Here is a 57,671-nt window from a genome sequence, read left to right as displayed (position 1 = left end):
CCCGTACAGTCCAGAAAGAGCAGGATATCCGCGGTACCGGTGTCCGCATCCGTAGCCTCTCGCCCGGTGTGCTCGACACGGCTATGCAGGAGCACATCCGCTCAGCTGAAACGCAACACTTTAGTGAGACAGATAAATTTATCGAATTGCACGAAGGTGGCCATCTAGTGAAGCCAGCTGAAGCTGCGTCCAGAATACTAGCGTGGCTGCAGAGTGATAAAATGACGCCAGAAGTGGTAATTCGAATTGATAGTATATAAGCCGCTTAATAAAAAAAGTCCTGGTGATTAACCAGGACTTTTTTTGTCAGATCCTTAATAGCTGGGGTTTTGCACCAGGTTAGGATTCAAACGAATCTGCTGATCAGGAATGGGGAAAATAACCCGCGGATCGTTGTATTTAATTGCTGTAGCAATTGTGCTATGCGGCGGAATATCACGCTTGTAGCGGAGCAGATCGTACAACCGATGGCCTTCGAAAGCCAGTTCCAAGCGCCGCTCTTCCAGAATGGCGTCAATCAGGGCTGCCTTGGTGAGGAACGACGTTGCTGGATAAGCAGTAGTAGAACGGCTACGTACTTGGTTCAGCAGCGTAATTGACTCCGTATTTACTCCGTTTAATTGTGCCAAAGCTTCTGCGCGGTTCAGCAGCACTTCGGGATAACGCACAATCGGAACATAGTTATCTACAAGGTTGAACTTGGCCGTGAATCGGTTGGTTCCTCTGGAATCAATCAGTTGCGTACGGCGCAAGTCAGTTGTCGACAACGAAGTCAGGTTGAAGTAAGGCGTGATGGTGATATCCGCTCTCCGATCTGGGCCATAGTGCTGGCCAATAGCATTGTTGGTATTGGGGTTGTCAGCGGGGTTATGAGCCACTGAAAAGATAGACTCCTTGGTATTGTAAGTACGGAATGGAGTCAATGGGCTGGCATTTAGCGTATAGCCGCCAGTTGTAATAACTTGGCCAGCCAAGTCGGCAGCTTTGGTGTAGTCAGCCTTATACAGGTACACGCGTGACAACAAGGCCTGGGCAGCTCCCTTCGTGATTCGGATGTTGGAGTTAGCACCAGCGTAGGTAGCCGGTAACACGGGAATGGATTCCAACAAGTCCTTTTCTATCTGGTCGTACACCTCTTTCACGGTTGCCCGCGCCTGACGCAATGCCGGATCAAACGCTTCTGCTGCCGACTTAGGAGCGGTCAGTTGCAGAACGACACCAGGGTGCGAGGCATCAGCGGTGAAACCGTAAGGCTGAGCAAACAGATTGACTAAGTGGAACATAGCCAAGGCGCGTATGCTCTTGGCCTCAGCCGTATACTGTGCTTCCAACGCAGCCGAGGATTTACCGGAGTTGGCTGCCAGGTTTTGGATGAAGGAATTGGCTGTAAAGATGGTCCGGTAACCTCCAGCCCATGAGCTAGCGGCAAACCCATCAGTAGAAAGCATCTGGTAGCGACCTACGTTACCAAAATAAGTTGGTACGTCGGTGTCGCCACTCCGGATATCGGAATAAATCAGCGCGCGGCCACCCAGGAATTCAGCGTTTTGTAAACCGTCGTATACCCCAATCAGCGACTTTTCAATGCGAGTAGCGTCAGCAAATGTTTCGTCGATGGTAAAAGCAGTTGGTGGCTCCTGGTCCAGAATATCACACGCAGGAAGGGTGCCAATTAGAGTTGCGGAAAGGAGAGCTTTCCACAATATCTGAGAATGGTATTTCATGAAAGCGGAAATTAGAGGCTGATGTTGAGGCCAAGGGTGTAGCTACGAGGCTGAGGTACTGACCGGTTATCAACCCCGAAAGCAATGTTACTGTTGTTGCGGTTAGAGTTTACCTCTGGGTCAATGCCTTTGTAGTTCGTAATAACAAAGGCGTTTTGTACCTGACCGTAAACACGCAGGTTGTTCAGGCCGAAGCGCTCATACAAACCTTTCGGCAAGTTGTAGCCCAGGTTGATCTGACGAAGACGGAGGAAGTCACCGTTCTCCAGCCAGCGAGTGGAGGCTTGGTTAGGCAAGTTGTCGGCGAGATAGAGTCGCGGTACATCCGTTTCCTGACCAGGAGTAGTCCAACGCTCTTTGATTTCCTCTATGTTATTGTTATAGAGGTTGGTCATCAACTGAGCGCGGGAGGAATTGTAGATTTTATTACCACCGCTGAACTGTAAGAATACACCCAACTCGATGCCTTTGAAGCTGAAGGTGTTGTCAAAGCCCCCGTAGTAAGTCGGGTAACCTCCAGCCTTGGTGTATACTGCGTCAGCCTGCGTAATGGGAGTAGTCAAGTCGCCCGATGTATTACGGTAAGCGCCCACAACCGGGTCATACTGCTTAACCTCGCCCGATGCCGTTAAAAACTGAGCATTACCATTGGCGGGGTTTACACCGGCCCAGCGTACGAGTTTGTATACACCCAACGACCGGCCAATGCTAGCCACCTGCACGCCGCCTGGCAAATCAGCCGGATCATTCAGACCAGTAACACGGTTTTTAATAACTGTTCCGTTGATAGATGAAACCCAGCGGAACCCACTTTCAGTTTCAATATTCGTCGTAGAAAGTGATGCTTCTACCCCACGGTTGTACATAGAACCCACGTTCCGGAAGATGGAGCCTCCAGGAACCCCGAATTGGGTAGGAATGGGAGCAGCAAGCAGCAAACCGCTGATGTTGGTATTGAAGAAGTCGAATACCAGGTTGACGCGGTTCTGCAGAAAGCCAACATCAAGGCCGACGTCCAGTTTGCGGGACGTTTCCCACTTAATCTCGTTGTTACCAATTTGCGAAATACCAAAGCCGTTCAGCTCTGTATATTGAGCACCCCCTGCCAAGTTCCGCGAAGCGTAGGAACCAATACCGTTCGAGTTACCTACTAGGCCGTAGCTACCACGCAGCTTCAGGTTAGAAACAAAATCATAGTTCTGCATGAAGGCTTCCTCCGAAATCCGCCAGCCAGCGGAAACAGCAGGGAATACGCCCCGCCGGTTCTCAGCACCGAAGCGCGAGTCTTCGTCAGCTCGCAGGGCAAACTGTACGTAGTATTTGTTGGCGTAATCGTAAGATGCAAGGCCGAAAACGGAGCGGAAAGCATTGCCGAAAGCAGTACCACCAGCGAAAGGTGTACCGGAAAACAACCCGTCCAGAATGGTGTTGAATTTAGGATCGGCCAAGCCTGGCGCGCCAGTATATACCTGCTTCTCCTGCGTTTCTTGGTATTCTAAACCAGCGGTAGCCGTTACGGTGTGTTTTTCAGCAAATGTTTTATTGTAGTTGGCATAGTTCTGCCAGTTCCACTGAGTCCGGTCCAACCTGTTGTTTTGAACCAGACCACCATAGGAGCGACCCAAGCCTGAGAGACGGGCGTCGCTGTACTGGTCCTCGAAGTTGTCGAGGTAATCAACCCCGTATTTGCTTGTAATCCGGAGACCCTGGATTGGCTGAATTTCTACGTACCCGTTGGAGAGCAGGCGGCGCGACGTGTTGGCGTTCCGGTTCAGCTCCAGTACAGCAAGGGGGTGGCTTACGTTGTTGGCAATAAAAGCAGCAGTGGTGGTATTGTTGCCACTACCCAGGTTACCCGCTGCATTGAGGTAATACTGCCCATCCGTACCGTACACCGGCACGTTAGGCGCCGCATTGAAGCCAGAAACGGTTGCCCCGGCCAAATAGCCGTCCGTTAGTACCCCGTTATTCTGCGACTGAGCGTAATTGGCGCTTACACCTGCTTTCAGCCATTTCTTAGGGGTAATATCCAAGTTCAGGCGGACCGAACCACGACGCAGTCTGTTGGTATTGATGATACCATTCTGGTCGGAATAATCGCCCGAGCCATAGTAGCTAGCTTTATCATTGCCACCTGACAAAGCTACCTGATAGTTCTGCGAGAAGCCCGTGCGGAATACCTGTTTCAACCAATCAGTGCGGTCAGCCTGACCGTCCCCGTTCAGGTCAATGTCGCGGGCAATAACTGAATTAGCAGTTCCCGCTCCGTAGCGGTTGAATGCCTTTTCATTCTGGATAGCGTTGAAGTCGTCCCCATTCAGCAGTTTGGGAAGGCGCACTGGTTCATTCCAGCCAACGTAGGAGTTAAGGGAGATGTTGTTTTTGCCCGCCTTACCACGCTTCGTTGTAATGATAATTACTCCGTTAGCGGCTCGTGAACCGTAGATAGCAGAAGCGGAAGCGTCTTTCAAAACGTCTACCGATTCAATATCGTTTGGGTTAATGTCAGCTAATGGGTTGTATCGAGTACCGTTGCCGCCATTGAATACGTTGGCATTTTCCCGAGTGCTCACTGGCACCCCGTCCACCACGTACAGAGGCTGCGAACTGCCGCTGATAGAGTTAGCACCCCTGATGCGTACGGCCACCCCATCACCTAGTGTACCGCCCGTGCTGGTCACCTGCACCCCAGCGGCCCGACCAGTCAGAGCTTGGTCTAAGCTGGAGACTGGCTGATTAAGGAATTTATCGGCCTTGATAGTAGCAACCGAGCCCGTAATATCCTTTACGTCCTGCGAACCACCGTAGCCAGTTACTACGACCTCACTCAACGTCTTGGTATCAGCAGCTATACCAATGTTAAAAGACGTCTCATTACCTAGCTGAACTTCCTGCGTAATGAAGCCAACCGAAGAAACGGTGAGCGTTGTGGCTCCAGCCGGAACATTCAGGGTGAAAGAGCCGTCGGAATTAGTAGAAACGCCGGTAGTAGTACCTTTTACAAGAACCGTCACGCCCGGAAGACCTTCTCCGGTTGCGCGGTCCGTAATGCGACCAGAAACAGCTCGTGTCTGGGCCATTACCTGAGTCATAGCAGCCACCAATAGTGGGGCTGTTAGCAGTAGGTGTTTTTTCATGAAGCAGAGAATTGAAAAGAAGCGCGCTTTATCCAGTTTATATCTGAATGAATCCTAAAAATACAGCCCAAAAATTGAAAACAAGACAAGTAGGCTTGAAAAAAATATAAATCAGGTTTAATAGCTAGTATTAGTGGGTGAATGTGCTGTTTGTCACGACTAACAAAAGTTAGTTATCTTATATGAAATGCCTTTACTGGTAAGCATATAGGCTATTTAGTTCATTTGCTCATCACCTGGCTTATATTCCAGGAAGAGCATGATTAGATTCAGCATCTCGCTCCTAGATTCCATCAGGTCCTGAGATATGATCATCTGGGGGGGGGTGAATGGATTGTTGGGATTCTGGGAGGTGTTGTCATATGTGCCGCGTATGTGGATAGTAGAGCCTTTCGGAATATGCAGTAGGTTCTTGAACTTATAAGACTCCTGCCAGCGAAAATCCCACTCAGGTATTTTGACCATTGGTAGCGTCTGATTATCGGGGGTAGTAGCCCAAGCTTCGAACTTTTTGCCCAATAGGTGCATGTGGGGCCACACATACAGTACAGAGAGGTCAAGAGACGTAACCATATCCACCCGAAAGGTCTTAACGCTATCTGCCGGGATAATGAGGGGCGGCTCAATCTCACCAATACCTCCTGAACCTATACTAGTTGCTTGTATCACCCGAGTGATGGGGGTGGAGGAGAAATAGATATTTAGCTTGGAAAGGTCCTGAGCGGGTACACCGGAAGGACCATAATGCATGGTTAACAAGATTACTCCCCGTGTTGGCATGGTGAAACCCATGCCTGCAGGAAAGCTTTGCGGGCTAGCCCCAGGAATCCAGCCACCGTAGTAGACTACATCCTGCATGAAGGGCTGAAATTCCCCCAGATTCGTTTGAAACTGATCCGATAAAGCTACCTCGCTGCCCCGATAAATGTCTACCTCTTTGCCAACTGCCTGAACTGCAAAATTAGCATGATGTACTAGCTTACGGTTGCCCGGAATAAACTCGAGTGCCCTAACTGCTTTACCTTGAGGCAGCTCAAAGGGGATCTTAAAAATTACGAATGTCTCGTTTCCATCACCCTTAATCTCCAAGGCCTGCTTCGGCTGCAATACCATGTCAGGCTTGTTCGGTAAATCAGTTGCTGCCTGTACCGGTGCGACACTGGAAGCCCCACTACCTTGCGGGCCACCTTTCTCAACCCAACGGCTGATTAGTTGAATCTCAGAATCTGTAAGGCGCCGTTCGTTAGCAAAAGCGACGTAGTGCGGATCGGCCTTCCACGGAGGCATGTAGCGGTTTTTCGTCACGGCCTGAATAGTTTTACGATGACGAAACACCTCTTCATAGGAGGTTAAAGAAAATGGCCCGGCCCCCCCAGGCTTATGACACGAAATACAATTTCGGCTAACGATAGGGGCAATATCTTGAGCGTAGGTAACTGCCCGGTTTTGTGCCCAAACAGGTTTACATACAAGCAAAGAAACCAAACACGAGACAAGAGTGAAGATCCTGGATGAAATTAAAGGACGCACGATAGGTTGCCGAGAAGTAGTGTGAAAGGAGAATTCCTGTTCTGAACAATATGCAAGCTACAAGACTTGAAAACAGTATTTAGTTCATCCATAAAAAAAGGCTCTCACATAGCGTGAGAGCCTTTTTTTATGGATAAACTACCTGTTCTAGAATTTATCCCACCACAGCTTCGTGGTCAGAAGGTCGGCACCCTGACGGGCAACAGCAGCTGAGTAGCTAGCTTGGTTGATCGACTGCTCCTGAGTAGGATAAATGAAGCGTACGGGAATTTTACCAGCGGCAGCAGTTACCGGACGACGGGCTACAGTCAAGGTAGGAGCATCAAGACGACGCCATTCCGACCATGCTTCCAAACCTTGGCCAAACAGAGCAATCCATTTCTGGTTACCAATGCTGGTTTTGTAAGAAGCAGGGTTGTACGCTACATCAGCCTGAGCCAAATACGTAGTAATGGCTGCGCCGTCGGTAATACCATGCTGATTCATGGAAGCCGTAATAGCTGCGTTATACTCGGTAGCGGCTACGCCCGTGATAAACTTACGCTCAATGGCTTCTGCTTTGAAAAACAGCACCTCCGCGTACGTCATCAGCACAGCGGGTGAGGTTTCACGACGGAAAGCAATACCAGGTAGTGACGTTTTCTCGAGACCTAATGCAGTAGCATCAGCCGCCAATAAACCATTAGGCACACCCTTGTAGTCGCCCCCAGCAACGGGACGGTCGGCATATACGGCCAAGCGGGGGTCATTAACAGCTTTGAGACGCGTTACAAGCGTTTCGCTTACCCGATGGTCATCACGCGTTTTATACGTTTCGTATACGGGGTTGTCGTTCGGGAACGTGGCGTCCAAGAACACCAACCGAGCATTGTCGTTGTTAGAGCGGAATACGTTGTCAGCACCCAGGATTTCAGCAACTACAGCGCGTGCAGTAGCCGGGTCAGCATCAGCAATCCGCATAGCCAAACGCAGACGCAGCGAGTTGGCGAAGCGGCGCCATTTCTCAGTGTCGCCGTTGTACAGGATGTCGCCTTGAATGCTGCCCTGCTTGCTGGCCAGTAGATCAGAAGCTGTTTTAAGGTCGGCTAACAGCCCCTTATACACGTCCTGCTGCGAATCGTAGGCTGGTGAAACGAACTTGTCAGCTTGCAGTGCCTGCGAGTACGGAATGTCACCAAACATATCCGTCAGCAGCGAAAACTGCCAAGAGCGCATTACGAGCCCAACACCCTGGTAAGAAGCATTGTTGGCAGCCTTACCCTGATTGATGACCACGTTGGCATCCTGCAGCCCACCAGCGTAAAAACCATCCCACAGTGCCTGAATAGCCGCTGGGCGGAAAGAGTAACGGTCTTCGTTGGTATACTGAATTTTAGCCCAGTGCTGCACAATCAGCAGACCACCATCCATGTTCGCCGCTACGTCCCAAGAACGAGTGACGTTGGAACGGATAATTTGCGTGAGCAGCAAGTTAGGCTGCGCAACCTCCGAGTTATTGGGGTTGGTGTTGATTTTGTCGAAGTCACTTTCGCAAGCACCCAGAGACAGGGCTAGCGGAAATAACAGAGCTAGTTTTTTGTATGAAGATTTCATGAGCAGTAAAGCTGTTTCTTAATGGCACCGCTGCGAAAACAGCGGTGCCTAATAAAAGAGTTCAGTGATTTACAGAGTCAGGTTTATATTAAAACCGTAGCTCCGAGTCGAGGGAATCTGACCGAACTCCAAGCCCTGAACATCACCGCTGTTGAAGGAAGTTTCGGGGTCGATGTTGGGAGCTTTCGACGAAATCAGCCACAGGTTACGACCAACGAAGGAAACCCCAATGGTTTTGAAAGGCGTTTTACCGATAATGCCTTTGGGCAACTGATAACCCAGTTTCACTTCGCGCAGCTTCACAAAAGAAGCATCGTATACACTTGGCTCGTGCAGAGCGTTAACGTACGTTTCTTTGTAATACGTCTCGGCATCGGCCGCAACAGTGTTGGGGCTGTAGCTACCGTCAGCGTTCTGTACTACACCTTTGCCAACTACACCGCCTTCGCGGCCGGCCAGTGAGTTTTTCAGTACCCCGGCGTAGTTACCCCAGGTGTTGGTTACTGAGTATACCTCGCCGCCCTGACGAGTATCCAGCAGGAAGCTGAAGTTCACGCCTTTGAAGGAGAATTCGTTGTTCAGACCACCAAACCAATCAGGGGTGTAATTACCAAGTACTCGGCGGGTTGGGTCAACAACTGGAAGACCATCTGCTGAGTAGATAACTTCTCCTTTGTAAGGGCCGTCTGGTACGCGCAGGTAGCCGTTGCCAAACAGGGCACCATATGGCTCCCCTACGCGGGCTTCCACGTTTAGGCTCCAAGTACCACCCAATACCAAGTTGTTGATACCGGGCAGCAGGCTTTCTACGCGGTTGCGGTTAGCAGCAGCATTGGCCGTCAGCGTCCACTGGAAAGCACTTTCGGGCTTCAAGGGCGAGATGGTCAGGATACCTTCCAAACCTTTGTTGGAGATTTCACCGGCGTTTACCAGCGTAGTGGTGTAACCCGTAGCAGCCGTTACCGGTAAGTTGATAATCTGGTCAACCGTGTTGTTTTTATACGCGGTCAGTTCCAGGCCCAAGCGGTTCTGGAAGAAGCGAACTTCGGCACCAACTTCGGTAGAACGGCTACGCTGAGGCTTCAGGTTGGGGTTCAGACGGGCGTTAGAGGTCGTAACCGTTGGCTGGGAGCCGAATGGCAGGCCACCGCTGAGATACACGTCATTCAGACGGTAAGGATCAGTATCGGAGCCTACTTCAGCATAACCACCGCGCAGCTTGGCAAACGACAGGAAAGAATCTTCCAGTTTGAAGGCTTCCGTCAGCACCAAGCTAGCGTCAACCGAAGGATAGAAGTAAGAGTTGTCGCTATTCGGCAGCGTAGAAGACCAGTCGTTACGGGCTGTACCACCCACGAACAGGAAGTCTTTGTAGCCAAACTTAACGGAAGAGTACAAGCTGTTTACCCGACGACGATAGTTACGGCTGTTTGCGGTAAGCGGCGTTGAGAAGTTGTCAAGCGTGTACAAGCCAGGAATTGCCAAGTTACTGACGGCAGTTGCGCCAGTTTCTGAGCGGGCATCCCGACGGTTGGCACCAACCAAGAAGTCCAGCGTTACGTCCTCCGTGAGGTTACGGGTAACGGTAGCCAGGAATTCCGTGTTACGCTCCAAGGCGTAGATTCTCTCCTCGGTGTAATCATCTACGATGGACTGCTCAATATCATCTTGGGCAATCCGGCGAGTATGGAATTCGTTATAGAAGTCGTTAGTGGTACGGCCCGTCAGCGTCAGCCAAGAAGTAGGCGAGTAGCTCAACGTGATGTTACCGATTACACGGTCACGACGGTCATCGTTGAGGTTTTCGTAGAGCGTAAAGTAGGGGTTATTGTGGTAGTTGTAGTTCCAGTTATACTTCTGGCCACCACGATTGTAGTCCTTTAGCTCGGCAATGTTTACCTGACGGCCGAACCATACGAACTGCTGCATCACGTTCTGAGCATTATAGCCCAGCTGTGGACGACGGCCCCGGTTTTGCACGTAGTTCACGTTCGTGCTGAATTTCAACTTGTCCGTGAGGTCAGCGCCACCATTCAGGTTTACCGTGTTACGACGGATGAAGGTATTCGGGAGAATACCATTCTGAGTGAGGTTGGTATAAGAAAGACGAACCCCAGCCTTCTCGTTGCCACCCGAAAGGGCGATGTTGTTGGTGAACGTGCGGCCGGTTTCAAAGAAATTACGGACGTTATCAGGATGAGCTACCCAAGGAGTAGCCTGACGCACACCGTTTTCTACGGGCGAGTTGAATTGAGGAATCAGGCGGCCATCCAAACGGGGGCCCCAGCTTTCATCTACCCCGTCGTTAACTCCACCTCCACGACCATTAACAAAAGAGAATTCGCCTCCGTTGCCTTGGCCATATTCGTTTTGGTAGTCGGGCAGCTTCAGTACACTTTCGAAAGATGTAGTACTGTTTACAGCAATACCCAGACCACGGGATTTACGGCCCGATTTGGTTGTAATAACTACTACACCGTTTGCGCCACGCGAACCGTACAGAGCAGCGGCGTTTGCACCCTTAAGTACCGAGATGCTCTCGATATCGTCGGGGTTAATATCAGAAGCGGCGTTACCGTAGTCAACGCCACCGTTCGGGCCGCTGTTGGCATACGAGGAGTTGTCGATGGGCTGGCCATCAACTACGAACAGGGGCTGGTTGTTACCGATAGTTTTGGCACCCCGGATTACGATACGCGACGAGCTACCAACGGCACCCTGGCTATTCGAAATCTGAACACCGGCGAGCTTGCCTTGCAGCGAGTTCACCACGTTGGATTCGCGGGCCTGCGTCAAAGCCGCGCCCTGCACGTCCTGTACGGAGTAGCCCAGCGTCTTTTTCTCCTGCTCACGGCCCAGAGCCGTTACCACTACTTCACCAAGAACTTTGGTATCAGCAGCCAAACCTACCGAAATATTAGTTTCGGTTCCGATAGCACGCTCTACTGTTACAAAACCTACCGAGCTGAAGACCAGGGTAGAAGCAGTAGTGGGGGCGCTAATGGTGAACGAACCGTCGCTGTTGGTAGAGGCACCAATGGTAGTGCCTTTCACCAGCACGGTAACGCCCGGCAGACCTTGGCCATTACCACGGTCAGTGACCCGGCCGGAAATCTCGCGGTTTTGAGCGGCCACCTGCTGCAACAGGATAGGCGAGATCAAAACCGCACTAAATAGTGCTTTACGCATAATAAAGTGAGTGTGAAATGTGAGAAAGGTGAGTGATGATGAATGGATGGAACGCTTCCCAACTTCTAAAAAAAGCCAGCAGCAGCATGGCAAGCAAATCTCAGCGCGAAATGTTATATTTATTCACGCAATAATCATGTGGTGCCGACTCCTGTTAGCAATAATAGAACAATTTGCCCTGATAATTACCAACCTATTGAATAACCCTATCCACTAGGTGGCTAATTCACAATGCTGTAGCACAGCACTTAGAATGTTGCAATGCGGGTGCAGTACCTGCGCATAAGAAATATATATTTTATTATATATAATAGATGATTATGAAAAACATAATATATTGGGTATATTTTTGATAAAAATCCTGTTCACAATAAATTTTAGTGCCATTCCCTTCATTTTTCTTAACACTCACTCACATGCAGAAAACATTACTTTCTGCGTTTCTGGCCTCACCCATTCTGTTGCAGCAGGTGGCCGCCCAGAACCGCGAAATCTCTGGCCGAGTCACAGATGCAGCCAGTGGTCAGGGGCTGCCGGGCGTTACCGTACTCGTTAAGGGTACTACCGTTGGGGCCTCTACTAACAGTGACGGCTCGTTTACTCTTAGTGCGCCTACTACTGCCTCCACCCTGGTCTTTAGCTCGGTAGGCTTTGTAACAGTGGAGCGTGCCATTGGTACCAGTTCCACATTTGCGGTAGCACTATCGGCCGACTCACGCGCACTGGATGAGGTGGTAGTAACCGGGTTGGCCACCTCTGTTAAGCGGTCCAACCTAGCCAATGCTATTACCACCATATCGGCAAAGGAACTGACGGGCAGCACGCGGCCCGTTACGGTTGATGCAGCACTGAGTGGGAAAGTGGTTGGGGCCAATATTGCCCAAACAAGCGGTGCGCCGGGAGGGGGCTTATCAGTGCAGTTACGGGGTATCTCTACCATTAACGGCAGCTCCCAGCCACTCTATATTATTGATGGGGTATATGCCGTTAATGCCGAAGTCGGCAACGGGGCCGGGGCTGCTGCTTTCAGCGGGGCCGCCGCCGGAACAGGACGTACTAGCCAAGACAATGGCATAAACCGTCTTTCCGACCTCAACCCCAATGACATTGAGAGTATTGAGATTCTCAAAGGACCAAGCGCGGCGGCCATTTATGGTACGCGAGCTAACGCTGGGGTTGTAATCATTAAAACAAAACGAGGAGCCGCCGGAAAAACGCGTATCAGTTTCAACCAGGACTTAGGGTATGCCGAGGCATGGCGCCTGCTGGGGAAAGAAGACTGGACGGACAGCAAAATAGATACCTATTATGCGTATCCTAATAATGCTACGCCAGCCCAGATAGCGGGCGTGAATGCTACTCGCGCAAGTGAAAAAGCAAAGCTGGCTGTAGCACAAGCTTCGGGTAGCATCCACGATTACGAGAAGGAAATTTATGGGAACACCGCTTTCCTGCGTAATACTGGGCTGAGCATTTCGGGTGGTAATGAGCGGACAAAGTTTTTTGTGTCGGGCTCTACCGCAAACGAAGAAGGTATTGTGAAGCGGACGGGCTTTGAACGCCACTCTATTCGGGCCAATGTGGACCACAAGATTGGCGAGCGGGTTGATTTGGGTGTAAGCGCCAACTACATCAACTCGATGAACCGTCGGGGATTCACTGGGAATGATAACCGGGGAATAGCGCTGGGCTACACATTGGCCTATATTCCTAGCTACGCTCAGCTCAACAAGAACGAGTTAGGACAATTCCCCGATTCGGAATACACGGGCGATAATCCGCTGGCCGTGGTAGAGCGAGCCATTAATGAGGAAACAACGAACCGGTATGTACAAACAGCTAGCTTAACGGTACGGCTGATTGATAAAGAGTCGTCGTCGTTGCGTTTTGCGGCCCAGGGTGGGGTCGATTTTTCCAGCAGCAATGCCCTGTTAGCGTTGCCCTCCGACATGCAGTCACAGCGCAGCTTGGCCTTGCCGGGGGCGGCCCGGGTGGCCAAAAACCAATTCTTCAACTCCAATCTGCAGGGTTTCCTGATTTATGACTGGAAACTGGGGGATGCCGTTAGCCTTACTTCACAGGCAGGTACCGTACGCCTGTCGCAGAAACAGAACCTGACGTATAACCAGGGGCAAAACCTATCACCCGGCCCGCCCTATACACCTAACCGGGGCACCGTAACAACGCAGGAAACTACCATTACTGAAGAGGCTGATTTGGGCTTCGTAGCTCAGCAGGAAGTCAACTTCCGGGACCAGATTATTGCGACGGCCGGGGTTCGGTTTGATAAATCGAACCGGAATGGCGACCCTGAAAAATACTATGCCTTCCCCAAGGCGTCCTTGGCCGTTAACATTGCCAAGTTCGGATTCTGGTCGTTTGATGCGGTGAACTTAGTGAAGCTGCGCGCTGCTTATGGCGAAACTGGCGGCCCGGCTTTCTTCGGTGGTTTATACTCTCCGTTGGTAGCCACTTCTACCGGGGGGCGGCCCGGCCTGCTGACGTCTACACTGCTCGGAAATCCTGACATCAAGCCGGAAACTGCCTCTGAGCTGGAGTTAGGAATTGACCTGGGCTTTCTGGAAAACCGCATTGGGCTGGAGGCCTCGGTGTATAATAAAAAGGTGTTTGACCTGATCAATACCTACGCCTTGGCACCTGCTACAGGTCTAACGTCTATTCGGGCGTACAATGTGGGTGATTTGCGCAACCGAGGGCTGGAACTGGCACTGAACATAAATCCGGTGCGCAGTAATTTTATCAACTGGAATTCGACCACGCAGTTTTGGCTGAACCGCTCCGAGGTAACCAAGCTCTACACTGATCCGCTGGTAGTGCCTCCGTTCAACACTGGTTCTGGTTTCGGTGCCACATTCGGGCGGAACGTGTTTGTGGTGGGCGAATCGCCTTCACGCTGGTACGGTACCCCCGCCGACCCCAATAGCCCGAATTTCAGTGGACTGACGCGCTACGAGGATGCTCAGCCTACTTTCCAGATGTCCTTCCTGAACTCGCTGACCATAGCGCGAAGCTTTGATGTGTCGTTTCTACTGCACTGGAAGAAAGACGGCTACAACAGCAACCTAAGCCGCTTACTGAAAGATGAGGGAGGTACAACCGAGGACTGGAGCACGCCTAGTCCGGAGTCGGGGGTGCCCAACGGCCTGTACCGCCAAGGCCTGACGGCCCGGGAGTTTATTCAGAACTCAGGGTATGTGCGCCTGCGGGAAGCATCCATTTACTACTCACTACCGGCCCGCCTGCGCACCAGCTTATTCAAGGAGTATGTGCAAAATATTCGGATTGGAGTTTCAGGGAACAATTTGATTACCTGGACTGATTACGTGGGCTACGACCCGGAAGTATCCAACTTTGGCTCAACGGCTAATTTTGCTCAGGTAGACGTGGCTAGCTACCCAAGCACCAGACGGATTTTCTTCCACGTCAATATTGACTTCTAGCCTTGAATTCCTATCCACATCAGCAGTTCACTCTCATGCAATATTTTCGTCAGAAGTTAGTAGCCGCCACCGTAGTGTTGGGGTTACTAGGCACTACCTCCTGCGGTTTCTTTGATGTAGAAGCCGTAGAGGACCCCAATAACCCCAGCCTTGGCTCCGTGCTGAGCAACGCCAGCAAAGCGCAGCTCGATGCCCTGGCTGTTGGCGTTGAAGCCTCTTTACGCAACGTACACAATGGCAATGCTCCGTATAACTGGTTGGCGGGTACGCTGGGGCGGGAAGTAACTATCCTGGCCTCTACAGAATCTCGCTGGTACGGGGAGTTGCAAGGCACCCGCACTACCCTGGATGATGCTGCTTACTACAATGGCTATTACACCCCCCTGGCCCAAACGCGCCGCGCCGCGCAGGTGTACCGGGAGTCGGCCAATAACAGCCAAGCCGTTACAGCGGAGCAACGGCAAGGTATTGCGGGCTTCACGCATACCTACGAGGCCTTGTCCAAGCTGCTGTTGCTAAACCTGCAAGGTGCCAATGGCATTCGCATTGATGTGGATGACCCGCTGAAACCTGGCAAATTTGTTACACCGGCCGAGGCATTAACCAACATTCGGCAACTGCTGGACCAAGGGGCCAGTGAGTTGGATCAGGCCGGCAGTAGCTTTGGCTTTTCATTGTCCTCTGGCTACACGGGCTTCAACACCCCAGCTACGTTCAAGCAATTCAATCGGGCCTTAGCGGCGCGGGTGGCCTTGTACCAGAGCGATTATACGGGAGCACTTGCCGCGCTTGGATCCTCATTTATTAGCGCCACCGGAGATTTGAAGCTTGGGCCCAAAATCACCTTCAATCCAGCCATTGCCGGAGATGCCGGCAACACGTATTTCCAAGTTTCTAACAACACGGGGGCCAACGTTATTGGTGTGCCGGATAACTTTGTAACAGAGGCGGAAACCGGGGATGCGCGCCTAAGCAAGGTGGCGCTACGCACGGCGCCGCGGGTAACCGGTGGTATTTCTCTGGCTTACGAATCCCGTTTATTCCCCACCAATACAACTTCGCTCGACATCATCCGCAATGAGGAGTTGATCTTGATTTCGGCCGAAGCCAAGGCGAATAGCGGCAATCTGGCCGGGGCTCTAACTGATGTTAATATCATTCGCACCCGGGCAGGTAATCTAGCTGCTCTGCCGGCAGGCTCTTTCACCTCCCTGCCCAGAGCCATGGACGAAATTATCAAGCAGCGCCGGTATTCGCTGTTCTTTGAAGGCCAGTATTTCGTTGATCTGCGTCGTACAAACCGTTTGAAGCCAGTGGTAACGGTAGATCCAGCCTCTACGCCCATCCAGACGCTGGCATTCAGCTCTAGCCCGTACAACCTCATTGCCAATATGCCTAAGCCAGCTGCCGAAAAGGCCTGGGACGCCACCAACCCATAAGCTAAAAGCACTGTGAGATAAAAAGGCCCCGAACAATTGTTCGGGGCCTTTTTCGTTGGGAAAATGAAGTGCTAGTTCTGCATCAGATACCCTTTGATATACTCCTCCAGGTCGCCATCTAACACGTTCTGCACGTCGGTGCGCTCAATGCCGGTGCGTAGGTCCTTGACGAGCTTGTACGGGTGCAGCACGTAATTGCGAATTTGGGAGCCGAAGTCGATGCGCTTTTTGCCGGCTTCCACCACGGCGCGGGCTTCGTTGCGCTTGTCCAGCTCTAGCTGATAGAGGCGGGATTTGAGCATACGCAGAGCGTGTTCCTTGTTCATAAGCTGGCTTCGCTCAATCTGGCACTCGATAACGATGCCGGAGGGAGCGTGCTTAAGCCGAACGGCCGTTTCTACCTTGTTCACGTTCTGGCCGCCGGCCCCACCGGCTCGGTAAGTGTCCCAGGTTATGTCGCCGGGGTTGATCTGAATGTCGATGGTGTCATCAACAACCGGATAGGCGAATACGGAGGCAAAAGAGGTATGCCGCCGGCCACTACTATCGAAGGGCGACATGCGTACCAGGCGGTGCACCCCAATTTCGCTTTTCAGGTAGCCATACGCGAATGGGCCATCAATTTCCAGGGAGGCCGATTTGATACCAGCGCCCTCACCGGGCTGATAGCTGACCTGCCGGACCGTGAAACCTTGCTTCTCGCCCCACATGATGTACATGCGCATGAGCATTTCGGCCCAATCCTGGCTTTCGGTACCACCGGCGCCGGGGTTGAAATCCAGGATGGCGGAGAGCTGGTCTTCCTCATCGGAAAGCATACGCTTAAACTCCAGGCGCTCCACTGCCTGCTCGGCGGCAGCAAATTCGCGCTGCATTTCCTCCTCGGAAACGTCGCCTTCCCGGTAGAAGTCAAACAGTACTTCTACGTCGCCGAGGAGCTTTTCCACGGCTTCATAGTCGTCCGTCCAGACTTTTACGGCTTTGATTTCGCGCATAACGGCCTCCGCTTTTTTGGAGTCGTCCCAGAAACCAGGGGTAGTGGTTTGCTGCTCGGTAGCTAGTACCTGGGCTTTGCGGGCATCGTAGTCAAAGATACCTCCTCAGGGCCTCAGCGCGGCCCTTCAACTCCTTCACCTGATCTTGGGTCATGGAAAAAAATGCGTGAGTGAAATAAAAAACACCTGGGGCTAAAAGCCCAAGGTGGACGAAAGGTCGGAAGAAATCAGCCGACCCCGTAAAAGCACTTGCGGAGTACCTCCATTGGAAGCACTCCGCAAGCGTAAGAATATACGAGTAGGCCGGCTATACGCGCACCATCCAGCCGTGCGTATCCGTGGCCTCGCCGCTTCGGATGGCTGCCAGCGCATCAGAAACACGCTTAGAAAAGGCATCGGCTGGAGCCACGGGCAGTTCAAAATCCTGGCCCTGGTAGCCGATAACGGCAATGGGGGCAATGGTAGCGGCCGTACCAACTCCAAAGGCCTCCTGCAGCGTACCGCTAGCGTGAGCATTCAGAATTTCCAGAGCCGATACTTTCCGTTCCTCCACCGGCATGCCCCAGTCGCGGGCCAGTTGCAATACGCTGCGGCGAGTGATACCATCCAGGATGGAAGTGCTGAGAGCGGGCGTTACCAGACGACCGTCGATGACGAACATGGCATTCATGGTACCGGATTCCTCCACGTACTTGTGTTCAGAGGCATCCGTCCAGATGAGTTGGTTGTAGCCTTCCTGCTGGGCCAGTTTGGTGGGGTACATGGCCGCGCCGTAGTTACCGGCGTTTTTGGCAAAGCCCGCGCCACCTTCGGCTGAGCGCACATACTTCTCCTCGAAGCGCACCCGCAACGGCTTGTTGTAGTACAGCCCAACGGGGCAGGTAATGATCATGAAGCGGTAAGCGTCCGAGGGGCGCACGCCCAACATGCCATCGGTGGCAAACATGAAGGGGCGAATGTACAGGGCGCTACCAGTAAAGTTGGGTACCCACTCAGCGTCTAGCTGAATAAGCTGGCGCAGGCCCTGCATAAAGATTTCCTCGGGCACCGCCGGCATGCACATCCGCTCGGCAGAAGCATTGAGGCGGTGCAGGTTATCGAGGGGGCGGAAGATAAAGATGTCGTTTTCCGTGTTCTTGTACGCCTTCATTCCCTCAAAAATGGCTTGACCATAGTGCAGGGCCGAGTTAGCGGGGCTCACCAGCATGTCGCCGTACGGGACAATCTGGGGTTCCTGCCACTCCCCGTCCTGGTAGTCAACTACCAGCATGTGGTCAGCGAAGGTTTTGCCGAATTCGAGGTGGTCGAAGTCCACCTCAGATAGGCGGGATGTGGCCGTGCGCTTGGTAGAAATGGTCAAGGCGTCAATCATAAGGAGTGGGGGTGGGATAATGAGGTGGAAGCACTTTACCCAACTGCCGACTACAACCAAAGTAGCGGAGGGTAAAGTGCCGGAACGGGTGGGGGAGGTAGTAGGAGAACGGGTAAGTAAAGGTGCAGAATTTCTTCCGAACACTTGTTAGTTTGGGATGGTGCCCGCGCTCAGAGGCGCGGTTCCCACTTCACTTCTTCCGCCTGCAGCTCATGAGCCATCTGGCGGCTAAGCACGAACAGAAAATCGGAGAGGCGGTTGAGATACATGACCACTAACTCGGCCACAAACTCATCCTGCTGCAAGTGAATAACCAGCCGCTCGGCTCGGCGGCACACACAACGGGCCACGTGCGCAAAGGAAACGGACTGATGCCCGCCGGGCAGAACAAATACCCGCAATTCCGGCAGGCCATCATTCATGCGGTCCATTTCTTGCTCCAGCAGGGCTACGTCTTCGGCGTGCAAATCCGGAATCTTCATCTTCGACTTCTCGGGGTCGGAAGCCAGGGAAGCGCCAATGGTGAACAGCCGGTCTTGAACTTCCTTGAGCAATGGCCGGCGGCCGGCATTTACATCCTGGTCGCGCACGAGGCCGAGGTAGGAGTTCAGCTCATCAACGGTGCCGTAGCACTCAATACGCAGGCTGGATTTAGGTACGCGCGTGCCACCAATAAGGGAAGTCAGGCCCTTGTCGCCGGTTTTAGTATAGATTTTCAAGCGAACAGAAGAAACGGTGGTTGGAAAGCTATACTACCCGCAACGGACTGAAATGTTAGCAGCCAGCGGCCATCTACTGGCTAGTTAATTGATGAATAGCCAAGTCGTGGTTAATCACATCAGTTTCCACCAGACCGTCGCGCAGGCGCACAATGCGGTGGGCATGGCGGGCAATATCCTCCTCGTGGGTTACCATGATGATGGTGTTGCCCCGCACGTACAGCGCCTCAAACAATTCCATAATCTCGTGGCTGGTGCGAGTATCAAGGGCACCGGTGGGTTCGTCGGCCAGGATGATGCTGGGGCTGTTTACCAGGGCGCGGGCAATGGCTACGCGCTGGCGCTGCCCACCCGAAAGCTCGTTGGGACGGTGCAGGGCTCGCTCAGCCAGGCCCACGTTACGGAGCGCCTCGCGGGCCATTTCCTGCCGCTCGCTCTTGCCATAACCAGCGTAAATCAGCGGCAAGGCCACATTGTCGAGGGCCGTGGCGCGGGGCAGTAGGTTGAAAGACTGGAATACGAAGCCGATTTCCTTATTGCGCACATCCGCCAGCTGGTTATCCGTCATGTTGCTGACGTTCTTACCGTTCAGAATGTACTCGCCGCCCGAGGGAGTATCCAGGCAGCCCACTATGTTCATGAGGGTAGATTTGCCGGAGCCCGAGGGGCCCATGAAGGCCACGTACTCGCCGCGCTGGATGGTAATGGATACCGACTGAAGCGCATGAATTTCCTCGGTCCCCATCCGGTAGACCTTGGAAATATCAGTGGTTTGGATAACGGGAGGCAGCATATCCGAGAGGGGCTGGGGTTAGTTCCAGGGAGCAGCGGTAGTGGCCCGAGCGGCCCGCCGCGTCTCATACTCTGTACGAAAGGTAGCGTAATCTGCGGGGGAAAGCAATGTGCCTAACCGGTAGAGCGGCGACTGTGCATATTCAGTGAGGCCAACCGGAATAGAGGCCAAGATGTAGGCCTTCAGCAGCGGGATAGAGGCGGGGTTGTATTCGATGCCGCGCAGCAGGGTGTTGTAGGCCAGGTTATAGTCGCGTTGGCGCGTGTAAAAATCTGCCGCCGCCACCAGGCCATTCTCCACAAAGGGGGCCTGCTGCGTCAGCTGGGCGTATAGCTCGGTTGCTTTCTGGGGCTGTTTGTTGGCATCGGCTAGGGCGGCCCGGAAGTATAGCTGTTGGAATTGGTCGAAGCCTTCAAAACGACCCTGCTGCACCAACTGCTGCAAAGCTGGCCATTGCTGAGTACGCACATATACTTCCCCCCAGATAACGTTCCAAGGGGATGCCCCGGCCGCCCGCACCGGTGGAGCCACTTGCTGCAAGGTTTGCTGCACGGCGGCCGTCTGGCCTTGCTGCAAGGCACGAGGCAACTGCGCAAGCGAGGCAGTGGTACGCAGGGCTGGGGTTGTAATGGTAGCGGCGGATGGTAGGAGGTCAGTGGCGGGCAGCTCGTCGCCGCGCACGGCCAAGAACTGCGTGCGCAGAGAATCCGAAACCTGGGCAAAGCGGCCCCGGAAATCAGGCTCCAGAATTGCCAACAGCCGTTGCGCCACCAAACCAGCCGCCGGGTCAGCGTTGAGGGGGATACGGCGGGCTATCTGGCGGGCTGAATCGGGCTGCCCGGTGAGGGCGAGGGCGTAGGCAGTGGGTAAGGCAGCAGTAGGAGCACCGTTTTCGCGGGCTTCCTGCAAGCGGCTGGCCGCCGGAGCGGGAAGGCCCTGTTGCAGTAGCCAAAGCCCTTGTAACTGCTGGTAGTAGGCTGCACCCGCGCCGGAGCCAATGGCCAAAGGTGCTAGGGTGCCTTGCGCCGCTACCAGCTGGCCGCCGTACTGCTGGGTTATCGCCTTAAGAAACACAAGCTGGTCGTGGTATCCCTCATTAGCCGGGTGAGCCAGCAGCGCGGGCAGCAGGGGTAACAACGTGGTATCACGCTGCAAAGCGCGGCCCAGCGCCTCATGGTACAGCCGGGCAAAGCCGGCCGGCGTGAGTGTGCTATCGGGGTAAGCCGGGGTGGTTGCGGAGGAGGCTCGCTCATTGGCCAACCTGGCCAGCAGAAGCCGGTTGCTCTGGAGGGCATCGTCGGGGCTGGTGGTGCTTGCCTGCGCTAATTCCTGGGCTTGGGGCCACTGCTGCTGCCGAATGAAGTAGGCTAGTTTATTCGCCTGTAACACAGTATTGCCGGAGGATGCGGCCTCGGCACGAGCCTGATAAAACTCGACGGAATCGGTGAGGGTGGAGCGGGAGTACAGTTGAGCCAGGTCGCCATTGAGGGCCGCGCTATTAGGGCTGGCTTTCAGTGCTTCCCGCAGTACCGCCAGCCGGTCGAAGAAGTCGGTGGGCTCGTTGTAGAGGGCCGCCAAGCGCAAGGAAATCTTCTCGGAAGGGCGCCGCGCCAGCGCCCGCCGCAGAATGTTGATTTCGTTCTGACGCTGGAGCCGGAACCGGTACAAGGCGGCCCGGCCTAGGCTGGCCTTGTGGTTGTGTCGGTCCAGCGCGTCGCTCTCGGCATAGTACCGCTCGGCCAGCAACGCCTGCGCCATATCGTCGGGGGCGTACTCGCTTTCCAGACGGGCCAAGTCGCCGAGGTTGTTAAAGGAAGCAGCTTGTACCTGGTCGAGCAGGAAGAAGCTGCTGCGTTGGGCTACCACCAGCAAAGCGGAAAGCCCCAAGATGTACATGGCGTAGAACGGAAACCGGCGCGGCTCAAACACTACCCGGTACACCGGCAGCTTCTGCCGAAGCAAAGGCGCAAAATTCAGCAGTACGTACAGCAAAAATGCTGCGCCCACACACAGAAACGCCAGCACCGTAAAGTCGCGGCCGGCTTGCAGCATGGGGTCGTTGGCCGTGGCCAGGGCGTAACCGAGTACGGCGGCGGCCAGTAGCACCAGCACGCCGTACAGAATCATAACAGTTTCGGGATACGGCACCCATTCCTGGTAGGTAGCTGCTCGCCGCCGCAAGCCAAGACCCCCAACCACTATGGCCGGAATCAGCAGCACATACGGGTCGAGATGCAGGCCGGGCAGAAGCACCACCTCGCTCTGATTGAGGTAATACAGCAGGAGCATCCCCAGGTACAGAGTGCTAACCAGCAGAAACGGCCACAGCCCGTAGCGGCCCGCCGGGGTATCAGCCTGGGTATTCAGCCACAGCAGGCCATGCACATTCTCAAACGCCACCCACAGTACCAACAAGGCAAACGCTACGGCTCCACTGGCAGTAAAAAATGCGCCCAGGTGCAGGGCAGTTACCTCCGGTGCCCCGCTACTACGCAGGAATAATACGGCCCCCAACCCGCCTACCAGCAGCGCGAAAACGCCGAGGCGGGGCAGTAGCGGCACATGGGGCCGGAAAGCGTGGAAGTAATAGGCCGGGCCACCCAGCAGCGCTAGGGCTAGCAGCAGAAAGTATTGCTTCTGCACATCAAATACTCCCAGCAGGTCGGCGTTCAGCGACATCAGCAGGAAAATGACCAGGGCCATACCCGCCACAAAAACCAGCCGGGTGGCGCTGCTGATGGCGGCCAGAAAATACACTAAAGCCACACCCACCAGCAGCATCAGCGCCAAGGCAGCATTGGGCTGCAGGAAGGGGCCGGCCACATCGAACGTTTGGGTTACGAGGTAGCCGTTGGCCTGCACCGGCAGTTTTTCCAGACCGACGGCCACGGTAGACACCATTACGGGAACCGGCGTAAGCTGGACAACGGGCCGCAGGGGCAGAACTACATCATCGGCGGTGGCGTACTGCCAGCCAATTAGGGCTACTGACAGCGTAACGCACAGCGCCAGGAACACCAAAGGGCCTCGCCACCAAGCGGAGCGGGCCGAAGCTGCGGGAAGGAAAGGAACCGACACCAGGGACTATTCCAGCACTTTGGGTACGCGGAAATAATCGGAATCCTTGCGCGGGGCGTTGCTAAGACCCGCCTGGTGGCTCACCGTATTCCGGGATTCATCGGGGCGCAGCACGTTGATTTCCTGCGACAGATGTACCAGGGGCTCTACGTCGTCGGTATTAAGCTGGCGCAGCTGGTCTACCCAATCCAGGATTTTGTTTAGGTCGCCGAGCATTTGCTGCTCCTTGGTTTCGTCAAATTCGAGGCGGGCCAGATGGGCCAGGCCCCGCAGGGTGTTCAGGTCGGTGCTCACGGTAGTATGAAAAGCTGAAGGTCAAAAATACGCAAACGACGGCGGCCTAAGCCGAAGTATGTTGGCGGGTAGTCGGCGGGGCCGAGGCGGGTTTGCGCCACGTGCTGGCTTCCGGAATGCCGCCCGCTTGAGGGCGCAGCGCACTGGCAATAACGGAAAAAGCCTGCTGTTTCAATTTAGGCGCATCTTCGGCAGTGAGCCCCACTGTCGGAATGGGTTCATGCAGGATGATGGCCAGCGGGGAGTAGCGCACCCGCAGACCCTCAACGTCGGGCATGAAGCGGTGGTTCAGGGGCATGGTAACCGGCACGATAGGTACGCCCGCCGCAATAGCCAGCTGGAAGGCTCCTTCCTTGAACTCATCCAGTTGCTGACCAGGGTGCTGACCAATACGGCCCTCCGGAAAAATGACTACTGAGCGGCCGGCTTCCAGCGTGCGGCGGGCCTGCACCATGGCCCGGCCCCGACTCACGGCACTGCTGCGGTCAACGGTGATGTACACGCTGCCGAAGATGGGCCCCCATAGCGGTACTTTTGCCAGGGAGCTTTTGCCCATGATGTTCAGCCAGCCCGGAATAGAGCGAAACAGCAGCGGAATATCAATGTAGGAGCTGTGGTTGGCCACGTATACGCAGGGCTGACCCGGTGGCAACGGCTGCTTCCGAATGGTTTCGACGGGCACGCCCCACATCAGAATAAACAGACGGGCCCACTGCCGGTTAAGGGCGTGCAGGTAGCGGTGGTGCTGGGGCCGGCGGCTCAGATACCATTGCAGAGGATACGTCAGCACGAAAGGCAGCACAAACCAGAAAGTGGCCCAGGTAGTGTATAGCCGATGACCGATATAGCGAAGCAAACGCAGCATACGCACAAATTTAGCGTGGAAAATGTGCGGAATATGAAGGACCGGGGAAACGAGGTTGCTGGGCAAGTCTCACCCTGCGCTCTGGGAAGAAGGCAGCAATCTGCTTGGCACGCCTAGCGCCGGCATCGGCTGATCCTGCACAGTCCCTCTTCTTCACGCAGCTCAGATGCCCAGCACGCGGGCCGCCTTGAGCAGACCCGCTATACTGATGGCGTCCGTAATACGGCCGTTCATTACCAGTTCCACCGCTTCCCGCAGAGGCAGCTTCCACAGGCGCAGGTCCTCGGTTTCCTCGGGTTCCACCTCGCCCTGCTCCAGCTCCTGGGCCAGAAAAACAAACCCTTCTTCATCGGTTACCGAGTTGGAGGTGTGCAGGCGCATCAGGTTGGTCCAGCGGCGGGCCAGCAGGCCGGTTTCCTCCTTCAGCTCCCGTTGCGCCGAGAGTAGCACATCCAGTTCAATTGGGCCGCCGCCCATCGGAATTTCCCAGCTGTATTCGCTCAGGGTGTAGCGGTACTGGCCTACCAGCCAGGTATTGCCCTGCTCATCCACCGGAATAATACCTAAGGCTTTGTTCTTCATGGATACCACCCCGTAAATGCCGGGGTTGCCGGCCGGATTGGTAATCTGGTCTTCCCGCACCTGTATCCAAGGGTTCTGGTACTTGATTTCGGTGCCGTGCACTTGCCAGGGGTTGTGGCTTTCGTCGATTTCCGGGGCAGCAAATTCGCTCATGGGAGGCAGCAGGTTGATGAAAGGCTGGGGCAAAGGTAACCTACAATCCGAGCTTCACAGTGCTACCCGCTACCCTCGCCGGGCAGATGCAAGCATTGGCCGGCCGTCCGTAGCCGTTGGTCAAATAAAGCCCCAGCCGCCTGCGCATACCTCTACCTTTGACTTACTAATTATTCAGCGCAGGTCGAGTTTATGGAAAGGAAGGCTCTTCCCGCGTAGTATTGGCTTCGGCGAAAGGAGTAGGGTGGATGAATGAAATTTTGCCGACCAATGCGAAGGAAAAGGCCGCTACCACGGGTAGCGGTTTTTTTATTGCCCTTCGGGTAGCCGTGGGCGGTACAGCCGGGAGCGGCAACAAAATCCTGTAGCTGCCGAGGTAAACCCTGGGCAAAACGGGTGCGTACCAAGCCAAGGTAGCCGTTCACTTTCCGGCTGCTGCCTTGCTCTATATGGCCAATCAAGCTAAAAACCAGAACTCGCAACCCCAACCCGGCGACCCGCTGTTCAACCTGAAGCACGCCGAGGCCGAAGCTGCCCTGGAGCAGAATACCGGCGGCCTGGGCCCCACCACCAACGAGTATATTACCACCGACGAGGATAGCGCCCTGGATGAGGGCCCGCGCGACAAGCAAGGCTTCCGTCGGGGTGAGTCAACTCCCGATGCCGGCTCAACGGCTGGCAGCCATTAATCTGCCAGTTACGCGTACATAGGAGCTTTCTGCTCCACCTTTTTACCCAGAAAAAGCCTCTGCGGGCGCCTCGGCCACCGCAGAGGCTTTTTTATGGCCTGTCTTCTGCCAGGCTGTGTGGATAGTGGTGCAGAAAGCACGTTATGCAGAGTATGTGGCGCCTTGAGCCAGTGACGAAACTCTCGCGTACTGCTGTCTGGAGTATCCTTGCAACGTCAACACGCGAGATGCTTCGCCTCCGGCTCTGCAGGACGTTCTAGGCACGACAGTTTATCAACTCTCCACACGCTCTAGAAAACCGGGCCGTACTTTTGTGGCTATGTTAATAGCATCTCATACCGGTCAGCCCTTGGAGGCAGGCCTTGATGAAGCCGGACGGGGCTGCTTGGCCGGGCCGGTTTACGCCGCCGCCGTTATCCTGCCCCCCGATTTTACGCCCCAGTTTCTAAATGATTCCAAGCAGCTGACGGCCAAGCGGCGGGAGGCAGTGCGCACCGAAATCTGCCGGGAGGCGGTAGCTTGGGCAGTAGCCGAGGCTTCGCCCGATGAAATTGCCACCATCAATATTGCCCAGGCTAGTTATTTGGCCATGCACCGGGCTGTAGCGCAACTGGCCGTAACGCCCACGCATCTGCTGGTTGATGGCAACCGGTTTCGGGCGCATGCCACGCTGCCGCACACGTGCATAATAGGCGGCGACGGGCTATACCGGAACATTGCGGCTGCCTCGGTGCTAGCCAAAACGTTTCGGGATGAGCGGATGCGGGAATTGGCGGCGGCTTACCCGCACTACGGCTGGGAGCAAAATGCGGGCTACCCCACGGCACTGCACCGGGCCGCCATCCGCGAGTTTGGACCTACTGAGCACCACCGGATGGGCTTCCAATTACTGTAGTGAAGAAGACCTTAACTAAATAAGAAAAAAGGCATTCCATTCGGTATCGAAGCTGTAGTAAAGCCATACGCCCTGATAACCGAGCGGTTGTCAGGGCGTATGGCTTGGGGTGATGGAACGTAGTAAAGCAGGAGTTTCTGCCGCGTAGTTATTCCTTCAGGCGAAGCAGATCCAGAAAGAGGCTGAACCCATCAACTGAGGTGCCGCCCTCCCCGAAGCTTTCAAAGCTCAACGGCTTGATAATGTAGCCGCTCACCGCTAAGTCCTGGGCCTTTAGGCGGTCAGTTTCGAGGTCAGAAGTAGTTGTGATGAATACATTCAGGCCCACAAAATCGGGGTCGGAGCGCAGAATTGACAGCAGTTCCAGGCCGTTCATGCGGGGCATGTTCAAATCCAGCATCACCACGCTGGGCCTGGCAATCTGCTCCTGTCCGCCTTCCCCGCGCAGCATATTTAAGGCCTCGCGGCCGTTGCGGGCTATGTGCAGCGGCACATCTACGTTATGTTTCCGCAGCTCCCGCTGCACGTTCATAATATCCATCTGGTCATCCTCAACCAGAAGAATGCTGGATTGATCCGCTTCAGAGTTCATAGGTGGTTGCACTAGTACGGGCCTTCGGTGGCCGAGTGGTTATACGGTACTCAGCGTACTACGGTGGAAGCAGCTACCTTATTTGGCTGCTCCTCGCGGCGGCGGCGGGGCTCTTTGGGCCAGGTGAAGATAAAGGAAGCACCTTGTCCTTCAGTGGATTCAACGTGAATGGCACCGCCCTGGCCTTCCACAATTTTCTTGACGATGGCCAGGCCAACCCCCGTACTTTCCAGGGTGTCACGCTCCGTGAGGGTCTGAAAAATTACAAATACCCGCTCGTGGTATTCCGGGGCAATACCAGGCCCATTGTCCGTTACCGAGAAGGTATAGAACTTGGGGCCCTCCACGCAGCCAATGCGCACCACCCCCTCGGCCGGCTGATGATGGTACTTGGCGGCGTTGCTGATCAGGTTGGTGAACACCTGCTGCAGCTGCACCCGGTTGGTATGAATAGTGGGCAGATAGAAGGGCAGCTCCACCTCAAATCCGGCGGGCAGCTCCAAAGACTCGATGATTTCGCGCAGGAGCTGGCGCACAAATACGGCCTCATCGGCCTGGGGGGTGCGGCCCACCCGGGCCAGGTCCAGAATGCCGGTAATCAGGTTTTCCATGCGTCGCACGCGGGTGCGCATCAGGATCAGAAACTCCCGGATGTGGTCGGGTAAGCCCTGTCCCATGTCCTCCTCAATCCAGCGCGAAGCCGACTCGATGCCCCGTAGCGGGGCCTTCAAATCGTGGGAAACCACGTAGGCAAACTGGTCCAGCTCCTGGTTGCGGCGCTCCAGTTGCCGGATATTGGTGTTAATGGTGTCGGTCATGACGTTGAGTGATTCCGTCAGTTTCGACAGCTCGTCATCATCCGTATCCTGCATCTGGGTGGAGTAGTCGCCATCGGCAATACGCTTGGCCTGTACCACCATGCCCTTGATGCGCCGGGAAAATTGCCGCACCAGGTAGGAGGCGTACAGCAGCCCCAGAAAAATGGTAGCCAGCGTGATGCTAACCGACAGAATGCGGGTTTCGCGGATGCTCTCTTGCAGCTTCACGCGCTGCTTCACCCGAATGTCGGCCTCTTCCTGGTCGAATACCGTGAACAGCACCCGAATCTGGTCCATCAGTACTTTGCCCGTTAGGTCGGTGGTGAGGTTGCGGTGCTCCAGGCCGTTGATGCCCATCTGGTTGGGGTCGCGGCGCATGGCTTCGCGCTTTTCGCCAATCAGCAGGTGGGAGTATGCCGACCATTGCTGGAACAGGTACTGGGCCCGCACCATGCGCTCATACTGGGGGGTGCCCAGAGTTAGCTCGTTGCGGAGTTGGGCAAACCGGCCCAGTAGATTCCGCTCCCCCTCGTAGTAGGAGTCCAGCACAATCTCATTGCCAATGAGCAGGTAGCCCCGGAAGCCGGTTTCCATGTCAATGATATTGCGCAGCAGCGTGGTGGCTTCGCCCGTAATGCGCTGGGAGCGTTCCACGCGCTGGGAGTTGCGCAGCACGGCCCGGGAGAGTTGATAGTTGATAACGACCACCGCCGCAAACAGCCCGGATATAATCAGAAAGCCCGCGAATAACTTGGTAGAGAGTTTAAACTTCATGCAGGAGCGGGCAGAACGGACGATTAACGGCCAGTACGAATTTTATCCTCCAACGTACGGAGCAGCTGGGTAATCAGGTCGGCCAAGCGGTTAATTTCCGCCATGCCGGCAATGGCCTCATCTTGCTGGCCGCGCTGGGCCATATCCATCAGGCGGTTGGCTTCGAGGTGAATTTGGGTATGCGCGGCATCCAGCTCCCGGCTTACCGGCAACTGGCCGTAGCGCGTAAGCACGTAGGTGGTAAGCCACTGCCCGAAAGAGCATTGCCGCGGGTCACGGATGGGGGCCTCGGCCGTGCCGCTGCCGTACAGGAACGAGCGGAGCTTGGATTTGAAGTGCAGGTGTTTGATGCGGGCACCATCAAACTCTTGCTTCAGGTCGTCAGTCATACAGGAGGGGTGGAGTGCGCGCTACGGCCCGGAACACAGGGGCCGCCCACCGGCAATAAGTAGCCAGGCGAAGCGCAGACCAGCAAAGATAACCGAAAATCAGGGCTGCCAGCCGGGCATTATTGGCTACTTTCGCCCGAGCAAGGCGGCTGCGGCACCGGTTGTCGTTAGCCGTTCATCTTCCCATTTCCACTCCACCCCATGTCTGAGTCGCTCAAAACTGTTCCGCTCAATGATGTGCACCAGCAGCTCGGTGCCAAAATGGTGCCCTTCGCCGGCTACAATATGCCCGTACGCTACTCCTCCGACCTGGAAGAGCACCACACCGTGCGCCGGGCCGTGGGCATTTTCGACGTCTCGCACATGGGCGAGTTTCGGGTGCGCGGGCCCCAGGCCCTGCCGCTCATTCAGCGCGTAACCAGCAACGACGCCAGCAAGCTCACGCCCGGCAAGGCTCAGTACAGCTGCCTGCCCAACCAGCAGGGCGGTATTGTGGATGATTTGCTGGTGTACATGCTGGCCGAAGAGGACTACTTGCTGGTGGTGAATGCCTCTAATATCGATAAGGACTGGAACTGGATTCAGCAGTTCAACACCGACGGCGCCGACATGCAGAATGTGTCGGATGAGATGAGCTTATTTGCGGTGCAGGGCCCCAAGGCTACGGCTGCCCTGCAGAGCCTCACCGAGGCCGACCTGAGCACCATTCCCTACTACTCCTTCGTGCAGGGCACTTTCGCCGGCGCCCCGGACGTGATTATCTCGGCCACCGGCTACACTGGGGCGGGCGGTTTTGAGCTGTACGTGCCCAACCACTACGCCCAGCAAGTGTGGGAAAAGGTAATGGAAGCCGGCCAGCCTTACGGACTCAAGCCCATTGGCCTGGGCGCCCGCGACACGCTGCGCCTGGAAATGGGCTACTGCCTCTACGGCAACGATATCACCGACGAAACCTCACCCCTGGAGGCTGGCCTCGGCTGGATAACTAAATTCACCAAAGACTTCACCAATTCCGACAGCCTGAAAGCCCAAAAGGAGGCCGGCGTAGAGCGCAAGCTGGTAGGTTTCCTGATGGACGGCCCCGGCATTCCGCGCAGCCATTACCCGCTGGTAAACGAAGCCGGCGAAGTAATTGGCGAGGTAACCAGCGGCACCCAGTCGCCGAGCCTGAGCAAAGGCGTGGGTCTGGGTTACGTGCAAACCGAGCTGAGCAAGCCCGGTACCCAGATTTTTGTGCAGGTGCGCGGCAAAAATCTGCCCGCTACCATCACCAAGCTGCCCTTCGTGCCCGGTACGGAAGAGGCGTAACGTTAAAGTTGAAACATAGTTGAACGTCATGCTGAGCGAAGGCGCAGCCGTAGTCGAAGCATCTCTACCTCTGGCTAATTCTTTGGATCACCCTCGGTAAAGATGCTTCGATTACGGCTGCGCCTTCGCGTAGCATGACGTGCTGTTTTACACCCAATGACCAATCAACTCCCCTCGCTCGACGTCTGTTTCTCTCCGGAGCTGCTGCCCCTACACGACCTGCGCGGCAAAGTAGCCGTGGTGGTGGATATTCTGCGGGCTACCAGCAGCATCGTCACGGCACTGGCGCAGGGTGTTACCCACTTGGTGCCGTTCAGTGAGCTGGCAGAATGCCAAGCCCAGGCGGCAGGCGGCTACCTTACCGCCGCCGAGCGGGACGGCCGCCAAGCCGAAGGCGTCGACCTCGGCAACTCACCCTTTGGTTACCTGGATGGAGTAGTACCGGTACGCGGGCGGTGCGTGGCTATTACTACCACCAACGGTACCCGAGCCCTGCACCTTTCCGCCGCCGCCGATAAGGTGCTGGTTGGGGCGTTCCTGAATATTGGGGCCGTAGCGGAGCACTTGCGCCGCCTGCAGAAGGATGTAGTAGTAGTATGTGCCGGTTGGAAGGGCAATTTTTGCTTGGAGGACACGCTGTTTGGCGGAGCCTTGGCGGCTCTTTTGCAAACCGACTTCGACACCACCAGCTCCGATGCTACCCTGGCCGCGCTGGACTTGTGGAAAACTGCCGAAGCGGATGTAGCCGGCTACTTGCTGAAGTCGTCCCACGTACGACGCCTCAACAGCTTGGAGGCCCACCAGGACATGGAGTTCTGCATCCGGCAGGATGAGTACGACTTGGTGCCGGTGTTTCGGGAGGGCCGAATTACTAAGTTCCGCTGATTAATTGTGCTGACAACACCCGGCATGGTTGAGGATATTCGAGCGGTGTAGAGACGCAGACACCTAGCGTCTCGGGGCCAGAACGACTACACTCGTATCGTTCGACGAGGAGACGCAAAGTGTCGCGTCTCTACACTGTTCAGGCCATCGGCACGTCAGAAAGCAGCGTCATCCCCATTAATCAGTGAAAATCAATGATTAAACTGGGCTTCCTCGGTGCTGCCAACTAGGGCGCCCGTGCTAGTTTGGCCCGAGGTTACCACGTTCTGTACGGCGTCGAAGTAGCCAGTGCCCACAAAGGCCTGATGCTTTACGGCCCGAAAGCCCTGCTGCTGTAAGGCAAACTCGCGCTGCTGCAGCTCGGAGTAGCCGGCCATGCCCCGTTCCTGGTAGGCGGTGGCCAGCTCGAACATACTGGTGTTGAGCGCGTGAAAACCGGCCAGCGTGATGAACTGAAACTTATAGCCCATAGCCGCCAATTCTTCCCGGAAAGTGCCCATTTCCTGGGGAGTAAGTTTAGCCGCCCAGTTGAAGGAAGGGGAACAGTTATAAGCTAGCAGCTTGCCTGGAAACTGCGCGTGAATGGCCTCGGCAAACTGTCGGGCCTGTTCCAGGTCGGGGTGGGAGGTTTCCATCCAGATTAGGTCGGCGTAGGGGGCGTAGGCCAGGCCGCGGGCAATGCCGGCCTCCACCCCGCAGCGTACCCGGAAAAATCCCTCCGACGTTCGTTCCGCTTCCTGCAGTACAAAGGGCTGGTCGCGCGGGTCCACGTCGGAAGTCAGCAGGTCGGCGGCATCGGCATCGGTGCGGGCTACCAGCAGGGTGGGCACGCCTAGTACATCGGCCGCCAGGCGGGCAGCTATTAGCTTATTAATGGCCTCCTGAGTGGGCACCAATACTTTGCCGCCCAGGTGCCCGCACTTCTTGGCCGAGGATAATTGATCCTCGAAATGCACCCCGGCGGCCCCAGCCTCTATCATCATCTTCATCAGCTCAAACGCGTTCAGGTTGCCCCCAAACCCAGCTTCGGCATCGGCCACAATAGGCACCAGCCAGTGCACCGCACCCTCCCCCGATACGCTCTGAATCTGGTCGGCGCGGAGCAGGGCGTTGTTGATGCGGCGCACCACATTGGGCACCGAGTCGGCGGGGTAGAGGCTTTGGTCGGGGTACATGTGGCCGGCCCCGTTGGCATCGGCCGCCACCTGCCAGCCCGAGAGGTAAATGGCCTTGAGCCCGGCCTGCACTTCCTGAATGGCTTGGTTGCCGGTAAGCGCGCCCAGGCCGGCCACGTACTCCTCGGAGTGCAGCTGCGCCCAAAGCCGCTCGGCCCCGTGCCGGGCCAGCGTGTACTCCACCTGCACCGAGCCGCGCAGCTTCAGCACATCCGTTGCCGAGTACGGCCGCTCAATTCCTTTCCAGCGTGGGTTGGTAGCCCAATCCTGTTGCAATGCGGCAATTTGTTCCTGCTTATTCATAAGGGTAAGGGGTAGGAAGTGGAAAAGAAAGGCAAAGCGCGGCCCGGCCGGCTGGCAAAGCGGCTTTTTTTAAGTCAAGAAATGGGAGGGAGGCAATGCGTCAGGCTGTCATTCCGAGCGAAGCGAGGAATCTGGGTTTACCTTCTGATGAGTACGCCAGATTCCTCGCTTCGCTCGGAATGACGGTTAAGTCAGCTGCTCGTAGGCCGGCACAGTCAGAAATTCGACGAACTGCTCACTCATTACCAGTCGGTCGAAGAGGCGGGCGGCCTCCAGGTAGCGGCCCGCTTCATAGGCCTGCTCACCCACCAGGGCTTTGATTTTAGCCAGTTGATCGGGCACGAAAGAGCGGTACAGCTCCACCGTCACGGGGCGGCCATCCTGCAGCGTGGTACCGGGCGTGTGCAGCCACTGCCACACCTGCGCCCGGCTGATTTCGGCGGTGGCGGCGTCTTCCATTAGGTTGTAGATGGGCACACAGCCGTTGCCCCGCAGCCAGGATTCCAGGTACTGCACGGCTACGTCAATGTTTAGCCGCAACCCGGCTTCCGTAATGCTGCCTTCCGGTGCACGTACCAAATCAGTGGCCGTGACGTGCACATCTTCGCGCTTGTTGGCAATTTGGTTGGGCTGGGGCATGAGCTCATTGAACACATCCAAGGCCACCGGCACTAAGGCCGGGTGAGCTACCCAGGTGCCGTCATGGCCGTTGCGGGCTTCCCTGGTTTTGTCCTGCCGTACCTTCTCCAGGGCCGCTTCATTAGCTTCCAGATCATTTTTAATGGGAATCTGGGCAGCCATGCCGCCCACGGCGTGCACGCCCCGGCGGTGGCAGGTCTGGATGACCAGCTGGGAGTAGGACGCCATGAAGGGCACCGTCATGGTTACTTCGGCGCGGTCAGGCAGCCGAAACTCCGGCCGCCGCCCCAGCCGCTTGATGTAGCTGAAGATGTAGTCCCACCGCCCGCAGTTTAGGCCCGCCGAGTGCTCCCGCAGCTCCCACAGAATCTCGTTCAGTTCAAATGTGGCCGGCAACGTTTCAATGAGCACCGTCGCTTTAATGGTGCATTTGGGCATCTTCATCGACCACTGCGCAAACCCAAACACGTCGTTCCAAAGCCGGGCTTCTAGGTGGCTCTCTATTTTGGGCAAGTAAAAGTAGGGGCCGCTGCCCCGAGCACACAGTTCGTGGGCATTGTGGAAGTAATACAGCCCGAAATCGAAGAGGGCGGCGCTGATGGGCTCCCCATCCACCAGCACGTGCTTTTCCACGAGGTGCCAGCCCCGGGGCCGCACCATGAGCACGGCCGTTTGCTCGTTGAGGCGGTACTCCTTGGTGGGTGTGCTCAGGGAAATGGTGCGGCGCACGGCGTCGCGCAGGTTGCGCTGGCCTTCTACCACGTTGGCCCAGGTAGGGGAGTTGGAGTCCTCAAAATCCGCCATGAACACCTTGGCCCCCGAGTTCAGGGCGTTGATAATCATTTTGCGCTCCACCGGGCCGGTTATTTCCACGCGCCGGTCCAGTAAATCGGCCGGCAGCGGGGCCACTGTCCAGGGCTTTTCCCGGATCAGGCGCGTTTCGGGCCGGAAATCGGGCAGCGTACCACTGGCAAACTCCCGCTGCCGCTCCTCACGCCGCTGCAATAACGCCCGGCGGGTATGATCGAAACGGCGGTGCAGCTCGGCCACAAAAGCCAGGGCCGAAGGCGTCAGAATTTCGGCGTACTCGGGCGAGTAGGCTCCCAACACTTTCACCCGCTCGGGCGTGCGGTAGGTGAGCGGTGACACCAGCGTCGGCGAATCGGAGAAAGGCGACATAAGCGAGTGGGCGTTAAGTGTGACACAAAAGGAAGTTGTTCCGACTGAACACTTCAAACATATGAAAGCGAATATTATTAAACAAGCGAATATTCGCTAATTTTTTAGAACCACTTCAGAAGCGTAGATTTGCGGGTTCATGGCGTAGAAGTAGCTGATTGCCTAGCCCATCAGTAGTTTTTCGCCCGTATCTGCTTCGTTATGTTGAGTCACGGCCAGGTTGTCCGGTTGATATTTGGGTTGAAGCTGCGCGAGTTGCGGCAGGAGCGGGGCTATACCCCCGCCGAGCTGGCCCGCGCCTGCGACGTGTCGGTGTCCTATCTGAATGAGATTGAAAAGGGGAAGAAGTATCCCAAGGCCGATAAGATATTGAGCCTGAGTAAAGTGCTGGGTGTCAGCTACGACCAGCTCACCTCACTCACGCTCAGCCGCCGCCTCGAGCCCATTTCTGAGCTGTTGCAGTCTGATTTACTCAAGGAGTTTCCGCTGGATATGTTCGGGCTGGACCCCTTACGCATCGTGGAGCTCATTGCCGACGCCCCGGCCAAGATGAACGCCTTCATCAGCACGCTCTTCGAAATTGCCCGCAACTACGAGATGCGCCAGGAAAACTTCTTTCTAGCCGCCTTGCGCTCCTTTCAGGAAATGCACGACAACTACTTCGAGGAGCTGGAGCAGGATGTGCGCACGTTTCAGGTAGAGCACAAGCTGCAAGCGGCTGCCCCCTTTGACCGTACTCAACTGGAGCGGGTACTGGTGGAGAAATACAATTACACCCTCGACCGTACCGGCCTGGACGAGTACGCCCATTTGGGGCGGCTGCGCTCCGTGTTTCAGCCCAAATCCCGAAAGCTGCTCTTGCGCCAGGGGTTGAGCGGGGCCCAGGAGGGTTTCGTGCTGGGTCGGGAAGTAGCCTTCAATTATGTGGGTTTGAAGGAGCGGCCCTACGTAAATGCTTCGTTTCCGGTACGCTCCTTCGAGGAAGTGCTCAATAACTTCAAGGCCAGCTACTTTGCCGGGGCGTTGCTCATGGAGGAAGATACCCTGGTGCGGGACCTGACGCGCTTCTTCAATGCTAAAAAGTGGGAGCCCACGCTGCTGCTGGATTTGCTCACCAAGTATGCCGTGTCGCCGGAGATGTTCATGCAGCGCATTACCAACCTGCTGCCGCGCCACTTCGGTATTCAGAGCTTGTTTTTCCTGCGCTTCGACCAGGCCAACTCCTCGGCAGCCTATAAGCTCACCAAGGAGCTGCACCTCTCGCGCCTGCACAACCCCCACGGCAACGAGTTGCACGAACACTACTGCCGCCGCTGGATTTCCCTGCGCCTGATTGCCGAGTTACGCCAGCAGCCCGCCAATAACGCGCCCAATTACACCCTGGGCGCCCAACGCTCCGTGTACCCCAACGGCGACGAGTATCTGTGCCTGACGCTGGCCCGGGCCGGCACGGCTACCGAGCCGGCCGTGAGTGTTACCGTAGGCCTGCTCTGCGACGACAACCTGCGCCAGAAAGTCCGCTTCCTGGATGACCCGGCTATTGTGCAGAAGGAGGTAAACGAAACCTGTGAGCGGTGCACCATTCCGAACTGCGAAGTGCGCGCCGCGGCCCCCGTGGAAGTGGAGCGCCGTCAGCGCCAGCGGGAGCTGGAAGCAGCCGTGGCCGCACTGGTGAATGAGGGGTAGGCGTTCAGGATGTAAGCGGAAAAGAACACTCCTGTCATCCTGCGCTTGCGAAGGATCTTGTCACGTATGGGGGCTGTTGAGTGATTTGTTCACCTGGCAAGAGGTACTTCGCAAGCGCAGGATGACAATTTTAATGAGCTATCATCTTGCGTAAATTCTGGCTGATTTTCCTGCTGACGCTGAGCATGGCTGTACTGGCCGGGCTGGGCGCGGCGTGGTACGTATTCTGGAAGCCGAACGTGCGGTATTCGGCGTTTGGCCCGGCGTATTTGTATATCCGCACTGGTACTAGTTACGGGGCCGTGCTAGATTCCTTGCGCAAGTACGAGCTGCTGCACGATGAGGCCTCCTTTGAGCGGGTAGCCCGCTGGTACAAGTACCCCGAGCACGTAAAGCCGGGGCGCTACGTACTGCGGCCGGGCCTGGGAAACCGCGTGCTGGTAGAAATGCTGAGCCGGGGCGAGCAGGATACTGTAGCCTTTACCCTCGATGCCTTCAAGTACAAGCCCCAGCTGGCCCGGCAGGTAGCCCGCCAACTCGAAACCGACTCGGTGAGCCTGCGCCGCCTGTTGCAGCGCAATACTTGGCTGCAGCAGCGGTACGGCCTCGATACTACCACTGTGCTGACGCTGTTTCTGCCCGGGCCCTACCGCCTGCTCTGGAATACCTCGCCTGAGCAATTCTTGGATTCAGCGGCGGCCACGCACCGCCGCTTCTGGACGCCGGAACGCCGCCGCCGTGCCGATTCGCTGCAGCTTAGCCCCGCCGAGGTGCACGTATTGGCCAGCATTGTGCAGCGCGAAACTGCTCAGAAAACGGACAAACCCCTTATTGCCGGGGCCTACCTCAACCGCCTGCGCCGGGGCATGCGCCTGCAGGCCGACCCCACGCTGCTCTGGGCCATCGGCAACTTCGGAGTGAAGCGCGTGCTTAACAAGGATAAGCTGGTCGACTCACCCTACAACACCTACAAGCACAAAGGGCTGCCCCCGGGGCCCATCACCTCCGCCAACCGCCAGAGCCTTGATGCCGTGCTTAAACCAGCCCGGCATAACTACGTGTTTTTCTGCGCCCGCCCGGGCGGGAGCGGCTTCTCTGATTTCGCTGCCACCTACGCCGAGCATAAGCAGAATGCCCGGCGCTACCAGTACTGGCTCGATAGCCTGGGAGTTAGGCGGTAACCGGTTTCATACTACGGCAACGACACGGCCGCCGGCTGCCGGAATACGTCCGTCTTGTCAATCTTTCGCACGCAATTTTGGGCTCTCAATTCAGCTGAATTCCAGCTACCTTTGCAGCCTATTATCCGAAAAACTGCCTGCATGACGCGACGTTTCCTCTCCGTTGGTTTTTTGTTTGTTTCAAGTGCGGCCCTGGGGGGCGGTTTTCAGAACGGCCCGCAAAGTGCCCGGCTGGTAGGCCTGGGCGGAGCGGCCACGGCCTACGCCCGCGACGCCTCGAGCATCTTTTACAACCCTGGCATTCTGGGTCACCTCGATTCGTTGACCCACCTGAGCTTTGGGGGGTTGGGTACGGCCCGCACCACCTCCTTTCTGGGCACCGACTCGCGCCAGCAGACTTTGCAGGAGCTGGCTATTCTGCCCGGCGGTTATTTCTACGCTACGCATCCGCTTTCTGACCGCGTGAAAGTGGGCCTGAGCGTGAACACTCCCTTCGGCTACGATACCCAGTGGCCCGGTTCGTGGGAAGGCCGCAGCTTGGTGCGCTCGGCCAGCTTGCACACCGTATTTGTGCAGCCCACGGCCGCTTTCCGGGTGAATGAGAACTTCAGCTTGGGGGCCGGCTTCATCTACGCCCGTGGCAGCCTGAAGCGGGAGCGTAGCCTGGGTCAGTTTGATGACCTAGGCGCTGCGGCCAGCTACAAAGCTAGCGGCAGCGGTATTGGCTACAGCCTGGGCATGTACGGCCGCACCGGCGAGGATTTGTCGTTCGGAATTAGCTTCCGGGGGCCAGTTGCGCTCCGGATGAATAATGGTTCGGCGGAAACCGTGGTGAATGGCGGAATAGGTAGTGGGCGAAGTACCGATGCCTTCACAACCCGGGTAAAGCTGCCTTCCACGCTGGCCGTGGGCCTAGCCGACCAGATGACCAAGAAGCTGCTAGTCACCTTCGACTTTGCCCTGACGGGCTGGAGCAGCTACGACTCGCTTAACTTCAAGTTCAAGGATACCAGCATACAGCCCGTGCGCCAGGGCCGCCGCTACGAGGATGCCATGTCGTTTCGGGTGGGTGGGGAGTACACGGCCTCCGATAACCTGCTCCTGCGGGCTGGGGTGAGCTACGATGAAACGCCCATCCGCGACGAATTTATTTCGCCGGAGCTGCCCGATGGCAACCGCCTGGGCGGCTCTTTAGGGGTGAGCTTGGGTCTGCGCCGCGTGATGCTTGATTTGGGCTACGGCCTGGAAGTGGCCGGCAAGCGCACGGCCCGCGTGAACCGCACCCAGTACCAGGCGCCCAGTATTGCCGGCAACTACCGCACGCTGGTGCACACGCTGGCCGCTGGGGTTTCGTATTCGTTCGGCTCCAAGAAATAACCGCTTCCGCTTTTTCCTATGCAACGCTCTTCTCTTCGTTCTTCGGGGTCGATTTTTCGCCGGGTGCTGCGCCCGGCCGTAGCGCCGCTGGCGCTGGGCCTGCTGGCTGCCGGCTGCACCCCACACCAATCGGAGCCAACGCCGACGGCCGGCACGCTGGATGTGTACCGCTACGTGGCCATTGGTGACGGCTACACGGCTGGATTCAGTGAAGGCGGCCTCACGGCTACCGGCCAGCAGTACTCCTTTCCCAATCTGCTGGCCCAGCAGTTTATCCGCATCAATCCACCGGCTACCTTCACCCAGGGCCTTTTACCCGCTGGCACCGGTACGGGGTATCTAACCTCACAATCATCTACCGGAGTAGGGGGCAAGCCGTTGCTGTATCATACCTGGCTGGTGCGGCGGGGCCGGGCAGTGCGGGGTAGCTACGTAGTAAACGCAGCCGCTTGCGGAGGCCCCGATACTACGTTTCTGTACTCGCAAGCCGCAAGCTCGCCCCTTAGCCAAAACCTAGGTGTACCCGGCTTGGGCCTAGCACAGGTAGAAGTAGCGGGGTTGGGAAATACGGCCAATCAGGCCCGTTACGGCAGCTTCAACTCCTACTTTGAGCGGCTGCTGCCGGCCAACGACAACCGCACCTACCTGCAGGTCGCTACGGATGCATCGTCGTCGGCTACATTCTTTACCTTTTTCATGGGCCTTGGGGATGCCTTGCCCTATATTCTGAGTGGGGGTGAGTGTGGCACGCCCCCCAACTCCAGCATCCTGACCAGTAACGCCAAGAAGATGCTGGACCGCCTCGCCGCCAACGGCCGCCAGGGGGTTATTGCTCTCACCCCCTCCGTTCAGAACCTGCCTTTGTTGCAGCTGGGTGGTAAAAATGGTGTCCGGGGTCAGCTGATTGAAGGCGTGAACCCCGATTCCATCTACGTACGCTCGGCCCCGGGCAACGTGGTGCGGGCCATTGATGCCGGCGACTTTATTCTGCCTGCGGGCTTGGACCGTCTGGGTGCTCCTGAGAACGTAACGCTGCCCAACGGCACTACGGTATCCGTCCGTTACGGCTTGAGCAAGCGCAACCCCCTGGTTCGCCGCGACGTGCTCGACTACTTTGAGTTTAACCGGATTAACACGCCGCTGGTTACGCTGAACACGGAGCTGGAACGACTGGCCAAGAACGTGTACAAGCTGCCTTTCGTGAGTCTGGATGACGAGCTGTTCACGCAGATCAACCGCCGGATTTCGGTGAATGGGGTGGAGTATTCTTCGGATATAATGCGGGGCAATTTTTACTCCCTGGATATGTACTCCCTCACGCCGCGCGGAAATGCGCTGCTGGCTAACACTTTCATCAAGGCAATTAACGGACAGTATCGGGCCAATATCCCTTTCATCGACCCCAACACGTTGCCCACCACCACCCGGCCACAATAACTGCAGCTAGTTTTGGTTACAGCAAAGGCCCTGCTTCGGCGGGGCCTTTTTGCGTTTGGTGGCAGTAGTCGGAATTACTGCACCGGAACCAGCCGCAGCTGCAAGGAGTCGTGGGCGGCGGCTTGCTGCCGCTGCAAGGTTTCAGTGTAACTCAGGCCGGTGAACTCAGAGTGCTCCAGAAAAAGCAAGGGGCAGGTCAGCATTGGCTCGGGCCAGGCGGCCGCAGGTTGCTGCCGCCGTAGCTCCTGGAAGCGGGCCACGTTGGTCACCCTCCAGTAGCCATCCAGCAGCACGTAGCGGAAGCCGTGGCCCCGGCGCGAAGCGGACAACTCCTGCTCGTGCATGAGCACCCGCACAGTGTCGGCGGGGGGGTAAAAAGGCGCCAGCCCGATGCCTACTGTGCTACCTACTGGGCCCCCTTGGTGGGCGCGCAGCCACGCCGCCACCCGCGGATAATTGGTAGGGGAATAGGCATAAACTTCCCGCTGGATACGGTAGAGGTTGAGCCCGATGGCCGTTGCCAGCACCGCTACCAGCGCCGGAGCCGGTAGGCGCCGCAGCTGCAGCAGCGCCAAAGCATACCACAGCCCATAGGCCCACAGCAGCCCCCGCGGTGCCTTCACCAGCAACGACATGCCTGCCAGCAAGCACCAGCCCCACACAGCTATGTACAGCTCGGGCGGCAGCAGTGTCCCGCGCCGCGCTTGCCGCAGCTGCCACAGTGGCCCTAGCAGCCCCAGCCACACCAGCCCCGATTCAAAATCCCAGAGGTAACGCAGGTAGTACAGAAAATCGGGGCGGAGCGTGGCGGCGCGGCCGGCGGCGTTGGCCGCGTCCGGAAAGGCCACTTTATAGTAAATAGCCGGCCACAAATACCAGGGCAGACCCGCCACTACCCCTACCGCACCCAGCACCACGTAGGGCGCCAGCAGCAGCAGCAACACCCGCCACCAATGCCCGTTGCGCCATACTAATCCATCGGCCTGCCACCACTCCAGCACCGCCAGAATAGGCAGCGTAAGCAGAAATTTGTAGTTGAAACACAGGCCCAGCACCAGCCAGCCGGCAGCACGGTACAACGCCGGGGCGGAAGGATTCTGCAGCCGCTGGTAATAGGCGCCCAGCAAGCCCGCAAAGCACAGCAGACTCCAGGAGCTCATGGTAAAATCGCGCCCCGAAAAAGTCAGGAATACGCTGGTGCCCATCAGCAGGACCAACAGTGCCGCCAGCCAGCCGGAAAGGCGCGTAATGCGGGCTATACACCAGCTCAGCAGCCCCACCGCCGCCACGGCCACCAATGCATTCAGGTGCTGAAATACTCGATAATCGGTGGTGAGCCAAGATACTGGAGCATATACCAGCGCAAAAGCCGGGCTGCCGTGGTGAAATAGATGGCGCAAATTGCCCTGGGCTACCTCCTGCACAATTTGCCAGTTTCGTACTGAGTCGTAATCGGGTAGGGCAGCGGTGGCCAGGCCGTGCAGGCGCATCGGCACCAGCAGGGCCAAGGCTATCAGCCAAAGCCAAAATGGCTGCAAATGAGAGAAGCGGGGTAGATTCATGCCGCGCGGGCTGCCCTCAACAGCGGTGTGCTGCGGAAGGCAAGACGTAGGATTTCCTGGTGAATATTGCCGATTCCGGGCAATACCGCCGTACTTGCACCCGGCTTGTTGTATTTCCCGGCTGCCTGATTGATACCTATGCGCATTGTAATTCAGCGCGTGCGGCACGCCCGCGTGACCGTGGAGGGCCGCATAACCGGCCAAATTGGTGCCGGCCTCCTGGTGCTAGCCGGCTTCGCCCCCGATGATTCGCCAGCCACCCTCAGCTGGATGGCGCGCAAGCTGGTACAAATGCGCATCTTCTCTGATGAGGAAGGTAAAATGAACCGCTCGGTGCTGGATACGGGCGGGGAGGTGCTGGTAGTAAGCCAGTTTACATTGCTGGCCGATGCCCGTAAAGGCAACCGGCCCAGCTACACGGGCGCGGCCCCGCCCCCCGTTGCTATTCCGCTTTACGAGCAGTTTGTGGAAGCTGTAAGCCAGTTGTTAGGCCGGGCCGTAGCCACTGGCGAGTTTGGCGCCGACATGCAGGTAGAGCTCCTCAACGACGGCCCCGTAACCATCGTGCTGGATTCTATCGAGTAGGGCAGTAACGGAACACCCGAATGGCGATTCTGGCAGGGCAAGTAACGCTGGTAGCAGAACGATTACATTGCCGCTTGGTTATTCCACTTGTCATTCTTGCGCAACCACTCAGCCGTCACCATGACCATCGAAGAAGCTCAGCAAACCGTTGACCACTGGATTCAGACTACTGGCGTCCGGTATTTCAATGAACTCACCAACATGGCTATGCTTACCGAGGAGGTAGGAGAGGTAGCGCGCATCATTGCCCGGCAGTACGGGGAGCAGTCCTTCAAAGAATCGGACAAGGGTAAAGTGCTGGCTGATGAGCTGGCCGATGTGCTGTTCGTAGTTATTTGCCTAGCCAACCAAACCGGCGTAAACCTCACGGACGCCTTACAGCGCAACCTCGCCAAGAAAACCCAGCGCGACGCTACCCGCCACCAGAACAACGAGAAACTACATTAACTACTTACTGAAAAACCCTGCCAGATGCACTGGCAGGGCTTTTAGGTGAGTGTGAGGCTATCTAGCCTTTGGTGTCAAAGGGTTCTGCAATCTGCCCGAAGTCGAGGCCATGCCGTTCTGCCGTTTCCAGCAACAACGCCCGCTGCCAGGGCCGCAACGACTGGTCGGCTCCCTGCTCAATAATTTCGGCAATAAGACGGTTGCTGAGCACCAGATTGGCCATGATAGGGCTGTGGTCCTCGGCCAGATGAGCTTTTAAGGCCATTAGTAGCGCCTCACGAGCATCGGCTTGGGCAGCTTTGGCCCCGGTAAGCCGCCGCCGAAACGGAAAGCGGCGCTGCTCGGCGGGCAAAGCGGGCTCGGGGGCACGGTCTTCAGTGGCTAGCTCCACGAGGCGCTCGGCAAAAGGGCTGCGCTTCAGCTCGGGGTGCAAGCCGGGCGCATTGCGCAGGTGGCCCGAGCTGGTTACGGGCAGACGGGTGAGCTCCGCCAGCCGGTCGTTGCTGGCCACCATGTACGTGGGACGGTCGATGTAGCGGGCCACCTCATCGCGCAGCATGAACAAGTCCCGGAACATGGGCAGCTCCTGGGGTTGAATGCGGTATTTGCCAGCCAGCCGTAGGTAGGGCCGTTCGTCGCGGGAGTAGCGTACTTCTTCCAAGGCTTTGTTTTCCTGGGCCGCCCAAGCAGTACGGCCCAGGGCCGCCAGTTTTGCCTGCAGCCGGTCTGTCAGCTCAAATAAATAGAGCACGTCGTTGGCCGCGTACTGCATCTGAGCGTCGGTGAGGGGGCGCTTTAGCCAGTTGGATTTCTGCTCGCCCTTATCCACTTCCAGACCCAGCTCTTGCTGAATCAGGCGGCCCAGGGAGATGTTGTTATCAGCCTCCGCCAGCAGAGTATACTGCACGCTCGTGTCGATGATGTTACGCACATGCACATCATAGAGCTCATCCAGCAGCAAAATGTCCGACTTGCAGCTGTGAAACACAATGGCTACCTCCGGGTCGCGCAGAATAGCCCACAGAGGCTCCAAGTCGTGGGCAGGGTTGGTGAGGGCCAGCGGGTCGATGAGGTAGACCGTGGTGCCATCAAACAGCTGAATCAGCGCCAGATTGCGCCCATACCGGTAGCGCATATCATCAAATTCGAGGTCAATGGCCAGGCGGGGCTGCTGACGGACTGCTTCCGCAACCTGCGCAACGGCGGCGGCATCGGTGATATACTGGATATCAGGCATTAAAGAAGGATTACAAAATTTGATCCGGCCCGGCAAAAAAGCACTGCGGCTGTAAACTGAGTAAAGGTAACCAGCTCCGGGCACCGAAACCAGATTCTCGGGCAATGGAAATTGTAGTGATTTACTTAAATCCTCTATGATATTGCTATTCGCCTATATATTTTGCATTGAAGGGCACTCATAGTTGAGGCCACGCAAGGCTTGGGGCAGATAGTAGAGCAGAATGCACCCGCGAATACCGCTGCATAACGTGGTTATGAAGCTTTTTTTCACTCTAACGGGCCTGTAAAAGGGCCGGATTGTATGAAACAGCATTACCTTATTCCAGTAACATTTGGGGTACTGATGGCCTCGTCAGCAACAGCCCAAACCCGGGCGGTAAGCGGCCGCGTCACGGATGCTGCCGGGGCCGCACTACCTGGCGTTACCGTGTTGGAGCGTGGTACTAGCAACGGCACTAGCACCGGGGCCGATGGTGGATTTACCCTGACTGTACAACCCGGCGCCACGCTGGTGCTGAGCTCCATCGGCTTCGAAACGCAGAATGTAGTAGTAGGTGACCGAACTAACGTAGCGGCCTCGCTAAAGAGTAGCGCCACGGAACTAGGTGAAGCAGTGGTAGTAGGCTACGGTACTCAGGCCAAGGCTGATATTAGTGGCTCCATTGTACAGCTCGGGGGCAAGGACGTACAAAATACCCCCGTACCATCGTTTGAGCAGGCTATTCAGGGAAAAGCGGCTGGCGTTTTCATTGAAAATAGTAGCGGAAAGCTGGGCCAGGGTATTAAAGTACGCGTGCGGGGCGCAACCTCGGTAAGCGGTGGTAACCAGCCCTTGTACGTGGTAGATGGGGTGCCAATTATTTCAGAAAGCCAGTCTGGTATCAGCGCCGAAACCAACCCTATTGCCGATATCAACGCCAACGATATTGAGTCTATCAGCATTCTGAAGGATGCGTCGGCATCGGCTATTTACGGCTCCCGGGCGTCTAACGGAGTGGTGTTGATTACCACAAAACGGGGTCGGGAAGGCGTAACGCGCTTCAACCTGAGCTACCAGACCGGCACCAGTACGCCCACCCGAAAACGGGACTTTTTGAACCCCACCGAGTACGTGGACCTGGTGCGCGAATCAGCCGCAAATGTAGGCCTGACGGCCTTTGCTGAGACGCGCCTGCAGCGCTATACCGCCGGCAACACCGATGTGCTGGCCTATGGTACCGACTGGCAGGAGGAAGTTTTCCAATCGGCTCCATTTCATCAGATAGACCTGAGCGCCAACGGTGGCTCCGACAAAACAAAGTTTTACGTTTCGGGGGGCTATAGCGACCAGAAAGGTATTCTGGTGGGTAACCAGTTCAAGCGCATTACTACCCGTACCAATCTTGACCACAAAGCGTCGGACTTCTTCTCCCTGGGCCTCAACTACTCGCTCAGCCGCACCGAAAACAGACGCCTTGCCGCCGATAACGCGTTTTCCAATCCTATGCAGATTGTGGCGTTGTCACCGATTACGCCGCTGATAGACCCGCGCACCAACCAGATCAGTGGGGCTTTGGATAACACTACGGGGCAGCCTAACACCAACTATCCGGTGTATTACAACCCGCTGCTGAACACCATTGGAGCCTCCTATTTGGCTACGGTGTACCGCAACCTGGGCAACATTTATGGGCAACTGAATTTTACTAAGCAGCTTTCCTTCCGCTCGGAGTTGGGCATTGACTTGCTCAACCAGGAGGAAGACTCTTATTATGGCCGCCTGACGGCCCGTAACACCTCTTTCGCCGACAATGGCAACGGTACCAACCGTACTGTAACCAACGGCCGCTTTATTACCAACAACTTCGCCACGTTTCGGCCGGTTCTGGGCGAGCAGCACAGCCTAGAAGTGGTGGGTGGGTTTTCGTTTGAGAAGCGGCGGGTAAAGTCCAATAGCGTATCGGGGCAGCAATTCCCCAGCGACGCGTACCGGCAGATTACCAGCGCCGCTCTAATTAGTGCCGGCTCATCGGCGCGCACGGAAAGCTCTCTGGTATCGTGGTTTGGCCGGGCTAATTACATCTTCAACAACCGCTACCTGATCAACGCCAGCTTCCGGGCTGATGGCTCTTCGCGCTTTGGCAGCAACAACCGGTACGGTTTCTTCCCGGCGGCTTCGGTGGGCTGGGTGCTCACGGAGGAGGCTTTTCTGAAGGATAATGCCATCATCACCCAACTCAAACCTCGAGTGAGCTATGGCATTACGGGCAACCAGTCGTTCCCGGACTTTCCTTGGCAGGCGCTGTACTCCGATGCCGGTTACGGTGGAGTACCCGGCCAGGCTCCGGTGCAGATTGCCAACCCCGACCTTAAATGGGAAAGTACCAGTCAGTTAGATATAGGTCTGGATTTTGGATTTTTCAATAGCCGCCTGACGGGTGAAGTAGACCTCTACCGCAAAAACACCTCTGACCTGGCCTTGAATGTCAATGTGCCCGGTACCAGTGGCTTTGCCCAGCAGTTCCGGAATGTGGGCGACCTGGAAAACAAAGGCCTAGAGGTTGCCTTGAATACGCGCAACTTGGAGGGCGCCAACTTTACCTGGAGCACGAGCTTCAATGCCTCTGCTAACCGCAACAAAGTAAAAAACCTCCAGGGCCAGATTATTGAGGGTGGATTTCTGAACCGGGCTCAGGAAGGTCAGCCCCTGGGTGTGTTCTTCGGAGTTGAGTACGCGGGTGTAGACCCCGCCAATGGTGACGCGCTCTACTACCTGAACACTGCCAACGCCGATGGTTCTCTGGACCGGAGTACCACGCCCGACTATAACGCCGCCCAGCGGGTTATTTTGGGTAACCCGAACCCCAACTGGATTGGTGGGGTCACCAACACCTTCACTTTCCGCAACCTGATTGATTTCTCGTTTACCTTCCAGGGGGTATTTGGCAATGAGGTGTACGACGGGGGCGGCAAGTTCATGTCGGTGGGCTTCAACAATGGCTTCGACAACCAGACCCGCGACCAATTGCGTCGCTGGCGCAACCCCGGCGACGTAACCGATGTGCCGCAGGCCCGCTTGTTTGCGGGCAACGGCGTTGGCGAGTCGTCGCGCTTCCTCTATGATGCCTCGTACGTGCGCCTGCGCACGGTTACGCTGGGCGTCAATATTCCCAAGTCGTTGACCTCATATGCGCACCTGAATACGGCCCGCCTGTTTTTCTCGGGGGTCAACCTGCTCACATTCACCGATTACAAAGGCTGGGACCCGGAGGTGAACACCGACTACATTGCCAGCAATATTTCGCAGGGCAACGACTTTTATTCTGCCCCGCAGGCCAAGACGTTCACCATAGGGTTGAACATCGGGTTTTAATCATCCTCTGACCGTTTCTGGACATGAAATATTCTGTTGTTCGTTCTCTTTTGATAGCCGCCACGTTGGGGCTGCTGCCGCTAACCAGCTGCAATGATGAGCTGGACATTACGCCCAATAATACCGTGTTGGCGGAAGACGCACTGAAAACATCTGCCGATGTGGAGGCTGCTATGGTAGGGGTGTATGATGCCCTAGGTAGTCAAGCACTGTATGGCGGGCAGCTGCAGTTTATGGGGGAGTTACTGGGTGATGCCGGGGATTTGGCCTTCGTAGGTACCTTCAACCAGCCAAACGAAGCTTATCGTAAAGCGCTGCTGGTTAATAATACCTTCGTGGCGCAGTCGTGGCTGGCGGGCTACCGTACCATTAACAACACCAATAGCGTGCTGGCAGCCATTGATAAAGTAACGGCTGCCCGTCGAAACCGCATTGAAGGCGAGGCCTTGTTCGTGCGGGGACTAGTGTATTTTGATTTAGTGCGCTATTATGCCAAAGCATGGAATGACGGCAGCCCGCAAAGCAACCCTGGAGTGCCCTTGGTACTTACGCCGACCACTAGCCTGGGCAGCAACAATCAAGTAGCCCGAAACACGGTTGCGGAGGTATATACCCAGGTGCTACAGGATTTGGAGCGGGCCAAAACGCTACTGCCGGCCACTAATGGCGTCTTTGCCAACCGGAGTGCTGCCTCGGCCATTCTCTCCCGGGTGTACCTGCAGCAGGGGCGTTATACGGAGGCGGCGGCCGCCGCCACGGAAGTAATTGCTAATACCCGCTACTCACTGGACGAATCGGTGGAGGCAGTATTTACAAACACCAAGGCCTCGACGGAAATCATTTTCTCCCTACAGGTTTCCAACCAGGATGGTATCAACGAGCTGAATACGTACTTCTCGGAGTTGAGCCGGGCAGATATCGAGATTCAGGAGCAGCATCTGAACCGCTACGAAGCGGATGACACGCGTCTGAATTTGTTCGGTAATACTGGCGGTACCAACTATCTACTGAAGTATGACGACCCCTATGCCAACGTAGTACTGATCCGGCTGGCTGAAATGTACCTGACACGCGCAGAGTCCCGTTTCCGGGGGGGCAATACCACCGGCGCCCTAAGCGACCTAAACCTTGTACGAGTACGTTCTGGTCTAGCGCCGCTCACTAGTGCTCAACTTTCGCTGAACGCCATTCTGCGGGAGCGGCGCCTGGAACTAGCCTTCGAGGGATTCCGCCTGCACGACGCCAAACGAACTCAAGAGGCTATCGTTAATGCAGCGCCCAATGTAAATGTGAATTTGGCCTGGAACTCCCCCCGCCTGATATTCCCTATCCCGCGCCGCGAAATTGACGTGAACCCTCGTTTGGTACAGAACGACGGGTATTAACAACGAAAAAGGCCGCTCCCAGAGCGGCCTTTTTTACTCTTCGTCTTCTTCTGCCAAGTGGCTGAAATCTAGCTTGGGGGCTAACCGCAGGGCTTCCCGAATTACGTCGTCCATGAGTGGTTGGGAGTCGGCATCGAGGGTGCGCTCGAAGAGGTGCAGGAGCTGCTCGCCTTCCTCGTTCACGTACAGGTTGGTATAGAGCCGTTCAAACGTAGACGCATCCTTCTGAATGGTAGCATCAATGGCCCCCACGGAAGGTGCTTTTAACGCCCGGTGTAGTACATCCAGCACGGCCCGGGCCTCGTCTAAGTCACCGAGGTCGGAGAGCAGCTTCATCAAGGACAGGGCCACGCCGAGGCGCACCCGCTCGAAGCGGTAGGCAATATCCTGGGGGCTGGCCTGCTCGAAAGTGCGGTAAGCCGCCAGGGTAGTGGGGTGGAGGTAGCGGGCGGCGTCGGCGGGCTGGGCGAAGACCAGCTCCAGCAACCGCTGGTAGGGAGAAACAAGCATGGAAAGCACCTCAACGCCGGCACGCGGCTGACTAACAAAATATAATTGAGGGGTGTTGTAACCCCGCAGCACAAAGGTACGATTGTGAAAGATGAAGCAGGCTGCTGCATGTGATAATGTCTGCTCCGCCCTTTGTTCATCCCTCTCCCGCACTTCTCATGACGCACAAGAAAAAATGGCTGATTTTCGCCCCCGCCGGACTAATAGCTATTGGCCTGGGTAACTGCTTGGTTCAATGGGCCGCCGATAAAAAACGCAACGGCCATTCTACTACCGAGTGGGTAGCGGCTGGTACAGCGGCCTTGGCCGTCTTCAACGTCGGCATCAGCTTATTTGGCAGAGGCGTAGTGGAGAAAGTGAAATATGATCTGCAGGAAAAGCCCCAGGAACTGGATTACGCCAACGTAGCCCGGCTGTGAGTGGTGAAATGGTGAATTTGACGTTCAATATGCGCAAATGGAGCAAGCGGAACGTCAAACTCACTACTTCATCACTCACAGCACCCGCACTTTCAGTTGGGAAGCGTGCTGGGGGGAGTGGTAGAGGCGGTGCGTGGCAATCTGAAAATCCTTCTCATCGGCCTGAAAGATGTTTGGGACGAAGGTTTGCGGGTTGCGGTCAACCAGCGGAAACCAGGAGCTCTGCACTTGCACCATCAGGCGGTGCCCTTTGCGGAAGGTGTGGCACAGGTCCTGCACTACAAACGGAACGGCTGTTACCTGATTTGGCACAAAGGCTTCGGGCTGGCTGAAGCTGTTGCGGAACCGGCCCCGCATTACCTCGGAGCGCACCATCTGCTGGTAGCCGCCCAGTTTCACGGCCGGGTTCAGGCTGGGGTTGTTGGGCGTATCGTCCGGGTACACGTCAATTATTTTCACCACCCAATCGGCGTCGGTACCCGTAGTGGCCACTTGCAGCAGGGCATCAATGGGCCCGGCCAGGGTCAGGTCTTCCGTAAGGGCATCCGTCTGGTAGGTCAGCACATCGGGGCGACGGCTGGCGAAGCGCTGGTCGTCGGTCATGTACTCGCGGGTCATGCCCACGGCGGTAGCTTCAGTGAAAGGTACCGGATGGGCCGGGTCACTTAGATACTGGTCGAACTCTGGGCCGCTGCCGGGCTGCTCAAACCCGATTTTGCCAGCTGGCTGGAAATACAAGGTGCGTACCTGCGCGGCCTTGGGCGGCCAGGTATCAAACGTGCGCCAGCGGTTGGTTCCGCCCTCAAATACCGTAGCCTCGGGCACGGCCGCCGGCTTGTTATCCTTTAGGTAGGCCTTGAAAAAAGGGGCTTCAATTTCCTTTTGGTAGTAGAGGGAGGGAGATTCGCCGTAGGCTACGTTGCCCACCATTTCGCCGGTGCCTCGCGCCCAGCCACCGTGTACCCAGGGGCCCATCACCAGGCTGTTGCGCATGCCGGGGTTCTGCTTCTCAATGCTTTCGTAGATTTTTAGAGCCCCGAACAAGTCCTCAGCATCGTTAAAACCGCCTACAGTTAGCACGGCTGTGCCTTTGTTGAGGTTTTTGAGGCGGGGGCGCAGATTACGGGCCTGCCAGAACTCGTCGTAGTTGGGGTGCTGAGTCATTTCATTCCAGAAAGCCACTTGCCCCTTATAGTACCGCGCATCAGCATTTTTCAGCGGGCCCATCTTCAGGAAGAAGTCGTAGCCATCGGGGGTGCCGTGTTTGAAGCTGGGGTTGCCGGTGGGCGTAGGCTGGGGCCGGGGGAGCCCAAAGGAGGCCAGGAAGTTGAAGGCGTGGGGCAGGAAAAAGGCGCCGTTGTGGTGAAAGTCGTCCCAAAACCAGTCGGCAATGGGAGCCTGGGGTGAGGCCGCTTTCAGGGCCGGATGGCGGCTGAGCAAGCCGGTGGCCGTGTAGTAGCCGGGGTAGCTAATGCCCCACTGGCCCACGCGGCCGTTATTGCGCGGACCTTTCTTCAGCAGCCACTCAATAGTATCAAATGTGTCGGTACCCTCGTCAATGTCGGTCTTGCCCGTATGCGTATCTTTTTCGGGGCGCACATCCACAAACTGGCCCTCCGACATATAGCGCCCGCGCACATCCTGGTAGGCAAAAATGTAGCCCTCGTGCAGCATGGTGCTGCTGGGTCCTAGGTTCTTTTTCATCTTGCCGGCCCCGTACGGCCCCACCGCGTAGGGCGTGCGGTTCAGCATAATGGGATACTTCACCTTATCGGCGTCGTTGGGGGCGTACACCACCGTGTACAGCTTCACTCCGTCGCGCATCGGAATCTGGTACTCCGTTTTGGTGTAGTGCTGCTGAATATAGAGCGTATCGGCCAAAACCTGCGCCAGCTGCTGTTTGTCGGCTTCCGAGGGCAGCGGGTAGGAGAGGAGCATCTGAGCGTGGGCGGCCCAAGTGCCGGCAGCTAGCAGGGCAGTTAGCAGTGGCAGGCGTACAGCGGAAATAAGCATAGGAAGAGAGAAATAGGAATGAAGTCTAAAAGATGCGGCCAAAAAAGCAGAACTGCGTCTTTAGGTGCGGGTTTATGCTTTATTTGAGAACTGAACTTTATTTCCACCTGCCGGTCGTCGCTGGCGCAAGCTTTTTCTATTTGTGAGAAAACATACTTTCCGGCTACTTGTACTGCTGCTGACCCTCCTGGCGGCCGCGCCCACTTGGGGCCAGAACGCGGCACCCGGCCCCCTGCTGACTCCCCGCCAGTTTCTGGGCTACGAGCTGGGTACTCGCTTTACGCCCCACGCGGAGCTGCTGCGCTACGTGGAGCACGTAGTGGAGCACAGCCCCGGCCGGGCCAAGCTGCAGCGCTACGGCCGCACCTACGAAAACCGCCCGCTGGAACTGGTGTACGTGGCCACGCCCGAAAACCTGACGAACCTGGACGATATCCGGCGCAACAACCTGCGCCTGGCCGGACTGGAAACCGGCTCAGCTGCCACCAAGCAGCCCGCCGTGGTGTGGCTGAGCTACAACGTGCACGGCAACGAGTCGGTATCATCGGAAGCAGTAATGCAGGTGCTCTACGACCTGGCCAACCCCCAGAACCAGCAGGTGCAGCAGTGGCTCCAGAACCTGGTGGTAATTGTGGACCCCTGCGTAAACCCCGACGGGCGCGACCGGTACGCGCAGTGGTACAACCGCGTGGCCAACCAGCGGCCCAACGCCTCGGCCTTAAGCTGGGAGCACCATGAGCCCTGGCCCGGCGGCCGCTACAACCACTACTACTTCGACCTCAACCGGGACTGGGCCTGGCAAACCCAGCAGGAGAGCCGTCAGCGCATTGTGGTGTACAACCAGTGGCTGCCTCAGGTGCACGCCGACTTCCACGAAATGGGCCCCAACAACCCCTACTACTTTTCGCCGGCCGCTAAGCCCTTTCACGCCGACCTCACGGACTGGCAGCGCAAGTTTCAGAACATCATTGGGGACTACAACCGCCGCGTGTTCGATAAGAACAACTGGCTGTACTTCACCCGCGAAACCTACGACCTGTTCGCGCCCTTCTACGGTGACACCTGGCCCAGCTTCAACGGAGCTATTGGCATGACCTACGAGCAGGGCGGCGGTGGCCCGGCCGGCCTGAGCTACGTGAAAGCCGATGGTGATACCCTGACCCTTGCCCAGCGCATCGAGCATCACCACGCCACCAGCATGGCCACGTTGCAGGCCGCTTCCGACCGGCATGAGGAGCTAATCCGGGAGTTTCAGAAGTTCTACACTGATGCCCGCACCAAACCCAAGGGCGAATACAAATCCTACGTGCTGGCTGGCTCCTCCGACCCCGGCCAGGTGCGCGCCCTCACCCAGTACCTCGATAGACAGCAGATCAGCTACGGCTTTGCCACCAAGCGCAACCGTCAGGTGGGCTACAACTACACCACCGGCAAAACCGAAAGCGTGCAGATTGAGCCCCGCGACGTGGTTATCAGCATGTACCAGCCCAAGTCTACACTGGTGAAGGTGCTGTTTGAGCCCCAGGCTCAATTGGAAGATTCCCTGACCTATGATCTGACCGCGTGGTCATTGCCCTATGCTTTCGGGCTGAAAGGCTATGCGCTGAAAAACCAGTTGTCAGCCACCAGCGCCCAACCGCCCGTGGCTACGGTAGTGGAGAAAGGAGGTAAACCCGTTCCGGTACCCGCCAGCTCCCAGCCCATCACCGACCGGCCATACGCCTACGTAGCGCGCTGGAACAACCTGCAGGATGTCCGGTTTCTGAGTCGATTGATGCAGCAGGGCGTGAAAATGCGGGTGGCCGACGAGCCTTTTGAAACCGAAGGCCAGAAGTACCAGCGCGGTACGCTCATCATCCCGCGCACCGGCAACGAGCGGCTGGGCGCCCGTTTTGATCAGTTGGTACACGCCCAGGCCGATTCGGCTGGCGTGCTGGTGCAGGCGGTGCAATCGGGCCTGTCCACCACCGGCGGCGACCTGGGCTCCCGTTCCGTACGGCCCCTCAAAATGCCCAGCGTAGCCATTCTGGCCGGCCCCGGCATCGATGCTACGGCTTTCGGGGAGGTATGGCACTTCTTTGAGCAGCAAGTAGGCTACCCCGTTACAGTGTTGGGTACCGACTATTTTAACGGTGTGCCACTAAGCAAATTCGACGTGTTGATTCTGCCGGATGGGCGCTACGATGACGTGCTGACGGAGCGGGGGCTAGAAAATGTGAAAACCTGGGTGCGGGGCGGCGGCCGCCTCATTGCCCTCGAAGGCGCTTCCCGTTTCCTGGCGGGTAATAAAGACTTCCTGCTCAAAACCAAACCCGCCGACACGGCAGCCAGCAAAAAGGCCAGCCCCTACACTGCTCTGCGCCGCTACGCCGATGCCGAGCGGGAAGAAATTGGGGAGCGGGTGCAAGGCAGCGTGTACCGCGTACAGCTCGATAATACCCACCCCCTAGCTTTCGGCTACGGCGACACCTACTACGCCCTGCTGCGCGACATTCCCAACTACCGCTTTCTGCCCAGAGGCGGCTGGAATGTGGGTGTACTAAAAAAGGACAGCTATGCTGCTGGGTTTGCGGGCCGTGGCGCCAAGCGGGCCCTCACCGACAGCTTCGTGCTGGGAACCCAGGAACTGGGCCGGGGCCAGGTAGTCTACCTCGGCGACAACCCTTTGTTTCGGGCATTCTGGCAGGGCGGCAAGCTGCTCTTCGGCAATGCAGTGTTCATGGTAGGACAGTAATAACCACCTATTGAACAACAAAAAGCCCCGCTAACTCAGTTAGCGGGGCTTTTTGTTACTTGGGCCGGTAGACTAATCTACTACGTCTTCAGCTTTGTTTTTTACGGCATTAGCGCCCTTTTTCACTGCTTTACCAGTTTTCTTGGCGCCACGCTCAACGGCATTACCCGTTTTTTTGCCGGCGTACTTTACGTCCTCTTTGGTGTTATAGGCCTTTTGGCCGGCTTTGGTGCGGCCCGAGCGGGCTTCTACTTTAACCGTGCCGTTGTCACGTTCGGTTACCGTGGTTTTGGCACCGCTGGTTTCGTCACGTACCGTCGTTTTATCACCTTGAGCGAAGGCAGCCGTCGAGAAGACCACGGCTGCAGCCAGAAGCAGTATCTTTTTCATGAGGAGAGTCTTATGGAGAAAACAGGATTCTGTGTCCTTATACGGCCCGCTGGAAATTGGTTGTATCCTGGCAGCAAAACGCCGAAAGTTACTGCGTAATGCTGCCTGCTGACTAGGGTTGAGCTTGTGCACTAAGAAGCTGCTACTCAAGCATCAGAAGTCGGTTCTAAGGTAAAAGCAGAGAGGAGTCGCCGTAACTCAGAAACCGGTAGTTATGGCTCAGTGCGTGCTCGTACACCGTCCGCCATTGGGGCCCGATGAGGGCGGCTACCAGCAGCAGCAGCGTACTTTCGGGCTGGTGGAAGTTGGTAATCAGCCCTGAGGCTAGCCGGAACCGGTAGCCGGGCGCAATGAGTAGCTGGGTGGTAGCGTGCAGCAACTCGGAGCCGGTACGCTCCAAATAGTGCAGCAATGCCTGCAATGCTTGGTCGGCAGAAACCTCGACTTGTCCTTCGTAGGGCTGCCATTGCTGTACGTGCCAATCAGGTTCTGCCTCGGGCTGCTGTAGCAGGCGGGCCCCCAGCCAGTACAGGCTTTCCAGGGTGCGCAGGCTGGTAGTACCCACCGGGATAATGGGCTGCGGCACCTGATGCAACAGCTGCCGCAGCGTGGCAGCCGTAACGCTGATGGGCTCCCCGTGCATGGTGTGCCCATCCATCTGCTCCGCTTTGACGGGCTGGAAAGTGCCGGCTCCTACGTGCAAGGTCACCTGGGCCGAGGAAATCTGCCGTTGCGCAAGGTTGGCCAGCACTGTATCGGAAAAGTGCAGGCCAGCCGTGGGGGCGGCCACAGCCCCCTCGTGGGCGGCATACACTGTCTGGTAACGCACGGCGTCCACTTCCGTATCGGCGCGGTTGAGGTAGGGAGGTAGGGGCAAGTGGCCCGCTCCGCGCAGCACTTCGGCAAATGGCAACTGGGCCGGTTCCCAGCTAAAGCGAATCAAGGCATACCCATCGTGCTGCTCTACCCGCTGCGCTGCCAGGGTGGCCGCTTGGCCCTGCACTTCAAATTCCAGCGTCACTGCACCTTCTTTCCACCGCTTGCCATTGCCAACCAGGCATTTCCATACGCAGTTGCCGGTTTGCTGCATGGCGGGCTCTATGGCACGGTGAGGGGCTACTGGCTCCAGGCAAAACAGCTCCACGATGCCCCCGGTTGGGCGCCGCGCAAACAAGCGGGCCCGCACCACTTTGGTATCGTTGAACACCAACAAGCTGCCCGCCGGCAGCAGTTCTGGTAATTCCCGAAACTGCCGGTCATAGATTCGGCCCTGCTGGTATAGCAGCAGCTTCGACTGGTCACGGTTGGGCAGCGGCTCCGGGGCAATGCGCTCGGGTGGCAACTGGTAGGTGAAGTCGTGAATGGAAAGTTGGCGCGGGTCGGGAGTGGGTACCATAGGCCGCAAAGGTAGGGCCGGCGGAGGGTCACTGCCGAACTATTGGCGGCGGAAAATGAGCAAGTGCTGCTGGGGCAATGACTCAATGGAATCGGTAAGGCGCAACCCAATGGCCGCCATTTCACGCCGGGCCTGGGCAATACTCATCTTGTGAATGCGCTTAATGGGCACTTTGGAGTCCTCGGCCCGATACTCCACCAATGCCACGCGTCCAGTAGGCGTAAGGGAGTTCCGGATGGCGCGCATCATTTCCCGCGGATAGTCGAACTCGTGGTAAGCATCCACCAACAGCACTACATCAACACCCTTAGCCGGCAAATTAGGGTTGCTGGTAGTGCCTTGCAGGGGTACTACATTAGTAGCGCGCAGACGGTCTTTAGTTTCGCGCAGGGCCGTGAGCATTTCCGGTTGAATATCAACGGCCAGTACTTTGCCCTTGGGCACCAGCGGGCTGATGCGGAAGGTGAAGAAGCCAGTGCCCGCCCCAATGTCGGCTACCACATCGGTCGGTTTTAGCCGCAATTCCCGCAACAGAATATCAGTGCCTTCTTCCTGCTGACGGTCGGAGCGCTCCAGCCAGGATGCACCCTCGTGGCCCATTACGTGCGCAATCTGCCGGCCCAGATAATACTTGCCAATGCCATTGAGGTCTTGGGGCGGGCGGCGCTCATAGCCGCTGGTATCTGGCAGCGTCTGGCGGCGCTCCTCGGTTAGTTGGGCCGCCGAGCTTTCAGAAAGAGGCTGCGTGCAGGCAAAAGAGCCCGCAAATAATCCGGCGGCGCTCAGCCACACTATTGCTTTGGGAGAAAACGGCATATGCACAGGTGCAAAGTAACGGTGCCGCTTCAACATCGGTTGAGTATGAAGCGTTCGACTGAAGCCAAGATCAGAATGCTACCCTGCGCAACATAGGCTGGACGGCGGGAAATAAGTAGCAGAAAATCAGGCGTACATAGTAAAAATCTATTTTTTAATTGGCCCTTCTGTTACTTTAGCCCGTACAAGCCCTGTTTTCCTTTCTTTCATCAACCACTTTTTCTATGAAACACTTGTCCGGAATCCTGCACAAGCTCACGGCCGTGGCTGCCGTAGCAGTAGCCCTGACCAGCTGTAACCGCGCCGAGTATGCTATGCTGCCCAAGACGTCGTCGGCGTACCATGGCACCCAGCGCGCAGTAACGGTTGCCCCTGCTACCGACGTAGCCCCCGTAGCTGCACCAGTTGAAAAATCGGTAGCCGTGAGTGCTCCTGCTGCCAAGCCTGCCGTAGCCAAAACCACTGCTGCTCCAGCCGCTCCAGTAGCCAAAGCCCCCAAGCTGAACTTCGCGCAGAAGGCAGTAGTAGCCAAGCTGACTAAACAAGCTAATAAGCTGACTGCCAAAACGCAG

43 protein-coding genes (2 of these 43 cut by a window edge) are annotated in these 57,671 nt (G+C 56.6%); 18 read left to right on the top strand and 25 right to left on the bottom strand.

Annotation, left to right across the window (positions count from 1 at the left end; all coding sequences use genetic code 11):
- On the top strand, positions 1-260 hold the end of the coding sequence (locus ABIB60_RS09270; RefSeq protein WP_354579360.1) for an SDR family NAD(P)-dependent oxidoreductase. It extends 466 nt beyond the left edge of the window; 260 of the gene's 726 nt are visible here — the last part of the coding sequence; its start codon lies beyond the left edge, outside the window; it ends in the stop codon at positions 258-260.
- A 54-nt stretch (positions 261-314) separates the two neighbouring features.
- Here ABIB60_RS09270 and ABIB60_RS09265 read toward each other — a convergent pair whose 3' ends face one another.
- The 5 genes from ABIB60_RS09265 to ABIB60_RS09245 form a co-directional block, all read right to left on the bottom strand.
- Positions 315-1,724 carry a RagB/SusD family nutrient uptake outer membrane protein gene (locus tag ABIB60_RS09265; RefSeq protein ID WP_354579358.1) on the bottom strand — a complete coding sequence of 470 codons (1,410 nt, stop codon included), beginning with the start codon at positions 1,722-1,724 and terminating at the stop codon, positions 315-317.
- An 11-nt stretch (positions 1,725-1,735) separates the two neighbouring features.
- Positions 1,736-4,816, bottom strand: coding sequence for a SusC/RagA family TonB-linked outer membrane protein (locus tag ABIB60_RS09260; protein ID WP_354579356.1), 3,081 nt, complete (start codon positions 4,814-4,816; stop codon positions 1,736-1,738).
- Between the two features lie 261 nt (positions 4,817-5,077).
- Positions 5,078-6,166, bottom strand: coding sequence for a cytochrome c (locus ABIB60_RS09255; RefSeq protein WP_354579354.1), 1,089 nt, complete (start codon positions 6,164-6,166; stop codon positions 5,078-5,080).
- Positions 6,167-6,538: 372 nt separating this feature from the next.
- Entirely contained in the window at positions 6,539-7,984 is a 1,446-nt protein-coding gene (locus tag ABIB60_RS09250; RefSeq protein WP_354579353.1) for a SusD/RagB family nutrient-binding outer membrane lipoprotein, read from the bottom strand.
- Positions 7,985-8,053: 69 nt separating this feature from the next.
- Positions 8,054-11,146: a SusC/RagA family TonB-linked outer membrane protein gene (locus tag ABIB60_RS09245; protein ID WP_354579351.1), complete on the bottom strand. Its 3,093-nt coding sequence runs from the start codon at positions 11,144-11,146 to the stop codon at positions 8,054-8,056.
- A gap of 443 nt (positions 11,147-11,589) precedes the next feature.
- Between ABIB60_RS09245 and ABIB60_RS09240 the strand changes: the two genes are divergently transcribed.
- Positions 11,590-14,634, top strand: coding sequence for a SusC/RagA family TonB-linked outer membrane protein (locus ABIB60_RS09240; RefSeq protein WP_354579350.1), 3,045 nt, complete (start codon positions 11,590-11,592; stop codon positions 14,632-14,634).
- A gap of 35 nt (positions 14,635-14,669) precedes the next feature.
- On the top strand, positions 14,670-16,073 hold the full coding sequence (locus tag ABIB60_RS09235; protein WP_354579348.1) for a RagB/SusD family nutrient uptake outer membrane protein: 1,404 nt from the start codon (positions 14,670-14,672) through the stop codon (positions 16,071-16,073).
- 71 nt (positions 16,074-16,144) lie between these two features.
- Here the strand turns inward: ABIB60_RS09235 and prfB are convergent.
- From prfB to ABIB60_RS09195, 8 genes are all read right to left on the bottom strand, one after another.
- Positions 16,145-17,222, bottom strand: a protein-coding gene (gene prfB / locus ABIB60_RS09230; RefSeq protein WP_354579346.1) for a peptide chain release factor 2 whose coding sequence is annotated in 2 segments (ribosomal slippage) — positions 16,145-17,161 and positions 17,163-17,222 — 1,077 coding nt in all. Because the reading frame shifts where the segments join, the coding sequence is not laid out codon by codon here.
- A 153-nt stretch (positions 17,223-17,375) separates the two neighbouring features.
- Positions 17,376-18,440 carry a branched-chain amino acid aminotransferase gene (locus ABIB60_RS09225; protein ID WP_354579345.1) on the bottom strand — a complete coding sequence of 355 codons (1,065 nt, stop codon included), beginning with the start codon at positions 18,438-18,440 and terminating at the stop codon, positions 17,376-17,378.
- Between the two features lie 170 nt (positions 18,441-18,610).
- Positions 18,611-19,159 carry a cob(I)yrinic acid a,c-diamide adenosyltransferase gene (locus ABIB60_RS09220; protein ID WP_354579344.1) on the bottom strand — a complete coding sequence of 183 codons (549 nt, stop codon included), beginning with the start codon at positions 19,157-19,159 and terminating at the stop codon, positions 18,611-18,613.
- Between the two features lie 73 nt (positions 19,160-19,232).
- Positions 19,233-19,952: an ABC transporter ATP-binding protein gene (locus ABIB60_RS09215; RefSeq protein WP_354579343.1), complete on the bottom strand. Its 720-nt coding sequence runs from the start codon at positions 19,950-19,952 to the stop codon at positions 19,233-19,235.
- An 18-nt stretch (positions 19,953-19,970) separates the two neighbouring features.
- Positions 19,971-23,030: a tetratricopeptide repeat protein gene (locus ABIB60_RS09210; protein WP_354579341.1), complete on the bottom strand. Its 3,060-nt coding sequence runs from the start codon at positions 23,028-23,030 to the stop codon at positions 19,971-19,973.
- Positions 23,031-23,036: 6 nt separating this feature from the next.
- On the bottom strand, positions 23,037-23,324 hold the full coding sequence (gene gatC, locus ABIB60_RS09205; RefSeq protein ID WP_315998548.1) for an Asp-tRNA(Asn)/Glu-tRNA(Gln) amidotransferase subunit GatC: 288 nt from the start codon (positions 23,322-23,324) through the stop codon (positions 23,037-23,039).
- 46 nt (positions 23,325-23,370) lie between these two features.
- Positions 23,371-24,189, bottom strand: coding sequence for a lysophospholipid acyltransferase family protein (locus ABIB60_RS09200; RefSeq protein WP_354579339.1), 819 nt, complete (start codon positions 24,187-24,189; stop codon positions 23,371-23,373).
- Between the two features lie 162 nt (positions 24,190-24,351).
- Positions 24,352-24,924, bottom strand: coding sequence for an NUDIX domain-containing protein (locus ABIB60_RS09195; RefSeq protein WP_354579643.1), 573 nt, complete (start codon positions 24,922-24,924; stop codon positions 24,352-24,354).
- Between the two features lie 449 nt (positions 24,925-25,373).
- On the opposite strand from ABIB60_RS09195, the gene ABIB60_RS09190 reads away from it, so the two are divergent.
- Together ABIB60_RS09190 and rnhB are read left to right on the top strand one after the other, a co-directional pair.
- Positions 25,374-25,613, top strand: a complete 240-nt coding sequence (locus ABIB60_RS09190; protein WP_354579337.1) for a hypothetical protein — start codon at positions 25,374-25,376, stop codon at positions 25,611-25,613.
- A 319-nt stretch (positions 25,614-25,932) separates the two neighbouring features.
- Positions 25,933-26,508, top strand: a complete 576-nt coding sequence (gene rnhB / locus ABIB60_RS09185) for a ribonuclease HII (RefSeq protein WP_354579335.1) — start codon at positions 25,933-25,935, stop codon at positions 26,506-26,508.
- A 148-nt stretch (positions 26,509-26,656) separates the two neighbouring features.
- Here the strand turns inward: rnhB and ABIB60_RS09180 are convergent, their stop codons facing one another.
- The 3 genes from ABIB60_RS09180 to ABIB60_RS09170 are packed head-to-tail and all read right to left on the bottom strand — an operon-like array spanning position 26,657 to position 29,081.
- Positions 26,657-27,100, bottom strand: coding sequence for a response regulator (locus ABIB60_RS09180; RefSeq protein WP_354579333.1), 444 nt, complete (start codon positions 27,098-27,100; stop codon positions 26,657-26,659).
- 50 nt (positions 27,101-27,150) lie between these two features.
- Positions 27,151-28,692 carry a sensor histidine kinase gene (locus ABIB60_RS09175; protein ID WP_354579331.1) on the bottom strand — a complete coding sequence of 514 codons (1,542 nt, stop codon included), beginning with the start codon at positions 28,690-28,692 and terminating at the stop codon, positions 27,151-27,153.
- Positions 28,693-28,715: 23 nt separating this feature from the next.
- Positions 28,716-29,081 carry a CZB domain-containing protein gene (locus ABIB60_RS09170; protein WP_354579330.1) on the bottom strand — a complete coding sequence of 122 codons (366 nt, stop codon included), beginning with the start codon at positions 29,079-29,081 and terminating at the stop codon, positions 28,716-28,718.
- 201 nt (positions 29,082-29,282) lie between these two features.
- Here ABIB60_RS09170 and gcvT point away from each other — a divergent pair, with 201 nt between their 5' ends.
- Together gcvT and ABIB60_RS09160 are read left to right on the top strand one after the other, a co-directional pair.
- The gene (gcvT, locus tag ABIB60_RS09165) at positions 29,283-30,389 is read left to right on the top strand and encodes a glycine cleavage system aminomethyltransferase GcvT (protein WP_354579329.1); all 1,107 of its coding nucleotides are present in this window, start codon (positions 29,283-29,285) and stop codon (positions 30,387-30,389) included.
- Between the two features lie 156 nt (positions 30,390-30,545).
- A complete protein-coding gene (locus ABIB60_RS09160; RefSeq protein ID WP_354579327.1) occupies positions 30,546-31,274 on the top strand; it encodes a 2-phosphosulfolactate phosphatase in 729 nt (242 codons plus the stop codon).
- A 191-nt stretch (positions 31,275-31,465) separates the two neighbouring features.
- On the opposite strand, the gene aceA is transcribed toward ABIB60_RS09160, so the two are convergent.
- Positions 31,466-32,752, bottom strand: a complete 1,287-nt coding sequence (gene aceA, locus ABIB60_RS09155; RefSeq protein WP_354579325.1) for an isocitrate lyase — start codon at positions 32,750-32,752, stop codon at positions 31,466-31,468.
- Between the two features lie 186 nt (positions 32,753-32,938).
- Positions 32,939-34,570, bottom strand: coding sequence for a malate synthase A (gene aceB, locus ABIB60_RS09150; RefSeq protein WP_354579324.1), 1,632 nt, complete (start codon positions 34,568-34,570; stop codon positions 32,939-32,941).
- A 201-nt stretch (positions 34,571-34,771) separates the two neighbouring features.
- On the opposite strand from aceB, the gene ABIB60_RS09145 reads away from it, so the two are divergent.
- The 4 genes from ABIB60_RS09145 to ABIB60_RS09130 all read left to right on the top strand — a co-directional run bounded on the left by ABIB60_RS09145 (position 34,772) and on the right by ABIB60_RS09130 (position 40,251).
- Positions 34,772-36,256 (top strand): helix-turn-helix domain-containing protein, encoded by a 1,485-nt coding sequence (locus tag ABIB60_RS09145; protein WP_354579323.1) that lies wholly within the window; start codon positions 34,772-34,774, stop codon positions 36,254-36,256.
- A 146-nt stretch (positions 36,257-36,402) separates the two neighbouring features.
- Entirely contained in the window at positions 36,403-37,437 is a 1,035-nt protein-coding gene (gene mltG, locus ABIB60_RS09140) for an endolytic transglycosylase MltG (RefSeq protein ID WP_354579322.1), read from the top strand.
- A gap of 141 nt (positions 37,438-37,578) precedes the next feature.
- Positions 37,579-38,814, top strand: coding sequence for an OmpP1/FadL family transporter (locus ABIB60_RS09135; protein ID WP_354579321.1), 1,236 nt, complete (start codon positions 37,579-37,581; stop codon positions 38,812-38,814).
- Positions 38,815-38,832: 18 nt separating this feature from the next.
- Positions 38,833-40,251 (top strand): hypothetical protein, encoded by a 1,419-nt coding sequence (locus tag ABIB60_RS09130; RefSeq protein ID WP_354579320.1) that lies wholly within the window; start codon positions 38,833-38,835, stop codon positions 40,249-40,251.
- A 74-nt stretch (positions 40,252-40,325) separates the two neighbouring features.
- Here the strand turns inward: ABIB60_RS09130 and ABIB60_RS09125 are convergent, their stop codons facing one another.
- A complete protein-coding gene (locus ABIB60_RS09125; protein ID WP_354579318.1) occupies positions 40,326-41,813 on the bottom strand; it encodes a glycosyltransferase family protein in 1,488 nt (495 codons plus the stop codon).
- Between the two features lie 138 nt (positions 41,814-41,951).
- On the opposite strand from ABIB60_RS09125, the gene dtd reads away from it, so the two are divergent.
- Together dtd and ABIB60_RS09115 are read left to right on the top strand one after the other, a co-directional pair.
- Positions 41,952-42,398, top strand: a complete 447-nt coding sequence (gene dtd / locus ABIB60_RS09120; protein WP_354579317.1) for a D-aminoacyl-tRNA deacylase — start codon at positions 41,952-41,954, stop codon at positions 42,396-42,398.
- A gap of 120 nt (positions 42,399-42,518) precedes the next feature.
- Positions 42,519-42,845, top strand: coding sequence for a nucleotide pyrophosphohydrolase (locus ABIB60_RS09115; RefSeq protein WP_354579315.1), 327 nt, complete (start codon positions 42,519-42,521; stop codon positions 42,843-42,845).
- Positions 42,846-42,906: 61 nt separating this feature from the next.
- Here ABIB60_RS09115 and ABIB60_RS09110 read toward each other — a convergent pair whose 3' ends face one another.
- A complete protein-coding gene (locus ABIB60_RS09110) occupies positions 42,907-44,082 on the bottom strand; it encodes a ribonuclease D (RefSeq protein ID WP_354579313.1) in 1,176 nt (391 codons plus the stop codon).
- Positions 44,083-44,385: 303 nt separating this feature from the next.
- Here ABIB60_RS09110 and ABIB60_RS09105 point away from each other — a divergent pair, with 303 nt between their 5' ends.
- Together ABIB60_RS09105 and ABIB60_RS09100 are read left to right on the top strand one after the other, a co-directional pair.
- Positions 44,386-47,436 (top strand): SusC/RagA family TonB-linked outer membrane protein, encoded by a 3,051-nt coding sequence (locus ABIB60_RS09105; RefSeq protein ID WP_354579312.1) that lies wholly within the window; start codon positions 44,386-44,388, stop codon positions 47,434-47,436.
- Positions 47,437-47,459: 23 nt separating this feature from the next.
- The gene (locus tag ABIB60_RS09100) at positions 47,460-48,821 is read left to right on the top strand and encodes a RagB/SusD family nutrient uptake outer membrane protein (protein WP_354579311.1); all 1,362 of its coding nucleotides are present in this window, start codon (positions 47,460-47,462) and stop codon (positions 48,819-48,821) included.
- 33 nt (positions 48,822-48,854) lie between these two features.
- Here ABIB60_RS09100 and ABIB60_RS09095 read toward each other — a convergent pair whose 3' ends face one another.
- A complete protein-coding gene (locus ABIB60_RS09095) occupies positions 48,855-49,331 on the bottom strand; it encodes a hypothetical protein (RefSeq protein ID WP_354579309.1) in 477 nt (158 codons plus the stop codon).
- Between the two features lie 158 nt (positions 49,332-49,489).
- Between ABIB60_RS09095 and ABIB60_RS09090 the strand changes: the two genes are divergently transcribed.
- On the top strand, positions 49,490-49,750 hold the full coding sequence (locus ABIB60_RS09090) for a hypothetical protein (protein ID WP_354579308.1): 261 nt from the start codon (positions 49,490-49,492) through the stop codon (positions 49,748-49,750).
- Between the two features lie 75 nt (positions 49,751-49,825).
- On the opposite strand, the gene ABIB60_RS09085 is transcribed toward ABIB60_RS09090, so the two are convergent.
- Positions 49,826-51,763, bottom strand: coding sequence for a CocE/NonD family hydrolase (locus ABIB60_RS09085; RefSeq protein WP_354579306.1), 1,938 nt, complete (start codon positions 51,761-51,763; stop codon positions 49,826-49,828).
- A 142-nt stretch (positions 51,764-51,905) separates the two neighbouring features.
- Here ABIB60_RS09085 and ABIB60_RS09080 point away from each other — a divergent pair, with 142 nt between their 5' ends.
- Positions 51,906-54,497: a M14 family metallopeptidase gene (locus tag ABIB60_RS09080; RefSeq protein ID WP_354579304.1), complete on the top strand. Its 2,592-nt coding sequence runs from the start codon at positions 51,906-51,908 to the stop codon at positions 54,495-54,497.
- 72 nt (positions 54,498-54,569) lie between these two features.
- Here the strand turns inward: ABIB60_RS09080 and ABIB60_RS09075 are convergent, their stop codons facing one another.
- From ABIB60_RS09075 to ABIB60_RS09065, 3 genes are read right to left on the bottom strand one after another with little or no spacing between them, the layout of a single operon-like run.
- On the bottom strand, positions 54,570-55,019 hold the full coding sequence (locus ABIB60_RS09075; protein WP_354579303.1) for a hypothetical protein: 450 nt from the start codon (positions 55,017-55,019) through the stop codon (positions 54,570-54,572).
- Between the two features lie 34 nt (positions 55,020-55,053).
- On the bottom strand, positions 55,054-56,283 hold the full coding sequence (locus ABIB60_RS09070) for an S-adenosylmethionine:tRNA ribosyltransferase-isomerase (protein ID WP_354579302.1): 1,230 nt from the start codon (positions 56,281-56,283) through the stop codon (positions 55,054-55,056).
- A 39-nt stretch (positions 56,284-56,322) separates the two neighbouring features.
- Positions 56,323-57,099, bottom strand: coding sequence for a class I SAM-dependent methyltransferase (locus tag ABIB60_RS09065; protein WP_354579301.1), 777 nt, complete (start codon positions 57,097-57,099; stop codon positions 56,323-56,325).
- A gap of 224 nt (positions 57,100-57,323) precedes the next feature.
- On the opposite strand from ABIB60_RS09065, the gene ABIB60_RS09060 reads away from it, so the two are divergent.
- A protein-coding gene (locus ABIB60_RS09060; protein ID WP_354579300.1) for a hypothetical protein crosses the window boundary here: on the top strand, positions 57,324-57,671 show its 5' portion. Its footprint extends 192 nt past the window's final position; 348 of the gene's 540 nt are visible here — the first part of the coding sequence; it begins with the start codon at positions 57,324-57,326; its stop codon lies off the right edge, out of view.

Origin of the sequence: Hymenobacter sp. UYP22, from assembly GCF_040547285.1 — a bacterium.
Lineage (GTDB): Bacteria > Bacteroidota > Bacteroidia > Cytophagales > Hymenobacteraceae > Hymenobacter.
This window is presented reverse-complemented; position numbering and strand designations above follow the sequence as displayed.

What these genes read in the sequence shown, in the direction of transcription:
- ABIB60_RS09265 (WP_354579358.1), bottom strand. Translation starts at nt 1,724, where the DNA reads ATGAAATACCATTCTCAGATATTGTGGAAAGCTCTCCTTTCCGCAACT.
- ABIB60_RS09260 (WP_354579356.1), bottom strand. Translation starts at nt 4,816, where the DNA reads ATGACTCAGGTAATGGCCCAGACACGAGCTGTTTCTGGTCGCATTACG.
- ABIB60_RS09250 (WP_354579353.1), bottom strand. Translation starts at nt 7,984, where the DNA reads ATGAAATCTTCATACAAAAAACTAGCTCTGTTATTTCCGCTAGCCCTG.
- ABIB60_RS09240 (WP_354579350.1), top strand. Translation starts at nt 11,590, where the DNA reads ATGCAGAAAACATTACTTTCTGCGTTTCTGGCCTCACCCATTCTGTTG.
- ABIB60_RS09235 (WP_354579348.1), top strand. Translation starts at nt 14,670, where the DNA reads ATGCAATATTTTCGTCAGAAGTTAGTAGCCGCCACCGTAGTGTTGGGG.
- ABIB60_RS09225 (WP_354579345.1), bottom strand. Translation starts at nt 18,440, where the DNA reads ATGATTGACGCCTTGACCATTTCTACCAAGCGCACGGCCACATCCCGC.
- ABIB60_RS09215 (WP_354579343.1), bottom strand. Translation starts at nt 19,952, where the DNA reads ATGCTGCCTCCCGTTATCCAAACCACTGATATTTCCAAGGTCTACCGG.
- ABIB60_RS09200 (WP_354579339.1), bottom strand. Translation starts at nt 24,189, where the DNA reads ATGCTGCGTTTGCTTCGCTATATCGGTCATCGGCTATACACTACCTGG.
- ABIB60_RS09195 (WP_354579643.1), bottom strand. Translation starts at nt 24,924, where the DNA reads ATGAGCGAATTTGCTGCCCCGGAAATCGACGAAAGCCACAACCCCTGG.
- ABIB60_RS09190 (WP_354579337.1), top strand. Translation starts at nt 25,374, where the DNA reads ATGGCCAATCAAGCTAAAAACCAGAACTCGCAACCCCAACCCGGCGAC.
- rnhB (WP_354579335.1), top strand. Translation starts at nt 25,933, where the DNA reads ATGTTAATAGCATCTCATACCGGTCAGCCCTTGGAGGCAGGCCTTGAT.
- ABIB60_RS09180 (WP_354579333.1), bottom strand. Translation starts at nt 27,100, where the DNA reads ATGAACTCTGAAGCGGATCAATCCAGCATTCTTCTGGTTGAGGATGAC.
- ABIB60_RS09175 (WP_354579331.1), bottom strand. Translation starts at nt 28,692, where the DNA reads ATGAAGTTTAAACTCTCTACCAAGTTATTCGCGGGCTTTCTGATTATA.
- ABIB60_RS09170 (WP_354579330.1), bottom strand. Translation starts at nt 29,081, where the DNA reads ATGACTGACGACCTGAAGCAAGAGTTTGATGGTGCCCGCATCAAACAC.
- gcvT (WP_354579329.1), top strand. Translation starts at nt 29,283, where the DNA reads ATGTCTGAGTCGCTCAAAACTGTTCCGCTCAATGATGTGCACCAGCAG.
- ABIB60_RS09160 (WP_354579327.1), top strand. Translation starts at nt 30,546, where the DNA reads ATGACCAATCAACTCCCCTCGCTCGACGTCTGTTTCTCTCCGGAGCTG.
- aceA (WP_354579325.1), bottom strand. Translation starts at nt 32,752, where the DNA reads ATGAATAAGCAGGAACAAATTGCCGCATTGCAACAGGATTGGGCTACC.
- aceB (WP_354579324.1), bottom strand. Translation starts at nt 34,570, where the DNA reads ATGTCGCCTTTCTCCGATTCGCCGACGCTGGTGTCACCGCTCACCTAC.
- ABIB60_RS09145 (WP_354579323.1), top strand. Translation starts at nt 34,772, where the DNA reads ATGTTGAGTCACGGCCAGGTTGTCCGGTTGATATTTGGGTTGAAGCTG.
- ABIB60_RS09135 (WP_354579321.1), top strand. Translation starts at nt 37,579, where the DNA reads ATGACGCGACGTTTCCTCTCCGTTGGTTTTTTGTTTGTTTCAAGTGCG.
- ABIB60_RS09130 (WP_354579320.1), top strand. Translation starts at nt 38,833, where the DNA reads ATGCAACGCTCTTCTCTTCGTTCTTCGGGGTCGATTTTTCGCCGGGTG.
- ABIB60_RS09125 (WP_354579318.1), bottom strand. Translation starts at nt 41,813, where the DNA reads ATGAATCTACCCCGCTTCTCTCATTTGCAGCCATTTTGGCTTTGGCTG.
- dtd (WP_354579317.1), top strand. Translation starts at nt 41,952, where the DNA reads ATGCGCATTGTAATTCAGCGCGTGCGGCACGCCCGCGTGACCGTGGAG.
- ABIB60_RS09115 (WP_354579315.1), top strand. Translation starts at nt 42,519, where the DNA reads ATGACCATCGAAGAAGCTCAGCAAACCGTTGACCACTGGATTCAGACT.
- ABIB60_RS09110 (WP_354579313.1), bottom strand. Translation starts at nt 44,082, where the DNA reads ATGCCTGATATCCAGTATATCACCGATGCCGCCGCCGTTGCGCAGGTT.
- ABIB60_RS09105 (WP_354579312.1), top strand. Translation starts at nt 44,386, where the DNA reads ATGAAACAGCATTACCTTATTCCAGTAACATTTGGGGTACTGATGGCC.
- ABIB60_RS09100 (WP_354579311.1), top strand. Translation starts at nt 47,460, where the DNA reads ATGAAATATTCTGTTGTTCGTTCTCTTTTGATAGCCGCCACGTTGGGG.
- ABIB60_RS09095 (WP_354579309.1), bottom strand. Translation starts at nt 49,331, where the DNA reads ATGCTTGTTTCTCCCTACCAGCGGTTGCTGGAGCTGGTCTTCGCCCAG.
- ABIB60_RS09090 (WP_354579308.1), top strand. Translation starts at nt 49,490, where the DNA reads ATGACGCACAAGAAAAAATGGCTGATTTTCGCCCCCGCCGGACTAATA.
- ABIB60_RS09085 (WP_354579306.1), bottom strand. Translation starts at nt 51,763, where the DNA reads ATGCTTATTTCCGCTGTACGCCTGCCACTGCTAACTGCCCTGCTAGCT.
- ABIB60_RS09070 (WP_354579302.1), bottom strand. Translation starts at nt 56,283, where the DNA reads ATGGTACCCACTCCCGACCCGCGCCAACTTTCCATTCACGACTTCACC.
- ABIB60_RS09065 (WP_354579301.1), bottom strand. Translation starts at nt 57,099, where the DNA reads ATGCCGTTTTCTCCCAAAGCAATAGTGTGGCTGAGCGCCGCCGGATTA.